31 protein-coding genes and 2 pseudogenes (1 of these 33 only partly in view) are annotated in these 40,923 nt (G+C 71.6%); 17 read left to right on the top strand and 16 right to left on the bottom strand.

From position 1 onward, the window contains the following. The 4 genes from HDC93_RS14140 to HDC93_RS14125 all read left to right on the top strand — a co-directional run. On the top strand, nt 1-1,492 hold a 1,492-nt coding region (locus HDC93_RS14140), incomplete at its 5' end, for an amino acid permease (protein ID WP_260419556.1). 9 nt (nt 1,493-1,501) lie between these two features. Beyond that, a complete protein-coding gene (locus HDC93_RS14135; RefSeq protein WP_185010705.1) occupies nt 1,502-2,620 on the top strand; it encodes an aminoglycoside phosphotransferase in 1,119 nt (372 codons plus the stop codon). 242 nt (nt 2,621-2,862) lie between these two features. After that, nucleotides 2,863-3,984 carry a family 43 glycosylhydrolase gene (locus HDC93_RS14130; RefSeq protein ID WP_185010703.1) on the top strand — a complete coding sequence of 374 codons (1,122 nt, stop codon included), beginning with the start codon at nt 2,863-2,865 and terminating at the stop codon, nt 3,982-3,984. Between the two features lies 1 nt (nt 3,985). Further along, nucleotides 3,986-5,398: an RICIN domain-containing protein gene (locus HDC93_RS14125; protein ID WP_185010700.1), complete on the top strand. Its 1,413-nt coding sequence runs from the start codon at nt 3,986-3,988 to the stop codon at nt 5,396-5,398. A 24-nt stretch (nt 5,399-5,422) separates the two neighbouring features. On the opposite strand, the gene HDC93_RS14120 is transcribed toward HDC93_RS14125, so the two are convergent. Beyond that, entirely contained in the window at nt 5,423-7,087 is a 1,665-nt protein-coding gene (locus HDC93_RS14120; RefSeq protein ID WP_185010698.1) for a rhamnogalacturonan lyase B N-terminal domain-containing protein, read from the bottom strand. A gap of 191 nt (nt 7,088-7,278) precedes the next feature. Here HDC93_RS14120 and HDC93_RS14115 point away from each other — a divergent pair, with 191 nt between their 5' ends. After that, entirely contained in the window at nt 7,279-8,322 is a 1,044-nt protein-coding gene (locus tag HDC93_RS14115; protein ID WP_185010696.1) for a rhamnogalacturonan acetylesterase, read from the top strand. A gap of 79 nt (nt 8,323-8,401) precedes the next feature. After that, the gene (locus HDC93_RS14110; RefSeq protein WP_185010694.1) at nt 8,402-10,084 is read left to right on the top strand and encodes a DUF2264 domain-containing protein; all 1,683 of its coding nucleotides are present in this window, start codon (nt 8,402-8,404) and stop codon (nt 10,082-10,084) included. A gap of 19 nt (nt 10,085-10,103) precedes the next feature. Here HDC93_RS14110 and HDC93_RS38335 read toward each other — a convergent pair. The 10 genes and pseudogenes from HDC93_RS38335 to HDC93_RS14065 all read right to left on the bottom strand — a co-directional run. Then, nucleotides 10,104-10,418: pseudogene (locus HDC93_RS38335) on the bottom strand (hypothetical protein); the annotation flags it as partial. 6 nt (nt 10,419-10,424) lie between these two features. After that, nucleotides 10,425-11,003 (bottom strand): TetR/AcrR family transcriptional regulator, encoded by a 579-nt coding sequence (locus HDC93_RS14105; RefSeq protein WP_185010692.1) that lies wholly within the window; start codon nt 11,001-11,003, stop codon nt 10,425-10,427. Between the two features lie 188 nt (nt 11,004-11,191). Beyond that, a complete protein-coding gene (locus tag HDC93_RS14100; protein WP_185010690.1) occupies nt 11,192-12,511 on the bottom strand; it encodes a jacalin-like lectin in 1,320 nt (439 codons plus the stop codon). A 109-nt stretch (nt 12,512-12,620) separates the two neighbouring features. Then, nucleotides 12,621-12,832: pseudogene (locus HDC93_RS14095) on the bottom strand (ATP-binding cassette domain-containing protein); the annotation flags it as partial. A 126-nt stretch (nt 12,833-12,958) separates the two neighbouring features. Then, nucleotides 12,959-15,832, bottom strand: a complete 2,874-nt coding sequence (locus HDC93_RS14090) for a glycoside hydrolase family 2 TIM barrel-domain containing protein (RefSeq protein ID WP_185010688.1) — start codon at nt 15,830-15,832, stop codon at nt 12,959-12,961. A gap of 12 nt (nt 15,833-15,844) precedes the next feature. Beyond that, nucleotides 15,845-16,741: a carbohydrate ABC transporter permease gene (locus HDC93_RS14085; protein WP_398985003.1), complete on the bottom strand. Its 897-nt coding sequence runs from the start codon at nt 16,739-16,741 to the stop codon at nt 15,845-15,847. Continuing rightward, nucleotides 16,738-17,703, bottom strand: a complete 966-nt coding sequence (locus HDC93_RS14080; protein WP_185010686.1) for a carbohydrate ABC transporter permease — start codon at nt 17,701-17,703, stop codon at nt 16,738-16,740. The genes HDC93_RS14085 and HDC93_RS14080 overlap by 4 nt, the downstream gene beginning before the upstream one ends. 21 nt (nt 17,704-17,724) lie before the next feature. Next, on the bottom strand, nt 17,725-18,990 hold the full coding sequence (locus tag HDC93_RS14075; protein ID WP_185010684.1) for an ABC transporter substrate-binding protein: 1,266 nt from the start codon (nt 18,988-18,990) through the stop codon (nt 17,725-17,727). 221 nt (nt 18,991-19,211) lie between these two features. Continuing rightward, nucleotides 19,212-20,456: an ROK family transcriptional regulator gene (locus HDC93_RS14070; RefSeq protein WP_185010682.1), complete on the bottom strand. Its 1,245-nt coding sequence runs from the start codon at nt 20,454-20,456 to the stop codon at nt 19,212-19,214. A gap of 184 nt (nt 20,457-20,640) precedes the next feature. Further along, nucleotides 20,641-21,321: an ANTAR domain-containing protein gene (locus HDC93_RS14065; RefSeq protein ID WP_260419555.1), complete on the bottom strand. Its 681-nt coding sequence runs from the start codon at nt 21,319-21,321 to the stop codon at nt 20,641-20,643. Nucleotides 21,322-21,560: 239 nt separating this feature from the next. On the opposite strand from HDC93_RS14065, the gene HDC93_RS14060 reads away from it, so the two are divergent. Continuing rightward, a complete protein-coding gene (locus tag HDC93_RS14060; protein WP_185010678.1) occupies nt 21,561-21,911 on the top strand; it encodes a helix-turn-helix domain-containing protein in 351 nt (116 codons plus the stop codon). A 221-nt stretch (nt 21,912-22,132) separates the two neighbouring features. Here HDC93_RS14060 and HDC93_RS14055 read toward each other — a convergent pair whose 3' ends face one another. Continuing rightward, a complete protein-coding gene (locus HDC93_RS14055; RefSeq protein WP_221516678.1) occupies nt 22,133-23,395 on the bottom strand; it encodes a D-arabinono-1,4-lactone oxidase in 1,263 nt (420 codons plus the stop codon). 172 nt (nt 23,396-23,567) lie between these two features. Here HDC93_RS14055 and HDC93_RS14050 point away from each other — a divergent pair, with 172 nt between their 5' ends. The 3 genes from HDC93_RS14050 (at nt 23,568) to HDC93_RS14040 (ending at nt 27,746) form a co-directional block, all read left to right on the top strand. Further along, entirely contained in the window at nt 23,568-24,575 is a 1,008-nt protein-coding gene (locus HDC93_RS14050) for a hydroxyacid dehydrogenase (RefSeq protein ID WP_185010674.1), read from the top strand. Between the two features lie 123 nt (nt 24,576-24,698). Beyond that, complete coding sequence (locus tag HDC93_RS14045; protein WP_097221629.1) at nt 24,699-26,018, top strand: radical SAM protein; 1,320 nt, start codon at nt 24,699-24,701, stop codon at nt 26,016-26,018. Between the two features lie 234 nt (nt 26,019-26,252). Further along, nucleotides 26,253-27,746 carry a cellulose-binding domain-containing protein gene (locus tag HDC93_RS14040; RefSeq protein ID WP_185010672.1) on the top strand — a complete coding sequence of 498 codons (1,494 nt, stop codon included), beginning with the start codon at nt 26,253-26,255 and terminating at the stop codon, nt 27,744-27,746. Between the two features lie 14 nt (nt 27,747-27,760). Here the strand turns inward: HDC93_RS14040 and HDC93_RS14035 are convergent, their stop codons facing one another. Next, on the bottom strand, nt 27,761-28,162 hold the full coding sequence (locus HDC93_RS14035) for a DUF4234 domain-containing protein (protein ID WP_185010670.1): 402 nt from the start codon (nt 28,160-28,162) through the stop codon (nt 27,761-27,763). Between the two features lie 364 nt (nt 28,163-28,526). Between HDC93_RS14035 and rsgA the strand changes: the two genes are divergently transcribed. The 3 genes from rsgA to HDC93_RS14020 all read left to right on the top strand — a co-directional run bounded on the left by rsgA (nt 28,527) and on the right by HDC93_RS14020 (nt 32,253). Next, nucleotides 28,527-29,645: a ribosome small subunit-dependent GTPase A gene (gene rsgA, locus HDC93_RS14030; protein WP_185010667.1), complete on the top strand. Its 1,119-nt coding sequence runs from the start codon at nt 28,527-28,529 to the stop codon at nt 29,643-29,645. A gap of 701 nt (nt 29,646-30,346) precedes the next feature. Next, nucleotides 30,347-31,762 (top strand): AlkA N-terminal domain-containing protein, encoded by a 1,416-nt coding sequence (locus HDC93_RS14025; RefSeq protein ID WP_185010665.1) that lies wholly within the window; start codon nt 30,347-30,349, stop codon nt 31,760-31,762. After that, nucleotides 31,759-32,253 carry a methylated-DNA--[protein]-cysteine S-methyltransferase gene (locus HDC93_RS14020; protein WP_185010662.1) on the top strand — a complete coding sequence of 165 codons (495 nt, stop codon included), beginning with the start codon at nt 31,759-31,761 and terminating at the stop codon, nt 32,251-32,253. The genes HDC93_RS14025 and HDC93_RS14020 overlap by 4 nt, the downstream gene beginning before the upstream one ends. Before the next feature lie 56 nt (nt 32,254-32,309). On the opposite strand, the gene HDC93_RS14015 is transcribed toward HDC93_RS14020, so the two are convergent. After that, the gene (locus tag HDC93_RS14015; protein ID WP_185010660.1) at nt 32,310-32,792 is read right to left on the bottom strand and encodes a DUF456 domain-containing protein; all 483 of its coding nucleotides are present in this window, start codon (nt 32,790-32,792) and stop codon (nt 32,310-32,312) included. A gap of 1,222 nt (nt 32,793-34,014) precedes the next feature. Between HDC93_RS14015 and HDC93_RS39650 the strand changes: the two genes are divergently transcribed. Together HDC93_RS39650 and HDC93_RS14005 are read left to right on the top strand one after the other, a co-directional pair. Next, nucleotides 34,015-34,965: a protein phosphatase 2C domain-containing protein gene (locus tag HDC93_RS39650; RefSeq protein WP_398984991.1), complete on the top strand. Its 951-nt coding sequence runs from the start codon at nt 34,015-34,017 to the stop codon at nt 34,963-34,965. Nucleotides 34,966-35,031: 66 nt separating this feature from the next. Further along, on the top strand, nt 35,032-36,774 hold the full coding sequence (locus tag HDC93_RS14005; protein WP_185010656.1) for a pyruvate dehydrogenase: 1,743 nt from the start codon (nt 35,032-35,034) through the stop codon (nt 36,772-36,774). A gap of 168 nt (nt 36,775-36,942) precedes the next feature. Here the strand turns inward: HDC93_RS14005 and HDC93_RS14000 are convergent, their stop codons facing one another. Next, a complete protein-coding gene (locus HDC93_RS14000; protein ID WP_398984987.1) occupies nt 36,943-38,337 on the bottom strand; it encodes a helix-turn-helix domain-containing protein in 1,395 nt (464 codons plus the stop codon). 252 nt (nt 38,338-38,589) lie between these two features. Here HDC93_RS14000 and HDC93_RS13995 point away from each other — a divergent pair, with 252 nt between their 5' ends. Beyond that, on the top strand, nt 38,590-39,213 hold the full coding sequence (locus HDC93_RS13995; RefSeq protein ID WP_185010652.1) for a hypothetical protein: 624 nt from the start codon (nt 38,590-38,592) through the stop codon (nt 39,211-39,213). A 426-nt stretch (nt 39,214-39,639) separates the two neighbouring features. After that, complete coding sequence (locus HDC93_RS13990) at nt 39,640-40,122, top strand: ATP-binding protein (RefSeq protein WP_221516677.1); 483 nt, start codon at nt 39,640-39,642, stop codon at nt 40,120-40,122. A gap of 67 nt (nt 40,123-40,189) precedes the next feature. Here the strand turns inward: HDC93_RS13990 and HDC93_RS13985 are convergent, their stop codons facing one another. Further along, nucleotides 40,190-40,923: the 3' portion of a DUF2637 domain-containing protein gene (locus HDC93_RS13985; RefSeq protein WP_185010649.1), read on the bottom strand. 307 nt of this gene lie beyond the right edge of the window; 734 of the gene's 1,041 nt are visible here — the last part of the coding sequence; its start codon lies beyond the right edge, outside the window — the gene reads right to left on this strand; the stop codon is at nt 40,190-40,192.

The raw sequence follows: 40,923 nt of genomic DNA, 5'->3' as shown, positions 1-40,923 counted from the left end.
CGCCGGCCCGGCCCCGGCCGCCGGCCCGGCCCCGGCCGCCGGCCCGGCCCCGGCCGCCGGCCCGGCCCCGGCCGCCGGCCCGGCCCCGGCCGCCGGCCCGGCCCCGGCCGCCGAAACGGCCGTCGCCGTCGCCCCGGCCCCCCGCCGCACCTTCGGTCTCGCCGCCGCCACGGCCCTCGTCATGGGCAACATCATCGGCGGCGGCATCTTCGCCCTGCCCGCCACCGTCGCCCCCTACGGCACGATCAGCCTGCTCGCCTTCCTCGTGCTCTCGGTCGGAGCCGTCCTGCTCGCGCTGCTCTTCGGCAGGCTCGCCCGGCGCAGCCCCGTCACCGGCGGCCTGTACGTCTACCCGCGGGACGCCTTCGGCGAGTTCGCCGGTTTCCTGTCGGCCTGGTCGTACTGGACGATGTGCTGGGTCAGCATCGCCGCCCTGGCCGTCGCGGTCGTCGGCTACGTCGACGTCCTGATACCCCTGCACGGCAACCACGTCCTCCAGGCCCTCGTCGCGATGGCCGCCCTCTGGCTGCCCGCCGCGGCGAACTTCGCGGGCACGCGCTGGGTCGGCGCGGTGCAGGTCGTCTCCACGATCCTGAAGTTCGTCCCGCTGCTCCTGCTCGCGACGATCGGCCTGTTCTTCGTCGACGCCGACAACTTCGGCCCCTTCAACGCCTCCGGCCAGAGCGTCTCCGGCGCGCTCGCCGCCTCCGCCGCGCTGCTGCTGTACAGCTTCCTCGGCGTCGAATCGGCCGCGGTCAGCGCGGGCGAGGTCCGCGACCCCGAGCGCACGGTCGGCCGGGCGAGCGTCCTCGGCACCCTGGCCTCCGCCGTCGTCTACGTCCTCGGCACCATCGCCGTCTTCGGGCTGGTCCCGCACGACCGGCTCGTCGGCTCGGGCGCCCCCTTCGCCGACGCCGTGAACGCGATCACCGGCGGCGGCTGGGGCGGCACCGCCATCGCCCTGGTCGCGGTCGCATCGATCACCGGCTGCCTCAACGGCTGGATCCTCATGGCCGCGCAGATGCCGTACGCCGCCGCTCGCGACGGCCTCTTCCCCGCGCCCTTCGCCCGCCTCGGCAGGGGCGGTGTCCCCGGCTTCGGGGTGTGGGCCTGCGCGGTCCTCGGCAGCCTCCTCATCGCCCTCAACTACACGGCCGGCCCGGACACCACCTTCCGCGTCCTCGTCCTGATCACCACGTTCACCGGCTGTGTGCCGTACCTGCTGTCGGCGGCGGCCCAGCTGTACTGGCTGGCCCGTGGCACCCGCGAGCTCCCCCACTCTCGGCTTCGCTCGAGCGGGAGGAGCCCCCATCGCCCCGCGGGCCTCGCCCGGGACCTGACGGTCGCGGTCCTCTCGTTCGGCTTCTCGTTCTGGCTGATCGCCGGTGCCGGGTACGCGGCCGTGTACCAGGGCGTGCTGTTCCTGTTCGCCGGAATCCCGGTATACGTGTGGCTGCGGGGACGCAAGGACACGGCGGAGGCGGCGGCATAGCATCGGGGGATGCCCGAGGTCGCTGCAGCGCATGCCGAAGTACGTGAGGTCCTGGGAGTTCCTGCGGACCGGGCGGTGTTCGAGCCGCTCACCCACAACCCGTGGAACGGCGTCACGGCCGGGGTGTGGCGGGTCACCGGCGGCGACCGCTCGGCCGTCCTGAAGGTCCTGACACGGACGAAGGAGACCGCCGTCAGCTGGTCGGCGTCCAACGATCCGCGCCACTGGAACTTCTGGCGCCGTGAGGCGTACGTCTACGAGTCCGGCCTCGCCCAGGTCTGGCAGCGGCACGGCATCCGCGCACCCCGGCTGCTGGAGTGCGCCGAACGCCCCGAAGGGGACGTGGCGTTGTGGCTGGAGGACGTGCCGGGCGAACCGGCGACCTCCTGGCCCCTGGCCCGCCATGTCGACCACGCCCACCGCTTGGGCATGGCACAGGGCGCCGTGGGCGCGGGGGAGGACACCCCGTGGCTCTCGCGGCGCTTCCTGCGGGACTACACGGCGGGGAAGACGACGGGCGAGGCCCTGCTCGACACCGACGAGGCGTGGCAACACCCCCTGGTCCGACGGCACTTCCCGCCCGGCCTGCGCGAGGACATGGTCCGCCTCCACCACGACCGCGAGTGGTTCCTCACGGTCATGGAGTCGCTGCCCCGCGCCCTCTGCCACCTCGACCAGTGGCCGGCGAACCTCCGCTCGGACGGCCCCGGCGACGGCGTCCTGCTCGACTGGGCGTTCACCGGCGACGGCGCCCTCGGCGAGGACCTCGGCACCTACCTCCCGGACTGTGTCTTCGACCTGTTCGTCCCCGCCGCCGACCTGCCGGGCCTGGCCAAGGCGGCCTACGACGCCTACGTGCAGGGCCTGCGCGAGAGCGGCTGGCGCGGCGACGAAACCCTCGTACGGCTCGGCGTGTGCGCCTCCGCCGTCAAGTACGACTGGCTCACCGCGCTGATGCTGGCGCGGGCGGACGAGGAGCCGGTGGCCTACGGCGGCGAGGGCACCGTCTCGGCCGAACTCCGTTACCGGGAACGGGGACTGGCCCTGGCGTTCCTGGCCGAATGGGCCGCCGAGGCGCGGCTGCTGGCTCCCCTCCTCGGGTTTCCCGAGGCCCCCACCGGCCGCTGAACCGCCGCCGTCGCCGCCCCGCTTGCCGCTGCCGAGGCGCAGGACCGCGCCCTTCTCCACCGTCGTGGAGACCGGCGGATTCGTCACCGGGCCGGGCGGGTTCGTCCCGTCAAACCCGTTGACCTCCACGTGTCACCCCCTTACCTTTTCGGCGTTCGTAATGACAGATGGTGTTCGAAATTTCAGACGCCGTATCCGACGACGACGCCGTGTGTCCCCCAGTGAGAGGCAGGCCCCACCGCATGAGCCGCGACCGCGACCACGCTCTGCCCGAACCCCCCAGCCGCAGAACGCTGTTGAAGGGCGCCGCAGCCGCCGGCGCCTTCGCCGCCGTCCCCGCCCTCCCCGGTGTCGCCGACGCGGCGCCCCGGGGAGAAACCGCTGCCGCGACAACCGCCGGGCACCCGAAGCCGGCCCCCTTCGTGAACCCCCTGGTCCGCAACCGTGCCGATCCGCACATCAACCGGCACAAGGACGGTTTCTACTACTTCACCGCCACCGCCCCCGAGTACGACCGCATCATCCTGCGCCGCTCCCGCACCCTGCGCGGCCTCGGCACGGCGGACGAGTCCGTCATCTGGCGCGCCCACGCCACCGGCCCCATGGGCGCCCACATCTGGGCGCCCGAACTGCACCGCATCGGCGGCAAGTGGTACATCTACTTCGCCTCCGCCCCCGCCGAGGACGTCTGGGCGATCCGCATATGGGTGCTGGAGAACGCCCACCCCAACCCCTTCAAGGGCACCTGGGTGGAGAAGGGCCAGGTCAAGACGGCGTGGGAAACCTTCTCCCTGGACGCCACGACCTTCACCCACCGGGGCAAGCGCTACCTCGCCTGGGCCCAGCACGAGCCCGGACTGGACAACAACACCGGCATCTTCCTCTCGGAGATGGCCGACCCGTGGACCCTGAAGGGCCCGCAGGTGCGGCTCTCCACCCCGGAGTACGACTGGGAGTGCATCGGCTTCAAGGTCAACGAGGGCCCGTACGTCCTCAAGCGCAACGGCCGCCTCTTCATGACGTACTCGGCCAGCGCCACCGACTTCAACTACTGCGTGGGCCTGCTGACCGCCGACGCCGACAGCCACCTCCTGGACCCCCTGAGCTGGACCAAGTCGCCGGCCCCGGTCTTCACCAGCAACGACACGACCAAGCAGTACGGCCCCGGCCACAACTGCTTCACCGTCGCCGAGGACGGCCGCACCGACGTCCTCGTCTACCACGCCCGCCAGTACAAGCACATCAACGGGGACCCGCTGAACGACCCCAACCGCCACACGCGCGTCCAGAAGCTCGGCTGGAAGCGCGACGGCACCCCCGACTTCGGCGTCCCCGTCGCCGACACGCAGGCGGCAGGTGAATGACATGAGACGTGTGTGCGCCGCCCTTCTCGCCCTGTGCCTCGGACTGTTCGGCGCCCTCGCCACCGCCGGCCCCGCCCAGGCCGCACCCCAGAAGATCACCAACGGCACCCAGTTCACGGACACCTCCGGCAACCCCGTCCACGCGCACGGCGGCGGAGTGCTGAAGGTCGGCAGCTACTACTACTGGTTCGGCGAGCACCGCAACGCCGACAACACCTTCCGGTACGTCGACGCCTACCGCTCGAGCGACCTGAAGAACTGGGAGTTCCGCAACCACGTCCTCACCGAGGCCAGTGACCCGGAGCTCGGAGCCGCCAACATCGAGCGGCCGAAGGTCATGTACAACGCCTCCACCGGCACGTTCGTCATGTGGATGCACAAGGAGAACGGCACCGACTACAGCGAGGCCCGCGCCGCCGTCGCCGTCTCCGACACCGTCGACGGCGACTACACCTGGAAGGGCAGCTTCCGGCCACTCGGCCAGCACATGTCCCGCGACATCACGGTCTTCGTCGACACGGACGGCGCCGGCTACATGATCTCCGCCGCCCGCGAGAACTACGACCTCCAGATCTACCGCCTCACCGCCGACTACACCGGCATCGCGAGCCTGGTCGCCAACCCCTGGCCCGGCGGCCACCGCGAGGCCCCGGCGCTGTTCAAGCGGGGCAGTGTGTACTTCATGCTGACGTCGGGCGCCACGGGCTGGAACCCCAACCAGCAGCAGTACGCCACCGCCACCAGCATCGCCGGCCCCTGGTCGGCCATGAAGAACGTCGGTGACTCGACGGCGTACGGCTCGCAGACCGCTTTCGTGCTGCCCGTGCAAGGCACCTCGGGTACCTCCTATCTCTACCTGGGCGACCGGTGGGGCAACTCCTTCGGCGGGACGGTCAACGACTCCCGGTACGTGTGGCTGCCGCTGACCTTCTCCAACGCGACCACGATGTCCATGTCCTGGTCACCCGAGGTCACGGTCGACACGGCCGCCGGGACCGTCACCGGTACCACCGCCACGTACAACACGCTGATCGCCCGCCACTCCTCCAAGTGCGCGGACGTCACGAGCCAGTCGCTCTGGGCGGGCGCCCAGATCAAGCAGTACGACTGCAACGGCGGCGGCAACCAGAGGTACTGGTTCAAGTCCGTCGGAAGCGGCTACTACCAGCTGATGGTCAGGAACAGCAGCCTGTGCGTGCAGGAGAACGCGAGCACGGTCACGCAGGAGAACTGCGCCTCCTCCGCGACGAACCAGCAGTGGTCGCTGACCACCACCGGTTCATACGTGACCGTCACGTCCCGCGCGAGCGGCGAGTGCCTCGACGTGAACGGCGCGTCCACCGCCAACGGTGCCGCGCTCATCACGTACACGTGCAACGGAGGCGCCAACCAGCAGTGGACGCGCGGAACATGACGACCCGGGCGGTCCGCAGGGCGCTCAGGCCAGCAGGTCGATCGCGTCGACCGCCGTCCCCGCGCTGAGGAACCCGCTCGCCCCCGACCCGCTCACCACGTCGATCCTGAGCACGTTGTACTGACTCGTGTCCGACTTCCAGGCGGACGCCGGGACGCTGTACGTGAACGTGTGGTTGTTGCCCCGGTAGGAACCGTTGGTCAGCGACCGGGTCTCCGGCTGGGTGGGCGGGGCGGGGATCGCCGAGGTCCAGGCGTCGTTGACGGTGACCTGGGGCCGGCCGTTGGCGTACGCCGTGGTCACCCCGATACGCAGGGTGTGCGCGGCGGCCGCCTGGGCCGCCGTCAGCTTGAAGTACACCAGGATCCCGCTGTTGACGTCCTTCCAGAGGTAGCAGGGGAAGGCCGCCGTCTCGCCGTTGCCGACGACCACGTTCCCGGTCCAGGGCGCGGCCCGTACGTCGGACGGGTGCGCGTACGTCATCAGGTCCGCGTTCTTGAACCCGCCCGGCGTGCCGTTCCAGTCGCCGATCCGCCAGATCGCGGCCGCGTTCGACGGGTCGTTGGAGGACGGGATCGCGATCGTGTTCAGGGTCGTCGTGCCGCCCGCCGACACGCTCACCGACGTGGTGTACACCGCCAGCTCGCCCTTGTACACGGTCAGCGTGTACGTGCCCGGCAGCACACCGGAAAGGGAGAACCAGCCGTCCGGGGAACGCGCCGGACCCCAGTACTGCGCCGACGGGCCGGCGAGCCCGACGGTGTACGGGTACGCCGTGTTCCGCCCGGAGATCCCGACGCCCGCCACCTTGCCCCGCCCGCTCGCCGGCACGTACCCCGCGATGCCGAGCGAGTCGGCCCAGGGCGTCGTCAGCGTGCCCGCGTGCAGCGCCGAGGAGGGCGCCCCGCCGTCCGTGAAGGCGATGACGTACGGCCCCTGGAGGCCGAAGCGCTGCGCCTCGGTCTGGTTCTGGCCGTAGTGGAGGATCTCGTAGAGGCCGCCGCCGTCCGCGCTCTGGTGGCGCAGCAGGGAGCGGTAGAAGGGGCCGCCGGCGGCCTTCTCGTGGTTGCTGCGCACCATCCACAGGCCGACGCCGCCGGCGGACCAGCCGATGTGGTCGTAGTCCATGACGCGCAGCTTGGAGTAGTGCTTGGAGCGGGTCTGGCCGTCGGACTTCCGGAAGACGTCCGAGGCCTCGATGGTGGTGGGCGCGTAGGTGTAGGAGTCGGGCTCGTCGTTGAGGAAGGCGCCCTTCTTCACGCGCACGATGTACCGGCTCGCGGTGACGGACGTGTCGGCCTTGTTCGTCCACAGGTAGACGTTGTTCTCGCCGCTGCGGGCCGCGTAGTAGTGCCTCAGCGTGCCGTGCGTGACGGAGATCAGGATCGTCGTACCGGACTGCCTGATGCTCACGGTCGAGGCGCCGAGGCCGGACTCGATGTGCGAGTTCATGCCGCCGTAGCCCTGGTACTCCGTGCCCCGGTGGACCAGGGAGGTCAGGTCGCCGGTGGACTTGGCGACCTTGAAGACGAGCTGGGCGCCGGTGTCGACGACGTAGTTCGCGCCGTCGTCGCTCCAGCCGAAACCGGCGGCGTGCGCCGGGCGGGCGAGGGCCGTGCCTATGGCGCCGGCCGTGGCGGCGAGGACGACCGCGCGGCGGCCGACCGGCCTGTTCGTGGCTCCGGGCATGGGGGGTGCCTCCTGCGGAAGGTGGGGGGAGTGCGGTGGGAGCGAGAGTGACAGTTGAATCGATTTCGCGAAAGGGCTTTCGCTCATACCTGGACACAGATCCGGTGAATGCTGTTCGGGGTCTAGAAAGCGCTTGTCCGGAGCGGTACGGTCCCCCTCCAGGTCGTGTCGTGTGCCGGGAGGAGCCTGGAGTGAGACGTTTCAGCATCGCCGTCGTCGCGGCGGTGACCCTGGGGACCGCGTTGTCGTCCGTACCCGCCCACGCGGACGCGAGGAGCGGGGGCCGGGGCCTCGCCCACTGCGCCGCCGACACCTGTCACTTCGACGTCCCGCCGGGCACGTACGACGTACGGGTCACCCTCGGCGGCAAGGCGGCGTCCAGCACGGGCGTCACCGGTGAGAGCCGCCGCTCCCTGCTCCCCGAGACGGCCGCACCGGCCGGAAAACGCGTCACCCGCAGTTTCACGGTGAACGTCCGCACCCCCGAGGGCGAGCCCACCGGCCCCGAGGGAACCCCCGGCCTCGACCTGAGGATCGGCGGGACCGCCCCGGCCCTCGCCGGGATCGAGGTCAAGCGGGCCCGGCACGCCCGCCAGATCTTCCTGGTCGGCGACTCCACCGTCTGCGACCAGCCCGGCGACCCCTACTCCGGCTGGGGCCAGCAGCTGCCCCAGTACCTTCGCAGGGGAGTGTCCGTCGCCAACTACGCCGATTCCGGGGAGAGTACGGTCACATATCTGGGGAACCCGCAGCTGTGGGCCACCGTACGGCCCCTGATCCGCCCCGGCGACGCGGTCCTGGTCCAGCTCGCCCACAACGACAAGACCACGGACGAGGCCACCTACCGGGCCAACCTGGAAGCCCTGGTCGCGGGCGTCCGGGAGCGGGGCGGACAGCCGGTCCTTGTCACTCCCATCGTGCGGCGCTGGTTCAACCCCGACGGCACGCTGAACAACGGAACCGCGCTCCTGGTCAACGGCCTCGGTGTCGATCACCCGGCCGTCATCCGCTCGGTCGCCGCGGCGCTGGACGTCCCGCTGATCGACCTCACGGCGAAGACCAAGGCGCTGGTGGAGTCCCTCGGGGTGGAAGGCTCCAAGGCGCTCTACCTCACCAACGAGGCGCGGGACAACACGCACACGTCGGTGCGCGGTGCGACGGCCTACGCGGGCCTCGTCCGCGACGAACTCGTCACCCTGCATCTGGTGCCGAGGGGCACGGTGCGGGTGGGATAGACCCCTGGGGCGCCCTGACCGGAACCGGGGCGCTCCAGGTCTGATCCGTATCCACCGGCCCGAGCACGAAAGACATCCGATGCAGCTGCCCCCCGCCGACCGCACGACGTCCCCGTTCACCGGCTGCACCCGCGCCCACTGGGAGGCGGCGGCCGACTCCCTGCTGGCCGCAGTCGAGCCGTACGCGACCGAGGACCGCGCGCTGTACCACCTGCCCGGCGACCGGGCCAGCTGGTCGGGCCGTCTCTCCGACGGCCTGGAGGGCTACGCCCGCACCCTGCTGCTGGCCGCATTCCGCCGCGACGAGAAGGCCCTGGAACGCTATGCGACCGGCCTCGCCGCCGGCGTCTCGGGCGTCTGGCCCCGCATCGAGGACCGCAGCCAGCCCCTGGTGGAGGCGGCGTCGATCGCCCTGGCCCTCCGCCTCACGCGGGACCTGCTCTGGGACCGCCTGGACGACGGCGTACGCCAACGGACGGCCGCGTGGCTGGCCGACGCCCTCACGGCCGAGCCCTGGCCCTGCAACTGGGAGCTGTTCCCGGTCACCGTGGGCGGCTTCCTCGCCGACATCGGTTACGAGCCGGACGCCTCCCGCGCGGCGACCGCCCGCGGCCTGGAACGCATCGAGCAGTGGTACGTCGGCGAGGGCTGGTACACCGACGGCGACGGCCGCAAGTACGACTACTACAACGGCTGGGCGATGCACCTCTACCCGGTGCTGCACGCCTGGCTGGACGAGGACGAGCACCTGCTGGCGCTGTACGGCGACCGTCTCTCCCGGCATCTGGCGGACTACGCCCGCCTGTTCGGCGGCGACGGCGCCCCCATGCACCAGGGCCGGTCGCTGACCTACCGCTTCGCCACGACGGCCCCGCTGTGGCTGGGCGCGCTGGCCGGCCGTACGCCCCTGAAGCCCGGCGAGACCCGGCGGCTGGCCTCGGGCGCGCTGAAGTACTTCCTGGACCGGGGCGCGGTGGACGACCGGGGCCTGCTCTCCCTCGGCTGGCACGGCCCCGACGAGTCCGTCCTGCAGGGCTATTCGGGCCCGGCCTCCCCGTACTGGGCGAGCAAGGGTTTCCTGGGCCTGCTCCTGCCCGCGGACCACGAGGTCTGGACGGCGCCGGAGGAGGCCGGCCCCGCCGAACGCGCGGACCGCGTCACCCCCGTCGGACCGCCCAACTGGCTCCTGCAGTCCACCCGTTCCGACGGCGTGGTCCGCCTCCACAACCATGGCAGCGAGGACGTCCGTTACGACCCGTACTACACGCGGCTGGCGTACTCCACGGTGACGACGCCCTCGGACGCGTACGACAACAGCGTCCTGGTCGCCGGCGACCCGAGCCGTACCGGCATCGAACCGCTCGGCGTGGGCGAGGGCTGGGCGGCGTCCCGGCACGCCGCCGGCGGGGGAGCGCGGGTGACGAGCGTGGTGCTGGCGCGTGGAGCGGTGGAGGTGCGAGCGCATCTGGTCGCGGGGGCGGCGCCGGGAACGGCGGTCCGGGTGACCGGGTGGAGCGCACCGGACGGTGCCCGGGCAGAACTGGTGCCCGCCGTCGGCCTCGACGACGACCTCACGGGTGTCACCGTCGGGGACGCCACCTTGTTCGTCGCCCTGGCCCGGCTCACCGCCGAGGCGGACCCCGACCCGCTGGCGGAAGCCGTCGCCGTAACCGCTTCCGGGGAGGACGAGCTGACGGTTCGCTGGAGCGAGGGGCCTGACGTACGGGTCCGGCTGGATGGGGTGGGCGTGCACGTCGACTGAGGTCCACCGCCCTCGGACCGCCCTCCGGGGAGTCGAGGCGGGAGACGTGCGCGCCGTGCCGGTCGGGGTGGAGCCGGGGCGAGGCGATGCCCAGGGCGGCCGCGGAATCCCGTAACGCCGCCTCGCGGGTGACCTGGGCCGGGTCGCATCCGAAGAGGAGTTCCTTCACGGCGTACGAGCAACCGTTTCCGGAGAGTTTCCAGATCTGGCCGAGTGCGCCCCGGGTGACGGGCGTCAGCGTCCAGGGACCGCTGCCGAGGGAGTGGATCTCGGCTATGGCACCGGCGGTGTCGTCGGACCGGGCGTGATCAGCCGTCGGATGTCCTCTTCTCACTGGTTCTCACTGGTTCTCACTGGGCCAGTTCCGCAGCAGCACGTGCAGGGCGTCGATCGCCCTGTCCCACGAGACCTGCACGTCACGGGGCGCGCCGAAGGCGCCGCTGGACTCCAGGGCGCAGTAGCCGTGGAAGGTGCTGCGCAGCAGGCGCACGGCGTCGGTGAGGTCGGGTTCCTCCAGGCCGTAGGCGCGGAGCATGCCGTAGGTGACGTCGGCCGTGCGGCGCATCGCGGGGGAGCCGGTGACGAGCTCCGGGGCGATCTGGAGCTGTGCCGCCGCGTACCGGCCCGGGTGCTCCAGGGCGTAGGCCCGGTAGGCGGCGGCGAAGGCGGCCAGCGTGTCCCTGCCGGGCGCCCGGCCCTCGACGGCCTCCGCGATCCGGTCGATCATCTCGCCGCCGGCCAGGAGGGCCATCCGGATCCTCAGGTCCCGCAGACTCCGGACGTGGGTGTACAGACTCGCGTCCTTCACCCCGAAGCGACGGGCCAGGGCGGAGAGGGTGACCCCCTCGAACCCGGCCTCGTCGGCGAGATCGGCCGCGGCGGCGACGAGGCGCTCGGGGGTGAGACCGGCTCTGGGCATGGGGGTTCGGGGTCACCTCTCGAAGAGGGGCCGTGTCGTCGGTGAGGGCCCACGGGAGCTGGGAGCGATCGTAGCCGCCGGTGAGGGCGTGCGGACGCCGTACCTCAAGGGTCGCACCCCACCGCCACCAGCTCCTGCGCGCGTCGGCCCCCGGCCCCCTCGGCCGTTTTGCCGCCGGTCCGCCCCGCTCAGCGGATCGGCGCGTACACCACCCCCAGCTTGTCCAGCTCGTCGCCCGCGCGGCCCGTGAAGCCCACGATCTGCCGGCCGGAGGGGGCCGTGAAGGTCCTCGCGTCGGACGTGGCCGTGCCGGCGGAAAGGGTGCGGTCGCGGTCCGTCGTGAACGAAGCCGAGAACAGACGGGTACGGCCGTTCTTCTGACCCTGGGTCAGCTTGACCGAGGTCAGGTGCTCACCCGCAACCAGGGTCAGGGAGGCCGCGGTGCCGCCCGTGCCGCCGTGGGTGAGGGTCGTGCCGCCGTCGTGGGTGAGGGACACGGCGTCCAGGCGGGCGCCGCCGCGCAGGGTGAGGGTGCGCGGGGACGGGACGGACGGCAGGTCGTCCGCGTCGTTGAAGGCCGTGCCGTGCGGTCCGCCGAAGAAGTCGCTCGCGCGCAGCGACGGATCGAGCGTGTACGAGAAGTCGACCGCGTGCGGGAAGTGGTCGGAGAGGTTGCCGCCGGCCGGGTCCAGGAAGGACGCCCACGCGTTGCTGTAACGGGTCGCGTTCAGGCTCAGCAGTCTGCTGCCGCGGTAGAGCACCTTGTCCACGACCTCGCAGTCGTCCGGCGGTGCGGTGGTGGGGCAGACGAGCGCGGCACCGCCCTGGGCCGGGGGCGTCCCGCCCTTCACGCGCTGGACCCATGCGTCGGTCAGGCCGTTCTCGTTCACGAGCGTGCGGATGTTGTCGCCGGAGCGCGTGTACCGCGTGTTGGTGTCGCCCATGACGATCACGGCGTTGCCGGACGAGTTCGCCTGGATGAAGTCGGAGAGCTGCTCGACGTTGGCACGGCGGGCGGCGAGCGCGTCGTCGGTGTCGTCCGCGTTGCTGTGGACGTTGTAGAGGTCCAGGAAGGCACCCTCGGCGAGCCGGACCCGCGCCAGGGAAAAGCCCTTCGGGGTGAGGCAGTTGGTACCGGTGCACCTGTTCCACTTCACGCGCTGGAAGTCCTCGAAGGGATGGTCCGAGAGCGTGTTGAGGCCGTCTCCGAACGGGACGCCGCCGCTGGTCGCGGTGCGGTGGGCGTGGTCGTCGCCCGCGTACAGGGCGGCGTGGTAGTTGAAGTCCTCCTGCACGTTCACGATGTCGTACGCCCCGAGGCGCGGCGAGATCAGCGGCGTGTTCCTCGCGGGGTTGCCGGAGCTCAGGCCCTCGGGGAGGCCTGCGACGTTGTAGGTGAGGACGCTGAAGGAGCCGGAGTCCGCGGCGACGGCGGGTGTCGCGCTGGTGGTGGCCAGGCCCGTGACGGCCAGGGCGGCGGCCATGACGGTGCCGATCAGTCTCTTCATGGGGGTGTCTCCGGTCGGAGAGGCGGGGGGAAGAAAGGTGAACGGTGCTCAGGTTCGAGGGCAACGCCCTTGGTGCGCAAGGGGAACAGCACGAACAGTGGGAGACGTCGAGGGTCTTGATGGTGGTGGACTTGCCGGTGCCGTTCGGGCCGAGCAGGGTGAGGAGTTCACCCTCGGCCACGTCGAAGGTGATGTCGGAGACGGCGTGCCTGGCCACCCGCTCGGGGTTGACCAGGGAACGGACGGCGCCCGTGAAGCCGGGGCGGCGGACGGTGGTGTGGAAGGTACGGACAGCCCGCGGACCTCGACGGCGACACTCAACTGGCCCACCAACTCCCATGCGGTGAACACAGCCGCGGCCGGTCGGCACGAGGGCCGACCGGCCGCGGATGACATCCCGGCACTCTCGAAATGTCGATCAATCAGTCAATCTGTCAATCGTCTTCCTTACCTGGTGGTCGAGAACACGAATGAGAACTCCGCCGGCTCCGCCTTCAGGAAGTACTGCGGCAGCGGACCCGGGCCGCAGGACTGCGAGCCGATGCCGTGCTGCCCGTGGTCGAGGTTGACCCACACCGTGTCGCCGGCCGCGAGGTCGGTGCGGTGCCGGGCCGCGTCCAGCTGCTCGGTCGTCCAGCGCCGCGCCGTGAACCAGAACTCCGGGTCACCCTCGATCCTGAGCCCGCCGAGCTCAACCCAGCGGACGTCGGCCCGGGCACCGTTCTCCTGCGGACGGACGTACGGCGTCTGCAGCCCGTCCACCGTCGACTGCCAGCGGCCGACCATGGACGCCTTGCCGGTGTCCGGGTACGCCTCGCCGGGACCGCCGCCGAACCACTCCACCCGGTCGGCCTCCGGCAGTCCGAAGCGGACACCGAGCCGGGGCAGCGGCACCGTCCAGTCGCCCTCCGGGGTCACGGACACGGTCAGCCGCAGCCGCTCGCCGTCGGACGTCCAGCGGTACACCGTGTCCAGACCCACCTCGCGGGCGGCGGGCGCCACCCGGGTCCGGACGGTCAGCGCGTCGTCGCCGGCCTCGACCGAGACCAGACGGTGCCGCATCCGGTGCAGGCCGAGCGTGCGCCACAGCGTCCCGTAGCGGGTGTCGGTCTGCCACTCGGCGCCGTCGTCGTTGTCGGTCGGCGCCCGCCACACGTCCAGCCGCGGCGTCGCGCCGACCTCCACCCCGCCGATCGTGAGCAGCGCACCGGTGCGGGCGTCGAACCCGGCCGGGCCGAGCGTGATCCGGCCCCCGTCCGGCACGGGCCGGTCGGTCGCGGGGAAGGACGGCAGCGGCCGGGCCCCCACCGCGAACTGGCCCCAGGCCACCACATGTCCCTTCGCGGCCCAGGACGTGTCGTCCGCGAGCAGCGCACGCACCGTCCACTGCCGCTCGCCGCCCCGGCCGTCCACGGGCGGCTCCGGCAGCTTCACCTCGGCGCTCTCGCCCGGCGCGAGCGCCGGCACCGCGAGCGAGCCCGACTCGACGGTCTCCCCGTCCACCTGGCAGGACCACTCGAACGCCAGGGCCGACAGGTCCGCGAAGTCCTGCTTGTTGGTGACGTGCACGGTGCCACTGGCGCCGTCGCCCTCGATGCGGACCGGCTCGATGACCTTCTTGTACTCGATCAGGCCCGGCGACGGCGTCCGGTCCGGGAAGACCAGCCCGTCGCACACGAAGTTGCCGTCGTGCAGTTCCTCGCCGAAGTCACCGCCGTAGGCGTAGCCCAGCTCGGCGTGCCGGACGCCGTGGTCGATCCACTCCCAGACGAAGGCGCCCTGGAGCCGCTCGTACTTCTCGAAGAGCTCCTGGTAGTCGGCGAGTCCGCCCGGGCCGTTGCCCATGGCGTGCGCGTACTCGCACTGGATGAAGGGCAGCTCGCGGCGCTTGTGCGTGCCGCCGTCGAGCTGCTGCCCGATCTTCTCGACCTCGTCGTGGAAGGCGTACATCCGCGAGTACACGTCCGTGTCGCGGCAGTTCCAGTCGCCCTCGTAGTGCACCAGCCGCTCGGGGTCGCGGCCGTGGATCCACTCGGCCATGGCGGTGAGCCCGCGGCCGGTGCCGGCCTCGTTGCCCAGTGACCAGAACACGATCGACGGGTGGTTCTTGTCCCGCTCGACCATGCGCGCCGCGCGGTCCAGCAGGGCCGGGGTCCAGCGGTCGTCGTCGACCGGGTTGTCCCGCCAGTCCTGCTCGGTGAAGCCGTGGGTCTCCAGGTCGCACTCGTCGATGACCCACAGGCCGTACTCGTCGCACAGGTCCAGGAAGGCCGGGTGCGGCGGGTAGTGCGAGGTGCGCACGGCGTTGAGGTTGTGCCGCTTCATCAGCAGCACGTCCTCGCGCATGGTCTCCAGATCGAGCGCGCGGCCGTGCTCGGGGTGCCACTCGTGCCGGTTGACGCCCTTGAAGAGGACGGCCTTTCCGTTGACCTTGATCAGCCCGTCCTCGAGAACGACCGTACGGAAACCGATCCGCAGCGGCACCCGCTCCCCGTCCGTGACCAGCACACCGTCGTAGAGCTTCGGCGTCTCCGCGGTCCACGGCCGGACCGCGACCGTCACCGGCTCACCGGTCGCGACATCGATGTCCAGGGCCGGCACGCTCACCCGGCCGTCGACGTCGGAGTCGACGCGCAGGGTGCCCTCACCGGTGGTGTGGTCGTAGGAGGCGTGCACGAAGAAGTCGCCGGCGCCGCCGGACGGACGGTGCAGCAGCGTCACGTCACGGAAGATGCCCGGCAGCCACCACTGGTCCTGGTCCTCCAGGTACGACCCCGCCGACCACTGGTGCACGCGCACGGCGAGCACGTTGGAGCCCGGCTTCAGCAACTCGCCGACCGCGAACTCGTGCGCGAGGCGGGAGCCCTTGAACTCGCCGAGCTCCGTGCCGTTCAGCCAGACGCGGGCGCAGGACTCGACCCCGTCGAAGCGCAGCACCGCCCCGCCGTCCGACGGCCAGTCGGACGGCAGGTCGAAGACGCGCAGATGGTCACCGGTGGGGTTCTCCGTCGGGACGTAGGGCGGGTCCACCGGGAAGGGGTAGAGGTGGTTGGTGTAGATCGGGGAGCCGAACGCCCCGTCGCCCTGGAGGACCCAGTGCCCGGGGACCGTGACCTCGGCCCAGTTCCCGGCGTCGTAGCCCTCCTCGGCGAACGAGTCGTCCTCGGCGCCGGCGGTGGCCGAGAGCCGGAAGTGCCAGCTGCCGTTCAGCGACAGGGACCGCGCGTCCGAGGACGCGTACCAGGCGCGGGGCGGCAGGGACCCGCTGCCCGGGGAGACGTCCTCGACGTAGTCGACGGATGGGGTCGTGCGGAAAGACATCGGTCTCCTAGCTCAGCCCTTGATGCCGGTCTGTGCGATCCCCTGCACCAGCCAGCGCTGGAGGAAGAGGAAGACGAACACCAGGGGCAGGATGGAAATGGCCGTGGCCATGAAGATCATGTGGAAAACGACGGTCTGGTTCGTCATGTAGCTGGAGAGAGCCACCTGGACCGTCCACGAACTCGGATCCTGCCCGATGACCAGCGGCCACAGGAAGGCGTTCCAGCCGGCGATGAAGGTGATGGTCGCCATCGCCGCGAAGAAGTTCAGCGAGTTGGGTACGACGACACGCCAGTACGCACCCCAGTACCCCAGTCCGTCCATGCGCGCCGCCTCCTCCAGCTCCTTGGGGAACCCCAGGAAGTACTGCCGGAAGAGGAAGCAGGTGAAACCACTGAACAGGCCCGGAATGATGAGCCCCCGGTAGGTGTCCACCCAGCCGAGCGAGGAGACGAGCACGAAGCTCGGCACGAAGGTGACCGCCGTCGGAACCATCAGGGTGCCGAGAACGGCGTAGAACACCTTGTTGGCGTGCTTGTACGGGATGCGGGCCAAGCCGTAACCCGCGAGGGAGCACACCAGCAGGACGCCCACGGTGTGCAGGGTGGCCACGACGGCCGAGTTCCACAGGGACTGGGCGAAGGGGACCGTCTCGTCGCCGAAGAGCTCGCTGATGTTGCCCCACTGGATGTCCGTGGGGAAGAACTTCCAGTTCTCTCCGGTGATCTCGGCGTCGGTGGAGAGGGCGTTGCGGACGAGGATGTAGAACGGGATCAAGAAGAGGAAGGCGGCGACCCCGGTGGCGATGTAGAGGCCGGTGGAGTTCATCACGCCGCCGCCGCGCCTGACCCGGCTGGTCGTGTTCGACGTCGGCGCGGACTTCCGCACCTTGGGCATGGTGGTGGTCACTTGGACTCGTCCCCCCTTCCGAAGCCCATGAGCTTGCCCTGGAGCAGGGTCACGGCGCAGATCAGCACCGTCAGGATCAGCGCGCCGGCGCTGCCGGCGCCGTAGTCCTGGCTCTCGCCCAGGGCCTTGTAGTACAGCTCGACGAGGGGCGGGCGGCCCCAGGTGGTCTTCGACAGCAGGTTGTAGAACTCGTCGAAGGCCTGGTAGGCGGCGACGAGCAGCAGCAAAAGCACCGCCGTGGACGTGGCGCGCAGCTGGGGCAGGGTGATGTACCGGAAGGTCTGCCAGCCCGACTTGGCGCCGTCGATGGCGGCGGCCTCGTACAGCTCGTCCGGGATGTTCTGCAGCGCGGCGATGAAAAGGATCATGTAAAAGCCGGACTGCAGCCACAGCCGGGCCGTCACGATGACCAGCCAGTACCAGGGCGGGTTGGGGTCGATCAGCCAGGCGATGTTCTCGATCCCGAACCAGCCGAGGACCGTGTTCATCAGGCCAAAGCGGACCCCGCTGAAGATGGACATCTTCCAGATGAGCGACGCGGCGACATAGCTGACCGCGGTCGGCAGGAAGAAGACCGAGCGGAAGAACGCCCGCATGAAGCGCATCCGGTTCACCAACAGGGCGAGGCCCAGCGACAGCGCCCAGGTGGTGGGCACGATGAACGCGGCGAAGACGGTGAAGGTGCCGAGCGAGCCGACGAAGTCGTCGTTCGTCAGCATGTACGTGTAGTTGTCGAAGCCGACGAACTTGTCGGGCGTGACGGTGAAGCGGGCCTCGAAGAAGCTGAGCCACAGGCTCCAGAGGATCGGCGCGTAGACGAAGATCGCCAGTCCGATCAGGAACGGTCCGGTGAAGAGCCAGAAGTTGACGGTGGGTCCGCCCCGCAGACCCCGCCGCGGCTTGGCCGGGGAGGCCTTCGCCGTGGCGGAGCTCGGGACGTCGAGCTTGGCGGTCGTCGACATGTCGTGTTTCCGTCCCGCGACCTATCCGAACAGCTTCTTGAGCTCGCGGTTGACGGCCGTGTCGCACCTGTCGAGAGCCTTCTCCGGGTCCATGTTCTTGCGGACGCAGTTGGCGAAGACGTCCTCGAAAGCAGTGCGCATGGCCTGGGTCCAGCCGATGTTGTCGAAGTGCCCGAACTCGTTGAAGAGCTTGACGCCCTCAGCGGCGTTGCCCGACTTGAGCTTGTCGGCCTTCTCGGCGATCGAGGTGCGCGGCGGGATGTGGAAGCCGTAGGAGGTGGCCCAGTCCTCCTGGTACTCCTGCTGGTCGATCCACAGCCACTTCACGTACTCCTTGGCCGCGTCGACGTTCTTGCCCTTGGCGTTGACGAACATCGACCAGCCGCCGTTGTAGACGGACGGCTTTCCGGAGTCCGTGACCTTCGGGAAGGGGAAGACGCCCCAGTCGTCGCCGAGCGCGTCCTGGATCGCCGGCATCGCCCACATGCCGCAGAACTGGATGGCGCACAGGCCCTGGTTGAACGAGGAGGGGTCCCAGGACTCGGTCGGAGCGCCGAGGAGAAGGTCGCCGCTGGTGAACAGCTGGCGCATCTTCTTCAGGCCCTCGACGACGCCGTCCGTGTGGTAGGCGATCTCGTTCTTCTCGTTGAGGTGCTGGGCGCCGGACGACCAGATCAACGTGTCGTTCACGCTGTGCAGGTCGTTGCCCATGTACAGGCCCTTGACCTTGCCTGTGGTGAGCTTGGCGGCGGCCTCCATCAGCTCGTCGAACGTGGTCGGCACCTCGACCTTGGCCTTCTCCAGCATCGACTTGCGGTAGAAGAAGAACTGCGGGTCGTCGATCATGCGGACGCCGTATATCTTCCCGTCGACCGTGTGCGACTTGATGTCGGCCGGGTTGAAGTCGTCCTTGACCGGGTCGATGAGGTCGGTCAGGTCTGCCACCTGGCCGCTCTTGACCATCTGGATCTGCGGGTGGAACTCGAAGACGTCCGGCGCGTTCTTGGTGAGCAGCGCCGAGAACAGCTTGCTCTCGAAGTCGGCGCTGGTGATCCACTGCGTGGTCACGTTGGCGTCCTTGTACGCCTTCGCGTACCGCTTGATGGCCTGCTCGGTGCCCGCCTCGCCGTACGCGTGGAACATCTGCGTCAGGTTGGTGCCCGAACCGGACCCACCGCCCCGCCCGGTGTTGCTGCCGCACGCGGCGAGTCCTCCCGCGGCGGCCAGGCCCATCGCGGCCCGCAGTACGTTTCGGCGGTCCCAGTTCATGTTGCTCGATGCCGACATGCTGACGTCCTTGTCTCGAGTGCGGCTGCGGCTCTGCGGCTCACTGCCTGATGGCTCACGGCCCGGGGGCTCGCGCCAGATGGCTCAAAGAGAGGTGCGGTGCGGGACGCTAGAGCTTCGGCTAAGCCTTCGGCAAGGGGTTGGACGAAGTCTGTGCGAAGCGTTGTGTCCGGTTCGCGATTTCGAACGCGTGGGGGAGAGCGGAGGAGTTGGTTCCGTCGCTACGAAGGTGTGGTGGTACGGCTCCTCACGGGGGCGGCGCGTCTGCCGTTCTTCTGCCCGGCGGTCTGCAGGGCGCCTTCGAGCGCGAACGTGGCCGCGCCCAGGCACACCGGGTCGGTGGGGATCGGGGAGAGGACGACTTCGGTGGCGGCCAGCGGCCGGGGCAGCGCGTGCCGGGTCACGGCCTCGCGCACCTCGTGCAGCAGCGGCTCGCCCAGGGTGCGGGCGACCCAGCTGCTCAGCACGACGATCTCGGGGTTGAACAGATTGACCAGGTCCGCGACGCCGGCGCCCAGGTAGCGGGCGGTCTCGTGGACGACCCGGCGCGCCACGGGGTCGTCCGCCGCGATCCCGCGGGCCAGGGCGTCGATGGTCGCCGTCTGGTCCTCGCCGTGCAACAGCGGGCTGTCGGGGCTGAGTTCGCGCAGGTTCAGCATGATGCCGCGCGCGCCGACGTACGCCTCGACACAGCCGTGGTTGCCGCACCGGCACAGTCGTCCGTCCAGCACCATCGTGGTGTGGCCCCACTCGCCGGCGCTGTTGGTGACCCCGCGGTGCAGTCCGCCGCCCAGGATGAGACCGGCGCCCACGCCGGTGCCGAGGTTGACCACCACGGCGTTCCCGTGCCCGCGCGCGGCCCCGAACCACAGCTCGGCGACCGCGCTGGCGCGCAGCGGGTTGTCCAGGTACAGGGGGTAGGCGATGTGCTCGGTGAGCAGTTCGAGAAGCGGTACGTCGTGCCAGTCCCAGTTGGGCGCGTACTCCGAGGTGCCGGTGGCGCGGTCCACCTGCCCCGGCACGCTGACGCCGACCCCGAGCACCCGGGCGCCCTCGATGCCGGCCTGGGTGACCACCGAGCCGACGGCGGTGGCCACATGGCCCACCACCTGCTCGGGCAGGCTCTCGCTGGGCCGGACGTCCTCCTCGGCGCGGGCCAGCACGTTCAGCCCGAGGTCGAACAGCTCGACGTGGACGTACGTCTCGGCGATGTCGACGCCGATCAGCGCGCCGCCCGGGCTGTTGACCGCGACCAGGCCCCGGGGGCGGCCCCCCGCCGAGTCCTCGAAGCCGACCTCGGTGATCATGCGGAGGTCGAGCAGCTCGCCGACGAGGGTGGCGACGGTGGCGAGGCTGAGGCCGGTGGCCGCCGCCAGCTCCTGCCGGGACGTGGGTGACTCCGCGATGATCTGGCGCAGCACCTCGTAGCGGTTCGCGGTGCGGATGTCACGTGATGTGCGCTTCACCGGGGTGCCCCATTCCTTCCCAGACCGGCCGGGCCGGTTCGACGTCGGCACCGGCGCGGCGCAAGGCTATGGTCTGCCGGGACTTTCGACAAGGGGTTTGGAAAGGGGCTTTATAAAGTGCCCGTCTGCTGCGGACCGGTGCGGGCCGGGCTTGGCCTGACCATGATGCCTCAGTGCGGGTGCGTCAGTCCCCGTCGGTCCGGTCCCAGTCCTCGACGGGGGCGCCCGCGGGGTACGCCGCCGGCTCAACCGGGCGGCTCGCCCCGGCGACCGTGGCGGCCAGCTGTCGCTGCACCTGCTCCGGCAGCGTCGTGCCGCGCACGGTGCCCACCAGGTCCTGGGCCAGGTGGTGCAGCTTGGTGTTGGTGTTCTGGGAGGTCCTGACCAGGACGCTCCAGGCCGCCTCGGGGCTCAGGCTGAAGGAGGCCATCAGGATGCCGCGGGCCAGGTCGATGGTGGGCCGGGTCTGCATGGCGCGGCGCAGCTGGGTGACTTCGGCGCGGAGGTCCTGGCCGTCCATCTCCGGCGGGGTTGAGGCGGGCACCGGAGGGGGAGGGGCGCTGTCGGGCCGGCCGGAATCCGCGAACAGCTCCCGCGCGCCCGTCAGGTCGAGCAGGCGCTCGACCGCGATGCCGCAGGACCGGATGGTGACCGTCTTGCCCTCGTCGACCGCGCGGGTGCGCAGGTCCAGCAGCGCGTTGAGGCCGGCGCAGTCGCAGAAGCCGACCGCGTCCAGGCGCAGGTCGAGGCCGGTGCCGGACAGGGTGAGCAGGTCATACAGCTCGGGGAGCAACCGCCGACTGCCCAGGTCCAGTTCGCCCCACATGGTCACGGTCATGCGGTCGCCGTCCGGGGCGACGTCCATGGTTGCCGTGCAGGGCGGGATCGCCGCCGGCGCACTGTCGACCGCCGTGGGTGCGGCGTGCTCCTGTGGGTGAGGCCGCGCAGAGTACGCAGGCTCCGGCATGGCCCTGTTCTCCCTTGCTCCGTTCGCCTTGCCTCCCGCTTTCCAGCGTTGCCCCTCTACCCCGCACCCGTCAATCGATACATGAAACGAAGTACGTGTTTTTGGGTGCGTGAATGTTCTGTCGCTAGAGTTGGGGCATGGACGGAGTGCCCGAGCCACACACCGGATGGACGTTTCTCACCAACCATGCCCGCGTGCTGGCAGCCATTGCCGACAATCACAATGCTCGGATCCGGGACATCGCGGCCCACTGCCGGCTCACGGAGCGAGCCGTGCAGAAGATCATCGCCGACCTGGAGCAGGACGGATACCTCTCCCACACCCGGGAGGGGCGCACCAACACGTACCGGATCGACCCCGGAAAGGTGCTGCGTCACCCGGCCGAGGCGGGCCTGACCGTGGCGTCCCTGATGTCCCTGCTCGTCAAGGACGAGGCCGCCCGCGTCACGACCTCCGCGCCCCGGGGCCTCCCGCGCAGGACAACCTGACCGACGGGGCGCGCGGGCAGTCCCTGGCCCGGCGCAATCATTACCGGGCCTGGGCGGGGGCGGCCCCCGGTCCCGTGCGGGCAGTTGCTGCCCCGGTGCGGGCGGTCCCTCCCCTCAGCAAAGGCGGCTACTGCCCCTGGTGCGGGCAGCCCCCGCCCCCAGTGCGGCAGCAGCCCCGCCCCCTCTCGCGTACGCCAACGCGTCCGTCCCCGCCAGTACGCCTACGCGTCCGTCCCCGCCAGCACCCCTCGTACGAAGGCGTTGGCGAACTTGCCCCGCGGGTCCAGCTCCCGTGTCAGTGACCGGAAGTCGCCGAGTCGCGGGTACAGCCCGGCCAGGGCGGCCGCGGGCACGGTGAACACCTTCCCCCAGTGCGGGCGCGCCCCGAAGGGCCGCAGCGCCTCCTCGACCCGCCGGACGACCGGCAGTACCGCCTCCGTGTCCTCGACCCACGTGAAGTGCGCCGCGACGGTGTCCCGGCCGTGGGAGGGGCTGAGCCACTGGTAGTCGCCGGCGACCGTGCGCACCTCGCAGGTCTGCAGGACGGGCGCGACGGTCTCCCGGATCGCGTCGAGCGCGTGCAGCATCTCCACCGCGTGCCCGCGCGGCAGCAGGTACTCCGACTGCAGCTCCGCCCCGCTGCTCGGGACGAACTCCGCCCGGAAGTGCGGCAGCCGCTGGTGCCACGGCCCCGGCACACCGAACTGCTCCGTGCAGTTGACCGCGGGCATGCCGGGCACCGGGTGCATCTTCTCCGTGGCGGGAGCGGCCCAGGGGAAGGCGGGCAGCGGCTGGTCGGTGCGCCGCTTGAGCCACACCTGCCGGAAACCCGGCTCCCCCCAGTCGGTGAACAGGCTGACGCTGTACCCCGTGGCCATCACCGTCTCGAACACCCCGGAGTCCAGGCCCTCCAGCGGCAGTTCGGTGAACACGTGCTGCTCGACCTCGTAGGCCGGCTCCAGGTCCAGGGTGAGCGCGGTGACGACCCCCAGCGCGCCGAGAGACGTGACGGCCCCGCCGAACCGCTCCTCGCCCCGGCCTATGGTCAGCACCGAGCCGTCGGCCGTGACCAGTTCCACCTCGCGCACGGACACCGACAGCGGCCCGTTGAGCACCCCCGAACCGTGGGTACCGGTCGCCACCGACCCGGCCACCGAGATGTGCGGCAGGGACGCCATGTTGTGCAGCGCGAGCCCCTGCCCGTGCACCCGGCGGGCCAGTTCCGCGTAGCGCACGCCGCCGCCGACCCGGACCGTGCGGGCCGCCGTGTCGACGTCCACCTCCGGGGGCAGGTCGGCCAGCGACAGCAGGACGCCCTCGGGTCCCGGTTCGGCGATCTCGTTGAACGAGTGGCCGCTGCCCAGCACCCGCACCCGGTCGCCGTCCGCGACGATCGCCCGCAGCGCGGTGAGCGACCCGGGCCGGCGCAGTTCCTCGGCCGTGTAGGTGATGTTGCCCGCCCAGTTGGTCACGGTCCCGTTCATCACGTCGTCCTTCCCCGAGGCAGCGGGGACCGGGAAGCCCCCGGCCGGAACCTACCCCGGCCCGATGTCCGTTGCCGTTGCCGCCCGGCCGGGCCTACCGTGGAGAGAATGTAGAGAGCGGTTTCTACCTCCTCAGCCTCCCCATGTGCCGCCGAGCCGGAAGGTCACCTCCTTGTACCAGCGCCCCCAGGCACTGTTCGCCATGACCGCCGAGAACGTGCCCCAGGTCTTCCCGCCCGAGGTGCTGGCACGGCTGCGCACGTCCGTGGACATCGATCCGGACCTCGTGGCCGAGGACTTCACCGACCCGCGCGTCCTCGACGCGCTGGCCCGCACCGAGATCCTGGTGACCGGCTGGGGCTGCCCCCGGCTCGACGAGACGGTCCTCGCCGCCGCTCCCCGGCTGCGGGCGGTGCTGCACTCGGCCGGCTCCGTGAAGTCCTTCGCCACCCCCGGCGTCCGGGAGCGCGGCATCGTCGTCTCCTCGGCGGCCGTCGCCAACGCACTGCCGGTCGCCGAGTACACACTCGCCATGATCCTGCTCGCCGGGAAGGACGTCCTCGGCGCCCGCGACCGGATGCGCACGGCCCGCGCCTCCACCGGCTGGGGCGTCATCCCCGGCATCGGCAACCACGGCCGCCGGGTCGGCGTCATCGGCGCCTCCCGCATCGGCCGCCGCGTCCTCGAACTGCTGCGCCCCTTCGACCTGCGGCCCGTCCTCACCGACCCGTACGTCGACGAACGGCAGGCCGCGGCGCTCGGCGTCCCCCTACTGCCCCTGGACGAACTGCTGCGCACCTCCGGCATCGTCACCGTCCACGCCCCCGAGACGCCCGAGACGCACCACATGATCGGCCGCCGCGAGCTGGCCCTGATGCCCGACGGCGCCGTCCTGATCAACACCGCGCGCGGCCCGCTCGTCGACCACGACGCCCTGGTGGCGGAACTGCGCGCCGGGCGCCTGACCGCGATCCTCGACGTCACCGACCCGGAGCCGCTCCCCGCCGACTCCCCGCTCTACGACCTTCCCGGCGCGTTCCTCACCCCGCACCTCGCGGGTTCCCAGGGCAACGAGCTGGCACGGCTCGGCCTGGCGGTCGCGGAGGAGGCGGAGCGGCTGCTGGCCGGGGAGGAACCGGCGTACGCGGTCGACTGGGCGGCGCTGGCCCGCGAAGCCTGACCGCACCCCGGCAATACGCCACGAACGGGGCATTCTCCCGGCTCGGGGGGACCCGGTACCCGCCCCGCACACCCATGGGCATACCGTGAGGAGTCGTACGTCCGAACCGGGAGGAGACACGGGATGGGCAGCCGAACCGCGCTGGTCGAGGATCTGATGGAGCGGTTCCCGCACGTGCCGCGGGAAGCCGTCTTCAAGGAGGACCTGCTCCGCGGCGGCGTCGCCTTCGACCCGTCCGCGCTCAGCGACAACGAGGGCGGCGAGGTCAAGCCGAAGTCGTACTTCATCTTCTCCTTCGACCACGGCACCCTGCCCGAGCTGGGCGAGGCCGCGCTACGCCGGCCGCCCGAGGAGATCATCCTCACCGGCGGCCCCTACGACCTGCGCCGCACCGTCGTCTCGGTCCGGGTGAACCCGACCTCGCCGTACCGCGTCGCCGCGAACGACGACGGCGTGCTCGGCCTGTACCTCGACGGCAAGCGGATCTCCGACGTCGGTGTGCCGCCGATGCCCGAGTACTACCGGCACACCCTCGCCAACGGGAAGTCGGTCATGGAGGTCGCTCCGACCATCCAGTGGGGCTACCTGATCTACCTGACCGTCTTCCGGGTCTGCCAGTACTTCGGCGCCAAGGAGGAGTGCCAGTACTGCGACATCAACCACAACTGGCGCCAGCACAAGGCCGCCGGCCGGCCCTACACGGGCGTGAAGGACGTCGAGGAGGTGCTGGAGGCCCTGGAGATCATCGACCGCTACGACACGGCGAAGGCCTCCACCGCGTACACCCTCACCGGCGGCGCCATCACCAAGACGGTCTCCGGCCGTGACGAGGCCGACTTCTACGGCCACTACGCCAAGGCCATCGAGGAGCGCTTCCCCGGCCGCTGGATCGGCAAGGTGGTCGCCCAGGCGCTGCCACGCGACGACGTCCAGCGGTTCAAGGACTACGGCGTGCAGATCTACCACCCCAACTACGAGGTGTGGGACGAGTACCTCTTCAAGATGTTCTGCCCGGGCAAGGAGCGGTACGTCGGCCGGGACGTGTGGCACAAGCGCATCCTGGAGTCGGCCGAGGTGTTCGGGGCGCGCAACGTGATCCCCAACTTCGTCGCGGGTGTCGAGATGGCGGAGCCGTTCGGCTTCAAGACGGTCGACGAGGCGATCGCGTCGACCACCGAGGGCCTGCGGTTCTTCATGTCGCACGGCATCACGCCCCGCTTCACCACCTGGTGCCCGGAGCCCACGACGCCCCTCGGCAAGGCCAACCCGCAGGGCGCGCCGCTGGAGTACCACATCCGCCTGCTCCAGGCCTACCGGCAGACCATGGAGGACTTCGGCCTCTCCTCGCCTCCCGGCTACGGCCCGCCCGGCGCCGGCAACGCGGTCTTCTCGGTCAGCTCCTTCATGGACAGCCTCCCGGCCGACGAACCCACCGCCGTTTGATAACACTTCGATGACGTCGTGCCTTTTCGCGCACGGCATTGAGTCGCGTGGCGGCCGCACCCGTATGACACTCCGAGCGTGGAGTCATGGGGTGCGGCCGTCCTGTCGTGATATCTGAACAGGGCGCTTGTCAGTTGTGTGGGAGGCGTGAAAAGCTCTCCCCCTGCCGCGAGGTTCCCCCCAACTCCAATGCCGATGTGGTGAGTTGACCTCGCTTGTGGATGCAGGAGACTCATGCCCGACCTGCCGACCCCTCAGGACGCCACCGAGGCCGCGCTGTTCTCCGAGTGCTGGGACGCCGTCCTCGCCTACGCGGACCTGTGCACCTCCGGTTCCACGGCCGCCGCACAGCTCGGCCGTGAAGCGTTCGCACACGGCATACGCGAGGCCCGCGCCGCCGACACCGGCCCGGTCCGCGGCACCGCCCGCCGCCCGGCCCGGCTGCCCCGCATACCCCTGCTGCTGACCTCCGTACGCACCACGGCTGCGGCCTGGGAGGAGCAGGGGCAGGGCCACAAACTCGACCCCGACCTGCGCCTTTGGCTCAACTCGGACAAGGCCGCCCGCTACACCGGCCCGCCCCTGCAGCGCCCGCTCGCGCTGCGCGGCCTGCGCGATCTGCAGCAGGCGGACGCGGAACTGCTGTGGTTCACCGAGGTGGAGGCGCTGCCGCTGGCCCTGGTCGCCCGCCGTCTCGGCCTCGACCCGGCCGGCGCCGCCGAGGAACTCCAGCAGGTGCGCACCCTGTTCCGGGACCGCTGCCACCGCAACCACCTCGACACACCGATGGACGCCCAGTGCCGCAGCTACGCCCGGCTGCTGGACGCCGTCACCCGCTCCTCCGCCGCCGAGACCCCCGGCGACCTCTCCCGGCACCTCGCCACCTGCGTGCAGTGCGCCGAGGCCGCCGCATGCCTGCGCCTGCACGGTGGCTCCCTGCCCGGGGCGCTGGCCGGCGGGGTGATCGGCTGGGGCGGCCTCGCCTACCTGGAGCGCCGCCGCCGCGCGGCCGAGGTGCGGCTCGGCGCGGGCAGCCCCGGCTCGGCGGACAAGGCGGCCGGCGAACCGGAGGACGGCGAGCAGAAGGCGCGCGTCGCACGCAACGGCCTCCTCGTCGCCGCGGTCCTGGTGTCCGTCCTGGCCCTCGGCGTCTCGCTGATGCCCTTCGGAGGCGGAGCCGACGACCTCGGCGCGCCCGGCGGTGCCGACCGCCAGCCGGTGGCCGACCCCGCCCCGCCCCTGCCGTCCGCCCCGTCCCTGCCGCCGGCCACCTCCAAGCCGGCCGAACGGACCACCCAGGGCACGAAGCAGCCGAAGAAGTCCGGCAAGCCGGAGGACAGGAACCGCCACACCGAACCGCAGGGCACCTCCTCGCCCACCGACCGTGCCGAGCCGGACGAGAGCGGCGACCCCGTCTGCCGGGTCGAGTACGACCTGGTCAACCAGTGGCCCGACGGCTTCCAGGCCACCGTGACCGTCACCAGCGCCGAGTCCCTCGACTCCTGGCGCGTCGCCTGGTCCTTCCGGGACGGCCAGAAGGTCGGCCAGATGTGGGACGCCTCCGTCTCCCAGGACGGCTCCCGCGTCACCGCCACCGCCGCCGACTACAACAAGTCGGTCCCCGCCGGCGGCGACCTGGCCTTCGGCTTCCTCGCCTCGTGGCAGGGCAAGAACTCCCCGCCGTACGACTTCGAGGTGAACGGACACGCCTGCGCGATGGGCAGTTGAGGACTGACCCGCCGTCAGGCTGCGAGCGGCACCTGCTCGCCCTCTTCCACGTTCTGGTATCGAGCCCAGATCTGGTTCAGCTCATGCTGGTAGTAGAGCGGGAACAGCACGGCCACGATGTAGAGGATGAGGCCGATCCAGGGGTTGCAACTCCGTTCCATCCCGGCCGACTGCTGCATGCGGGCAACGCGCAGACCGGTGTTGTAGACCGACACGAAGGGGGGAACGATGATCAGCCAGCCGACGGTGACGGCCAGTACGGCCATCGCCGGATTGACCTCGATCCGTGAATCGAATTCCCGGGCTTCGCGATTCACTTTGTAGTACCAGACCAGATGGTAGATGCCCAGTGTGATCAGCGGCCAGATCAGCCACACGAGAAAGATGTTGCGGGTCTTGCCTGCGCGACCTGACATGCTGCACCTCCCGTCATTCCAGTGCACCACGTCCGGCCACCACGTGCGCGTCGTGCACGAGGGGCGCCGAGGGAGCCCTCCCCGGCGCTCCCGCGAGGGTGGGTCGACGGCCCCGCGAGGGTGGGTTCAATTCCGTGGCGCCCGAGGGGCGCACGGCTCTATGGTGGGGGCGAATCGCGCGGCGGTCTGCTGCTGCCGCCGTCGGCTGTGTGACGAGCAGGAGGTGTGATCGATGGCTGTCTCTGAGATGGGCGCTGCCCGCATCCGGAAGTTCATCAAGTCCACCTCCGTGGCCTCCGGCTGACCTCCTCCTCTCAGCGCCTTCGAGCGCCGTGCCGGGGCCACCCTTGTGAAGGGTCACCCCTTGTCTTTCTCTTCTCTTTCGGGTTCGTCCTCGTCTGCCTCGCATCCGCTTCAGCCGTACGGCTGGGACGCGGGCTGGGAGGCCGAGTTCGCCCCGTACGAGGCCGAAGGCCTGCTCCCGGGCCGGGTCGTACGGGTCGACCGCGGTCAGTGTGACGTCGTCACCGCCGACGGGCCGCTGCGGGCCGACACCGCGTTCGTCACCCCGCACGACCCCCTGCGGGTCGTGTGCACCGGCGACTGGGTCGCCGTCGAGCCCGGCGGGAACCCGCGCTACGTCCGCACCTGCCTGCCGCGCCGCACCGCCTTCGTCCGCTCCACCTCCTCGCAGCGGTCCGAGGGGCAGATCCTCGCGGCCAACGTCGACCACGCCGTCATCGCCGTGTCCCTCGCGGTCGAGCTGGACCTTGGCCGCATCGAGCGCTTCCTCGCGCTCGCCTGGGAATCCGGGGCCCAGCCCGTCGTCGTCCTCACCAAGGCCGACCTCGTGCCGGACGCCGTGACCCGCGCGTACCTCGTCCAGGACGTGGAGACGAGCGCGCCCGGCGTGCCGGTCGTGCCCGTCAGCTCCGTCGACGGGGACGGGCTCGACGGGGTCGCCGCGCTCGTCGGCGGCGGCACGTCCGTACTGCTCGGGCAGTCCGGCGCGGGCAAGTCGACCCTCGCCAACGCGCTGCTCGGCGAGGACGTCATGACCGTCCAGGCCACCCGCGACGTCGACGGCAAGGGCCGCCACACCACGACCACGCGCAACCTGCTCGCCCTGCCCGGCGGGGGCGTCCTGATCGACACCCCCGGACTGCGCGGCGTCGGACTCTGGGACGCCGGGACGGGCGTCGGGCGGGTGTTCTCCGAGATCGAGGAACTGGCCGAGCGCTGCCGCTTCCACGACTGCGCCCACGAGGCGGAGCCGGGGTGTGCCGTGCTGGCCGCCATCGACAGCGGCGACCTGCCGGAGCGGCGCCTGGAGAGCTACCGCAAGCTGCTGCGGGAGAACCAGCGCATCGTCGCCAAGACCGACGCCCGCCTCCGCGCCGAGATCCGCAAGGACTGGAAGCGGAAGGGGGCGATGGGCAGGGCCGCGATGGAGGCGAAGCGGGGCGCGCACTGGCGCGCGTAGCCGCTTCACGCGGCGGTGCCGGGGCCTGCGGCGCGAGGCGTGTGGCGCGTGGCGGGCCCGCGCCGGGGCCGCGCCGCGCTGTCGGGCTCACGCTGCGCCGTCGGTTCCGTGCCGCGCTGAGGGGCCCGACCCCCGCCGTCGGATCCGCGCCGCGCTGCCGGGCCTGCGGCCGGCCCGGTGTCCGGCTGCGGGGCCGCGCTGTCGGGCTCACGCTGCGCCGTCGGTTCCGTGCCGCGCTGAGGGGCCCGACCCCCGCCGTCGGATCCGCGCCGCGCTGCCGGGCCTGCGGCCGGCCCGGTGTCCGGCTGCGGGGCCGCGCTGTCGGGCTCACGCTGCACTGTCGGCCGAGGGCCGGCTCGGTGTCCGGCTGCGTGCCCGCGTCACGCCCGGGCTCCGCCACCCCGGGGCCCGTATCGCGTCCTGTGTCCAGTCGTCGGGTGGCGCTGCCGGGCTTGTGGCGGGGGCTCGGTGTCCGGCTGCGGGCTCGCGTCGCGACTGGTGTCTGCCCGCCCGAACCCGATCGGTTCCTGTGTCCCGAATGCCGGGTCCGTATCGCGCCCGGGCCGGGCCCGTATCGGGCCCTCGGCCCAGGAGTGGCCACCCGGCGCCCCGTTTCCCGCCCCGTCTGCCACCGCCGCGCCCCCGATCGCGGTGTCCGATTTCCGCCAGCGGCCCGTCGGTCGACGGCGGAGACTGGAGCTGTGACAGACCAGGGAACGGACGAGGACACCAGGTACGAGGCCGTGCGCAGTCGCGACGCCCGTTTCGACGGGGTGTTCTTCTTCGCCGTCGAGACGACCGGCATCTACTGTCGGCCGAGCTGCCCCGCGGTCACCCCCAAACGGGCCAACGTACGGTTCTTCACCACGGCCGCCGCCGCGCAGGGCTCGGGCTTCCGGGCCTGCCGGCGGTGCCGTCCGGACGCCGTGCCCGGCTCCGCCGAGTGGAACGTCCGCGCCGACGTGGTGGGCCGGGCCGTGCGGCTGATCGCCGACGGCGTGGTCGACCGGGAAGGCGTCGCCGGGCTCGCCGGACGCCTCGGCTACAGCGCCCGGCAGGTGCAGCGGCAGCTCACCGCCGAGCTCGGCGCAGGGCCGGTCGCCCTCGCCCGGGCCCAGCGGGCCCACACCGCACGCGTCCTCGTGCAGACCACCGGGCTGCCGATCACCGAGATCGCGTTCGCGTCGGGCTTCGCCAGCGTGCGCCAGTTCAACGACACGATCCGGGCGGTGTACGCGTCTACCCCGAGCGAGCTGCGCGCCGCCGCGCCGAAGCACGGCCGGGACCGCCGTACGGCCACCCCGAACGCCGGCATCCCGCTCCGGCTCGCCCACCGCGGCCCCTACCAGGCCGGCCCCGTCTTCGACCTGCTCGAACACGAGGCCGTACCCGGCGTCGAAGAGGTCAGCGGCCCGCCCGGCGCCCGCACCTACCGGCGCACCCTCCGCCTTCCCTACGGCACCGGCATCGTCGCCGTCGGCGAACGCCCCGGCACCACCCGGACCGGATTCGGCGCCCACCCGGGCGGCTGGCTCGACGCCCGGCTGCACCTCACCGACCCGCGCGACCTGACCACCGCCGTCCAGCGGCTGCGGCGCCTCTTCGACCTGGACGCCGACCCCTACGCCGTCGACGAGCGCCTCGCCGCCGACCCGCGCCTCGCCCCCCTGGTCGCCGCCCGGCCCGGACTGCGCTCGCCGGGCACCGCCGACCCGGAGGAACTCGCGGTGCGCGCACTGACCCGCCGCACGGAGGCGGAACGGCTCGTACGCCGCTACGGCAAGGCCCTCGACGCCCCCTGCGGCAGCCTCACCCACCTCTTCCCCGAGCCGGCCGTGCTCGCCGGCGCCGAGCCCGGCGGTACCCTCGGCGCGCTCACCGCCGCCCTGGCCGACCACGCCGTACGCCTGGACCCGGGCGCCGACCGGGACGACGCGCAGGACGCCCTGCTGGCCGTGCCCGGCCTGGACGCCCGTACTGTGGCCGAGATCCGCACCCGCGCCCTCGGCGACCCGGACGTGGCCCCGCCCGGCCTCGACGTCCCCGACAGCTGGCGCCCCTGGCGCTCGTACGCACTGAACCACCTGCGCGCAGCAGGGGAGTGGGAGTCCCGATGACATGCCCGACCTATTGGACGAGCGTGCCCGGCCCCCTCGGGCCGCTGCTTCTCACCGCCGCCCCGACCGGCGAGCTGACCTCGCTGTCGGTGCCCGGACAGAAGGGCGGACGCGAGGTGCGGGAGGAGTGGCGGCACGACCCCGGGCCCTTCCGGGAGGCCGAGGAGCAGCTCGCCGCCTACTTCGCCGGGGAACTGCAGGAGTTCCGCCTGGCGTGGCGCACCGAGGGCACCGCGTTCCGCGAGAAGGTCTGGGCCGCGCTGGACGACATCCCCTACGGCGCCACCACGACCTACGGCGCGATCGCCGCGCGCATCGGGGCGCCCCGGGCGGCCGTGCGGGCCGTCGGCGGTGCGATCGGCGCGAATCCGCTGCTGGTGGTCCGCCCGTGCCACCGGGTGATCGGGGCGGACGGCGCACTGACCGGATACGCGGGAGGCCTGGACCGCAAGGTACGGCTGCTGACGCACGAGGGCGTCCTCCCCGCCTGACGTCCGCCTGACTTCCCGCCTGACGTCCGGCCTGATGTCCGGCCTGAGGGGCCGGTTCAGCCCCAGACGACCGCGCCGACCCACGCCGCCGCGATCAGCTGGCAGGTGAACAGTTCGGCCAGAATGCTGGAGCCGCCCGCGCGCATGATCGTACGCAGGGCGGCGACCGCGTCGGCGTGACGGCCGAGGCGGGACCGTTCGAAGAGGTAGACACCGGCGAGGAATCCGGGGATCGCGCCGAGGACGGGGACCAGGACGAAGCCGAGGACGGATCCGATGCCGGCGCAGCCCAGCATGCGGCGGGTGGTGCGGTTCATCCGCAGCCGCCGCGGCGGCAGTGCCCAGCGGACGGCCTGGGAGACCAGCAGCAGGACCGTGGCCGCGACCAGCACCCACCATGCGACGGGCTGCGGATCCTTCAGCGCCCACCACATGACCGAGGCCCACACCAGCAACGATCCCGGCATGGCGGGCAGCAGCACTCCGCACAGCCCGAGCAGGATGACCAGCCCGACCAGCAGGAGGTCCCACACTCCCATCTGACCAGACTGCCGGAACACCGGAGAACACGCAGGTCAGAAGCATGGCCGGGCCCCAGACCCGCAGGTCAGCCGCTCGTGCCCCGCCGGACCCCGGATTTCGGATGACCGTTCTATGGCTCACCCGACGAGCCGATCACCTGCCCGCGGCCGGCCGGTTTTTTCCACAAGCCCCGTTTTCATCCGGCTCGTGCGGTGGACAATTACGGGCATGAGCCAGCAGGGGGGAAGGCCCACCGGTCACGAGGACGACTGGTGGAGGGAGTTGTACGACGACTCCACCGACGACACGGGCCCCGCACCGGCACGGGATTCCCTGGACGACCGGTTCGCGTCGGCGTCGGGGGCGTTGAGGGACGGGGAGGAGGCGCGGACCGGCTCCCCGGAACGGCAGGCGGCGCGGCACCCCGGCGCGGAGCCGGTGGTTCCGGCACCCCGGACCGGAGCCGATGACCTCCCGGCCACGCCCCGCCCGAACCCCCGGGCCCCGCAGCGCGCCCCCGGGGAGCCACCACCGCCCCTGCCCACCGGGCCCATGAGCTTCCCGACCGCACCGAAACCGCAGGGCCGCCCTGAGCCGCCCCGTTCCGAGGGCCGGCCGGGCAGCGCGTCTCCGGGCGCGGCAGGGACCCGTCCGCCCACGGCCGAGCGGGCGGACGGCCCGCCTCCGCCCACAGCGCCCCCGCCCCCGCCCACAGCGGCCCCGCGTCCGTCCGCGGATGAGCGGCAGGGCAGTGCGGCTCCGGCTGCGGCGGGCTCTGATCGGCCCTCGGGCGACCGGACCGGTGGCGCACCACCGCCCACAGCCGCCCCGCCTCCGCCTTCGGAGCGCCCGGAGCAGTCCCCGGCCCCGGCGTTCCCCGCCTCCGGGACACCCCCGGTTCCCCCACCCCCCAAGGCCCCTCCGGCCTGGCCGGATCCGGAGGCGCACCCGGCCACGGCGTCCGGGCCCCTTGCCAGCCCCGCCCCACCGGCCACCGCCGAGCCCCGTGACGCCGCGCCCCCCGCTCCGATCGACCGGCCGCCCGTTCCGCCGGGCCCCGCAGAGCCGCCGTCCACGGACTCACCGACCGCGGATCCCCGCACCACGGAGCCCCCTGCCGCCGGGCCCGGGCCGGTATCGCCGCCGCTCGTCGACACTCCGCCCACCACGGACCCCCCTCCCGACCACGACGCCCCCCGGATCGAGCGCCCCGCCCCCACGCCCCGGCCGCGTGGTCACGTGGGCACCCGGCCGCCCACGTACGACGCCGAACCCACCGCTCTCCCGGCCGCCGACCCGGACGACCTCGACGATCTCGTGGCGGACACCGTGCTGGACGGGGCCCGGTACGGGGCCTGTACGCTGCGGGCCGTTTCCGTACGGGGGGACTCCGCGCGGTATCGGGGTGAGCCCCGCAGGGACTCGCTGCTCACCGCCCGGTTCGGGACGGGTGAGCACGCGCTGCTGCTGGTGGCGATGGCGACCGGGGCCCGGGCCACACCGGGTGCGCACCGCGCCGCCGCCGAGGCCTGCCACTGGATCGGGCGGGCCGTAGGGCGCAGCCACGCGCGCTTGGTCGAGGACATAAGGGATGGCCGGCGCGGCGACCTGAAGTCCGGGCTGCACCGGCTCACCGACCGCAGCCTCGGCAAGCTCCGGGCCAGCGCCTCCGAGCAGGGTGTCGGCCCAGAGGAGTACGCGGCGAGCCTGCGCTGTCTGCTGCTGTCGGCCGACCCCGGATGCCGCACGCGGGTGTTCTTCGGGGTCGGACCGGGCGGACTGTTCCGGCTGCGGGAGGGGGAGTGGCAGGACATCGAGCCGCAGGTCGCCGACATCAAGGGCGACCCCGTCGTGGGCTTCGGCTCACCGCCCTCCGAGACCCCCGAGGGCGACCGGCTCACCATGGACCTGGGCATCCCGACCCCGCCCAGCCCGTACGAACCGGCCCCGGAGCCGCCGCGCGAGCCGTTCCGCTTCCGGACCTCCGTCGCCCGCCCGGGTGACACGCTCCTGATGTGCAGCGGCGGGCTCGCCGAGCCCCTGCGCGGTGAGCCCGAGCTGGGCGAGTACCTCGCCGAGCGGTGGTCCCGCCCCGAACCGCCCGGCCTCGCCGCGTTCCTCGCCGACTCCCACGTACGGGTCAAGGGTTATGCGGACGACCGTACGGCCGCCGCGGTTTGGGAGGCGTGAGCGCGACCGGTGTGACTTGATGGAACCCGGAGGGATCCCAGGAGACCGAAGGGGCAGACGAGAACCATGGCCAAACAGAACGTCGCGGAACAGTTCGTCGACATCCTGACCCGTGCCGGAGTCAAACGTCTCTACGGAGTCGTCGGCGACAGCCTCAACCCGGTCGTCGACGCCGTCCGCCGCAACTCCGCCATCGACTGGATCCACGTCCGGCACGAGGAGACCGCCGCCTTCGCCGCCAGTGCCGAGGCGCAGGTCACCGGCGGGCTCGCCGCCTGCGCCGGCTCCTGCGGCCCCGGCAACCTCCACCTCATCAACGGGCTCTACGACGCCCACCGCTCCATGGCCCCGGTCCTCGCCCTCGCCTCGCACATCCCGTCCAGCGAGATCGGCCTCGGCTTCTTCCAGGAGACCCACCCCGACCGGCTGTTCACCGAGTGCAGCCACTACAGCGAGATGATCTCCAGCCCGGAGCAGATGCCTCGGCTGCTGCAGACCGCCATCCAGAACGCCGTCGGACGCAGCGGCGTCAGCGTCGTCACCCTGCCCGGCGACATCGCCGACCGGCCCGCCCCGGAGAAGGCCGCCGAGACCGCCCTCGTCACCTCCCGCCCGACGGTCCGCCCGGGCGACGCCGAGATCGACCGGCTCGTCGAGATGATCGACGAGGTCGGCAAGGTCACCCTCTTCTGCGGCAGCGGCACCGCCGGCGCACACGCCGAGGTCATGGAGTTCGCCGGGAAGATCAAGTCCCCGGTCGGGCACGCCCTGCGCGGCAAGGAATGGATCCAGTACGACAACCCCTTCGACGTCGGCATGAGCGGCCTGCTCGGCTACGGCGCCGCCTACGAGGCCACCCACGAGTGCGACCTGCTGATCCTGCTCGGCACCGACTTCCCGTACAACGCCTTCCTCCCCGACGACGTCAAGATCGTGCAGGTCGACATCCGGCCCGAACACCTCGGCCGCCGTTCCAAGCTGGACCTCGCGGTGTGGGGCGACGTACGGGAGACGCTGCGCTGTCTGATCCCGCGGGTGAAGGAGAAGAAGAACCGCCGCTTCCTCGACCGGATGCTGAAGAAGCACGCCGACGCACTGGAAGGCGTCGTGAAGGCGTACACCCGCAAGGTCGAGAAGCACACGCCGATCCACCCCGAGTACGTGGCCTCCGTGCTCGACGAAGTGGCCTCCGACGGCGCCGTGTTCACCGTCGACACCGGCATGTGCAACGTCTGGGCCGCCCGCTACATCTCACCCAACGGCCGCCGCCGCGTCATCGGCTCCTTCTCCCACGGCTCGATGGCGAACGCCCTGCCGATGGCGATCGGCGCCCAGTTCACCGACCGCAAACGGCAGGTCGTGTCGATGTCCGGCGACGGCGGCTTCTCCATGCTGATGGGCGACTTCCTGACGCTGGTGCAGTACGATCTGCCGGTCAAGGTCGTCCTGTTCAACAACTCCTCCCTCGGCATGGTCGAGTTGGAGATGCTGGTCGCCGGCCTCCCCTCGTACGGCACCGCGAACAAGAACCCCGACTTCGCCGCCGTCGCCCGCGCCTGCGGTGCGTACGGGGTGCGCGTCGAGAAGCCCAAGGACCTCGCCGGGGCCCTGAAGGACGCCTTCAAGCACAAGGGGCCGGCCCTCGTCGACATCGTCACCGACCCCAACGCGCTGTCCATCCCGCCGAAGATCAAGGCCGAGATGGTGACCGGATTCGCCCTGTCCGCCTCGAAGGTGGTGCTGGACGGCGGAGTCGGCCGGATGCTGCAGATGGCCCGCTCCAACCTGCGCAACCTGCCCCGGTTCTAGGCCCTAGTGCCGCGGCAGGCAACGTTCGCCCCGTCGCGACGCCCGGCACGCACTCTCGCCGCACCGGGCACAAACCCAAGTACATCCAGTACGAGGGCATGCACCCGGCACGCCGAGAGCACGCACCGGACGCCGCTCCTTGACGGGCAAACGTTGCCTGCCGCGGCACTAGCTGTAGGGCGTCCAGGCGCGTGCGGTGAGGTCGTACACATAGCGGGACAGCCCTTTGATGCCGCTGGTCCGGAACGGGCGGCCGTCGTCGTCGATCCGGACCGTGCCCGTGCGGCCCTGCGAGGACCAGTCCAGCTCCAGGTACCAGCGGCAGTCGCACCCTTGGGTCCTGGCGTTGATCAGCAGCACCTCGGGGTCCCGCGCGGAGACGCGGTACGGCATGCTCACCGCCGGGATGGGCGTGCCCGTGTCGCTCCCGGCGACGGCGCGGGCGATGGGGCGGTCCTTGTCCAGGTTCACGTCGAAGGAACGCGGGGTGACGGAACCGCCGCAACCCCGGTTCATGGCGTAGGCCTTGCCCTGCGCCGGGGCCGTCCGCCCCACCACGCGTACACGCAGTGCCTCCAGTACGACGGCCGTGTCGGTCCGCCCCTGCACGGTCAGCTGTACGAGCGTCTCGCCGCCGTGCACCGCGTTCTGTGATGCGGCCCAGACCCCCGCGTCCTGCGGGACGGGCGGCGGTGGCACCTGCCCGGGCGGCTTGGCGACGACGTAGTCGTGACCGCAGCCGAGTTTCCAGGCCTGGGAGTCGGCCGACCAGGTGAGGGGCGGGGTGGGCGCGGAGCCGCCGGTGGGCGGGGTGGTGCGGGGGGAGGGTGACGGGGAGGGCTTCAGCTGCTCCGGGGAGGCGGAGGGGGAGGACCCCCGGGGACTCGGGGAGCCGCCGCTCGGAGTGGGGGAGGCGTCGCGGTGGTCCGGTGCCTTGGTCTCCGTCATGGCGGAAGGGGCCGGACCGGCCGCGTCGGCCCGGTCGCGGGCGGGCGTACGCCGCCCGTCCGGCAGTGCGGCGAGGCTCCCGAGTGCCGCGAGCACCGCGCAGGCGGCGGCCAGTCCGACCGCGACGCGTCTGCGGCGGTACCAGGGCCGGCGAGGGAGCGGGGGGTCTTCCTCGGGGTCGCCCGCAGGGCCGTCCAACGTGTCAGGCTCCGGGTCGTCCACCGCGTCGGATACCGGACCGTTCGTCAGGCCGTCGACGAAGTCCGGTCCTTGCTCCGGTTCGTCCGCACCGGTGGCGACCTCGCCCCCCGGCGCCGTACCGGACGTACCGGCCGTGCCCGCCGTCCGGGGCCGCTGCCGCGCCGCCACCGCCAGGAGCCAGCGGCGGTGCAGCTCCAGACGTTCCTCGGGGGACGCCCCGCACAGGGCGGCGAAGCGCTCCACGGGCGCGAAGTCGACGGGGAGGGCCTCGCCCGCGCAGTAGCGGTGCAGGGTCGAGGTGTTCATGGCCAGACGCCGGGCCAATGAACCGTAACTGCGGTCCGTGCGCTCCTTCAGCGTCCTCAGCAGCGCCGCGAACCCCCCGACGTCGTCGACGTCGCTGTGTGCCGACACCGTTCCCCCGTCCTCGTAGGTCCGACCCGGCCCGGAACGGCATCCCAGGCACCCCATGTACCGGCACGTCAAAGGGGCTGGGATGGTTCCACCGTGCCCGGTCGCATGCCGGCTGTTGCGCCCGCCCGGTGTGACCGCTGATGCTTTTGGTGTCGCACCGAGCAGGTCCGGGCCGACCAGCCGGCCTCGCGGCGCCATCCGGCATCCATGCCTTCGGCATTCATCCACGCACTCATCCACGGGGGAACACCCATGCCCAAGCACATCCGAGCCAGCGCGCTCACCGCACTCACCGTCGCCGCCCTCGCGGCCAGTACCGTCCTCACGGCACCGGCCGCCGGCGCCGCGCCGAAGGCCGCCGCTCCCAAGTTCCTGTCGGCGTCCCAGCTGCCGCCGCACCCGACCTCGGCCTGGACGGCCGGCCCGGTCACCGAAGGGTTCCCGGAGGGACTCGGCTACTGCGTGAGCACGGAGGGCGTGCCCTCCTACGACTACCGGCACCGGGAGTTCCGGACCGACCTGGACACCGGCGCCGTGCAGCTGACCGTCGTGGCGGACACAGCCGCCCTGGCCAAGGCCCTGGCGAAGCACTACGACGACCTGATCCGCACCTGCGCCGACCGCATCGAGCAGAACGACCCCGACGTCGAGGCCGAGGGCCGGGACTACGGCACTCTGCAGGTCGAGGAGGGTGCCCGCGTCCGCGGCCTGCACACCGAGACGTCCTGGGGCGCCACGGACATCTCGCTGCTGTCCGTCGGGCGGGACGGCAGGACCGTCACCGTCGTGCAGTGGGGCCAGATGGGCGACTTCGGCGACGCTCCCGTGGCCGCCTTCAAGAAGACGACGACCACCGCCGTCAACAAGCTCTACTGACCGCGCCCGACAAAAGACCGGGGCCGTCCTCCCGCCACGGGGGTGGGGGAGGACGGCCCCGTACTGGTCTCGGCGGATGTCAAGACCGTCGTACTTCGGCCAACTTCACCGGGGCGCCCCGCACGAGGGTCCGTCGCCCCAGCCCTTCACCGGGTACGCAGGGATCGGCAGCCGGCCATCGGCCCATCGTCCGATCTCCGGCGGTCAGGATCCACTCGCGGACACTGATCGGCTACCCTCTTGTCCCCCTCTCCCTCACCGTCGTACCGCTCGGCGGCCCGCCGCCCGGGCCGCCCGTCCCGTTCCGGTGGCCGAACATCCGGTCGTTGACAATTCGACATGACTGCCGCGTTCCCGTTGGGGCATGGATCCCCGTGAACGTGTTCGAGCAGGAGGGGAACCGACATCGGCACGCGGGCGGGGGTCATGGAGAGGCAGGCACGACGAGGCGGTCCCATAACGATCGGGGGCTTCTCGGTGAAGACGGTGGAGGACGGGGCCGACGACATCGCGGAGCAGGATCCGGCGCCGCAGTTGAGGCGCAGACTCGGGCGGGCGGACCTGCGGGCCGTCCCGGAAGCCCGCAGGGCCCTGCGGGACATGCTCGGGCAGTGGGGGAAGCACGGGCAGTCGGACGTGGCGGAACTGCTCACCAGTGAACTCGTCACCAACGCGATCGTCCACACCGACCACGACGCGGTCCTGACGGCCACCGTCGGGCCCCATGGACTGCGGGTGGAGGTACGGGACTTCGTGGCCCGCAGGCCCCGGCTGCGCGTCCCGGTCGCCGACGAGGGTACGAACGGCAGGGGCCTGCTCCTGGTGCAGTCCCTCGCGGACGCCTGGGGGGTCCGGCCGCACGGTGTGGGCAAGGCCGTCTGGTTCGAGCTGGAGGCGGAGGCGGCGTGAACGCCGAGGGGGCGCGGCCCGCAGGCCACGCCCCCTCGCCGGTTCTCGCCGCGTCGCTCCGGCTCGGCTAACCGAACTGCTGCTCGAGGTCCTTGAGCTTGCGCTCCAGGGAGTCCAGCCGCGGCAGTGCCATGGTGTCGTCCTCCGCGGTGAGGTCGACGGTCACGGGGTCAGCTCCTTTGCGCACCGGCTGAAGGGAGGGACGTGAGCGCACGGGCAGGGGCTCCGGCGCCGATATGGCAGGCTCCGCGGTGACCTGCGAGGAGCCGCGCTCCACCTGCACCTCCAGCTGGCGTCCGCCACCCCGGCCGAAGTGGCCGCGGTGACCGCGGCTGATCGCCTTCAGCTGGGCCCGCTCCACGCGCTGCTGGTCGCGCCGCCGCTGCCGGGCCTCTTCCTTCTTGCGCCGGTCGTCGCGTACCTCGTCGACGGCCTCGTCCAGGCTGCGCACACCCTCGAGGAGCATCAGCGACCAGGCACGGTAGGTCTCCCTCGGGGCCCGCAGCCAGCGCACCATACGGATCTGCGGCAGCGGGCGGGGCACCAGGCCCTGCTCCCGCAGGGCGGCCCGGCGGGTCTGCTTCAGCGCGCGGTCGAACAGGACCGCCGCCGACAGGGACATGCCCGCGAAGAAGTGGGGGGCACCCGCGTGACCGATGCCCCGGGGCGCGTGCACCCAGTTGAACCAGGCCGCGGCGAAGGCGAACGTCCAGACCAGTATCCGGGAGCCGAGCGCCGCGTCACCGTGGCTGGCCTCGCGCACCGCGAGGACGGAGCAGAACATCGCCGCGCCGTCCAGGC

It is taken from the genome of Streptomyces sp. AK010, from assembly GCF_014207295.1.
GTDB lineage: Bacteria > Actinomycetota > Actinomycetes > Streptomycetales > Streptomycetaceae > Streptomyces > Streptomyces massasporeus.
The sequence above is the reverse complement of the archived record's forward strand: the minus strand, read 5'-3'. Positions and strand labels throughout refer to the sequence as shown.

Excerpts from the sequence above, each read along its gene's own strand:
- HDC93_RS14055 (WP_221516678.1), bottom strand. The coding sequence starts at position 23,395 with ATGAACGGGACCGTGACCAACTGGGCGGGCAACATCACCTACACGGCC.
- HDC93_RS14035 (WP_185010670.1), bottom strand. The coding sequence starts at position 28,162 with ATGTCAGGTCGCGCAGGCAAGACCCGCAACATCTTTCTCGTGTGGCTG.
- HDC93_RS14005 (WP_185010656.1), top strand. The coding sequence starts at position 35,032 with ATGGCCAAACAGAACGTCGCGGAACAGTTCGTCGACATCCTGACCCGT.
- HDC93_RS14110 (WP_185010694.1), top strand. The coding sequence starts at position 8,402 with ATGCAGCTGCCCCCCGCCGACCGCACGACGTCCCCGTTCACCGGCTGC.
- HDC93_RS14090 (WP_185010688.1), bottom strand. The coding sequence starts at position 15,832 with ATGTCTTTCCGCACGACCCCATCCGTCGACTACGTCGAGGACGTCTCC.
- HDC93_RS14065 (WP_260419555.1), bottom strand. The coding sequence starts at position 21,321 with ATGGACGTCGCCCCGGACGGCGACCGCATGACCGTGACCATGTGGGGC.
- HDC93_RS14020 (WP_185010662.1), top strand. The coding sequence starts at position 31,759 with ATGACATGCCCGACCTATTGGACGAGCGTGCCCGGCCCCCTCGGGCCG.
- HDC93_RS14100 (WP_185010690.1), bottom strand. The coding sequence starts at position 12,511 with ATGAAGAGACTGATCGGCACCGTCATGGCCGCCGCCCTGGCCGTCACG.
- HDC93_RS14130 (WP_185010703.1), top strand. The coding sequence starts at position 2,863 with ATGAGCCGCGACCGCGACCACGCTCTGCCCGAACCCCCCAGCCGCAGA.
- HDC93_RS13990 (WP_221516677.1), top strand. The coding sequence starts at position 39,640 with ATGGAGAGGCAGGCACGACGAGGCGGTCCCATAACGATCGGGGGCTTC.
- HDC93_RS14015 (WP_185010660.1), bottom strand. The coding sequence starts at position 32,792 with ATGGGAGTGTGGGACCTCCTGCTGGTCGGGCTGGTCATCCTGCTCGGG.
- HDC93_RS14075 (WP_185010684.1), bottom strand. The coding sequence starts at position 18,990 with ATGTCGGCATCGAGCAACATGAACTGGGACCGCCGAAACGTACTGCGG.
- HDC93_RS13995 (WP_185010652.1), top strand. The coding sequence starts at position 38,590 with ATGCCCAAGCACATCCGAGCCAGCGCGCTCACCGCACTCACCGTCGCC.
- HDC93_RS14135 (WP_185010705.1), top strand. The coding sequence starts at position 1,502 with ATGCCCGAGGTCGCTGCAGCGCATGCCGAAGTACGTGAGGTCCTGGGA.
- HDC93_RS14080 (WP_185010686.1), bottom strand. The coding sequence starts at position 17,703 with ATGTCGACGACCGCCAAGCTCGACGTCCCGAGCTCCGCCACGGCGAAG.
- HDC93_RS14060 (WP_185010678.1), top strand. The coding sequence starts at position 21,561 with ATGGACGGAGTGCCCGAGCCACACACCGGATGGACGTTTCTCACCAAC.
- HDC93_RS14040 (WP_185010672.1), top strand. The coding sequence starts at position 26,253 with ATGCCCGACCTGCCGACCCCTCAGGACGCCACCGAGGCCGCGCTGTTC.
- HDC93_RS14120 (WP_185010698.1), bottom strand. The coding sequence starts at position 7,087 with ATGCCCGGAGCCACGAACAGGCCGGTCGGCCGCCGCGCGGTCGTCCTC.
- HDC93_RS14045 (WP_097221629.1), top strand. The coding sequence starts at position 24,699 with ATGGGCAGCCGAACCGCGCTGGTCGAGGATCTGATGGAGCGGTTCCCG.
- HDC93_RS14105 (WP_185010692.1), bottom strand. The coding sequence starts at position 11,003 with ATGCCCAGAGCCGGTCTCACCCCCGAGCGCCTCGTCGCCGCCGCGGCC.
- HDC93_RS14125 (WP_185010700.1), top strand. The coding sequence starts at position 3,986 with ATGAGACGTGTGTGCGCCGCCCTTCTCGCCCTGTGCCTCGGACTGTTC.